Source organism: Burkholderia sp. MSMB1459WGS (assembly GCF_001534535.1).
Lineage (GTDB): Bacteria > Pseudomonadota > Gammaproteobacteria > Burkholderiales > Burkholderiaceae > Burkholderia.
The window spans coordinates 1-57671 of the sequence record NZ_LPMU01000003.1 but is presented as its reverse complement, the minus strand read 5'-3'; the positions used below and the strand labels follow the sequence as shown (position 1 = coordinate 57671).

Annotated in this window: 48 protein-coding genes and 1 pseudogene; 17 read left to right on the top strand and 32 right to left on the bottom strand. The window is 67.8% G+C overall.

What is annotated here, in order from left to right; genetic code table 11:
• Positions 1-107 precede the first annotated feature (107 nt).
• From WT97_RS01090 to WT97_RS01065, 6 genes are all read right to left on the bottom strand, one after another.
• On the bottom strand, positions 108-320 hold the full coding sequence (locus WT97_RS01090; RefSeq protein ID WP_006480857.1) for a hypothetical protein: 213 nt from the start codon (positions 318-320) through the stop codon (positions 108-110).
• A 140-nt stretch (positions 321-460) separates the two neighbouring features.
• Positions 461-1819: a type III secretion system inner membrane ring subunit SctD gene (gene sctD / locus WT97_RS01085; protein ID WP_060352649.1), complete on the bottom strand. Its 1359-nt coding sequence runs from the start codon at positions 1817-1819 to the stop codon at positions 461-463.
• On the bottom strand, positions 1800-3836 hold the full coding sequence (gene sctC, locus WT97_RS01080; protein ID WP_059793372.1) for a type III secretion system outer membrane ring subunit SctC: 2037 nt from the start codon (positions 3834-3836) through the stop codon (positions 1800-1802). The genes sctD and sctC overlap by 20 nt, the downstream gene beginning before the upstream one ends.
• On the bottom strand, positions 3836-4114 hold the full coding sequence (sctS, locus tag WT97_RS01075) for a type III secretion system export apparatus subunit SctS (RefSeq protein WP_006480854.1): 279 nt from the start codon (positions 4112-4114) through the stop codon (positions 3836-3838). The genes sctC and sctS overlap by 1 nt, the downstream gene beginning before the upstream one ends.
• Positions 4111-6318 (bottom strand): type III secretion system export apparatus subunit SctV, encoded by a 2208-nt coding sequence (sctV, locus tag WT97_RS01070; RefSeq protein WP_059502593.1) that lies wholly within the window; start codon positions 6316-6318, stop codon positions 4111-4113. The genes sctS and sctV overlap by 4 nt, the downstream gene beginning before the upstream one ends.
• A gap of 249 nt (positions 6319-6567) precedes the next feature.
• Positions 6568-7401: an autoinducer binding domain-containing protein gene (locus WT97_RS01065; protein ID WP_060352648.1), complete on the bottom strand. Its 834-nt coding sequence runs from the start codon at positions 7399-7401 to the stop codon at positions 6568-6570.
• Positions 7402-7685: 284 nt separating this feature from the next.
• Between WT97_RS01065 and WT97_RS01060 the strand changes: the two genes are divergently transcribed.
• On the top strand, positions 7686-8594 hold the full coding sequence (locus tag WT97_RS01060) for a LuxR family transcriptional regulator (protein WP_059502801.1): 909 nt from the start codon (positions 7686-7688) through the stop codon (positions 8592-8594).
• 130 nt (positions 8595-8724) lie between these two features.
• Here WT97_RS01060 and WT97_RS01055 read toward each other — a convergent pair whose 3' ends face one another.
• Both WT97_RS01055 and WT97_RS34450 read right to left on the bottom strand, forming a co-directional pair.
• Entirely contained in the window at positions 8725-10371 is a 1647-nt protein-coding gene (locus tag WT97_RS01055; RefSeq protein ID WP_060352647.1) for an NRAMP family divalent metal transporter, read from the bottom strand.
• A gap of 117 nt (positions 10372-10488) precedes the next feature.
• A complete protein-coding gene (locus tag WT97_RS34450; RefSeq protein WP_179949692.1) occupies positions 10489-10626 on the bottom strand; it encodes a hypothetical protein in 138 nt (45 codons plus the stop codon).
• A gap of 1081 nt (positions 10627-11707) precedes the next feature.
• Here WT97_RS34450 and WT97_RS01050 point away from each other — a divergent pair.
• Both WT97_RS01050 and WT97_RS01045 read left to right on the top strand, forming a co-directional pair.
• A complete protein-coding gene (locus tag WT97_RS01050; protein WP_060352646.1) occupies positions 11708-11971 on the top strand; it encodes a hypothetical protein in 264 nt (87 codons plus the stop codon).
• A 91-nt stretch (positions 11972-12062) separates the two neighbouring features.
• Positions 12063-13544 (top strand): carbohydrate porin, encoded by a 1482-nt coding sequence (locus tag WT97_RS01045; RefSeq protein ID WP_060352645.1) that lies wholly within the window; start codon positions 12063-12065, stop codon positions 13542-13544.
• 109 nt (positions 13545-13653) lie between these two features.
• On the opposite strand, the gene treA is transcribed toward WT97_RS01045, so the two are convergent.
• Positions 13654-15372, bottom strand: a complete 1719-nt coding sequence (gene treA / locus WT97_RS01040) for an alpha,alpha-trehalase TreA (protein ID WP_060034650.1) — start codon at positions 15370-15372, stop codon at positions 13654-13656.
• A gap of 136 nt (positions 15373-15508) precedes the next feature.
• On the bottom strand, positions 15509-16138 hold the full coding sequence (locus tag WT97_RS01035) for a TetR/AcrR family transcriptional regulator (RefSeq protein ID WP_059502580.1): 630 nt from the start codon (positions 16136-16138) through the stop codon (positions 15509-15511).
• A 404-nt stretch (positions 16139-16542) separates the two neighbouring features.
• Here WT97_RS01035 and WT97_RS01025 point away from each other — a divergent pair, with 404 nt between their 5' ends.
• On the top strand, positions 16543-17931 hold the full coding sequence (locus WT97_RS01025) for an MFS transporter (protein ID WP_060352644.1): 1389 nt from the start codon (positions 16543-16545) through the stop codon (positions 17929-17931).
• Between the two features lie 367 nt (positions 17932-18298).
• A complete protein-coding gene (locus WT97_RS01020; RefSeq protein WP_059502575.1) occupies positions 18299-19510 on the top strand; it encodes a winged helix-turn-helix domain-containing protein in 1212 nt (403 codons plus the stop codon).
• Positions 19511-19571: 61 nt separating this feature from the next.
• Here the strand turns inward: WT97_RS01020 and WT97_RS01015 are convergent, their stop codons facing one another.
• Positions 19572-19790, bottom strand: a complete 219-nt coding sequence (locus WT97_RS01015) for a DUF1653 domain-containing protein (protein WP_006480837.1) — start codon at positions 19788-19790, stop codon at positions 19572-19574.
• A 56-nt stretch (positions 19791-19846) separates the two neighbouring features.
• The gene (locus WT97_RS01010; protein WP_059502573.1) at positions 19847-20290 is read right to left on the bottom strand and encodes a GNAT family N-acetyltransferase; all 444 of its coding nucleotides are present in this window, start codon (positions 20288-20290) and stop codon (positions 19847-19849) included.
• 160 nt (positions 20291-20450) lie between these two features.
• Between WT97_RS01010 and WT97_RS01005 the strand changes: the two genes are divergently transcribed.
• Both WT97_RS01005 and WT97_RS01000 read left to right on the top strand, forming a co-directional pair.
• Positions 20451-21074, top strand: coding sequence for an HAD hydrolase-like protein (locus WT97_RS01005; RefSeq protein ID WP_060352643.1), 624 nt, complete (start codon positions 20451-20453; stop codon positions 21072-21074).
• A gap of 414 nt (positions 21075-21488) precedes the next feature.
• Complete coding sequence (locus tag WT97_RS01000; RefSeq protein ID WP_060352642.1) at positions 21489-22076, top strand: DUF4142 domain-containing protein; 588 nt, start codon at positions 21489-21491, stop codon at positions 22074-22076.
• A gap of 107 nt (positions 22077-22183) precedes the next feature.
• Here WT97_RS01000 and WT97_RS00995 read toward each other — a convergent pair whose 3' ends face one another.
• Both WT97_RS00995 and WT97_RS00990 read right to left on the bottom strand, forming a co-directional pair.
• Complete coding sequence (locus tag WT97_RS00995; RefSeq protein WP_060352641.1) at positions 22184-22783, bottom strand: GNAT family N-acetyltransferase; 600 nt, start codon at positions 22781-22783, stop codon at positions 22184-22186.
• A 59-nt stretch (positions 22784-22842) separates the two neighbouring features.
• Entirely contained in the window at positions 22843-23757 is a 915-nt protein-coding gene (locus tag WT97_RS00990) for a LysR family transcriptional regulator (protein ID WP_060352640.1), read from the bottom strand.
• 108 nt (positions 23758-23865) lie between these two features.
• Between WT97_RS00990 and lysA the strand changes: the two genes are divergently transcribed.
• The gene (gene lysA / locus WT97_RS00985) at positions 23866-25104 is read left to right on the top strand and encodes a diaminopimelate decarboxylase (protein ID WP_059502564.1); all 1239 of its coding nucleotides are present in this window, start codon (positions 23866-23868) and stop codon (positions 25102-25104) included.
• A gap of 174 nt (positions 25105-25278) precedes the next feature.
• Here lysA and WT97_RS00980 read toward each other — a convergent pair whose 3' ends face one another.
• Positions 25279-26166, bottom strand: a complete 888-nt coding sequence (locus tag WT97_RS00980; RefSeq protein WP_060352693.1) for a DMT family transporter — start codon at positions 26164-26166, stop codon at positions 25279-25281.
• Positions 26167-26290: 124 nt separating this feature from the next.
• Here WT97_RS00980 and WT97_RS00975 point away from each other — a divergent pair, with 124 nt between their 5' ends.
• Complete coding sequence (locus WT97_RS00975) at positions 26291-27766, top strand: PLP-dependent aminotransferase family protein (RefSeq protein ID WP_060352639.1); 1476 nt, start codon at positions 26291-26293, stop codon at positions 27764-27766.
• Between the two features lie 42 nt (positions 27767-27808).
• Here the strand turns inward: WT97_RS00975 and WT97_RS00970 are convergent, their stop codons facing one another.
• Complete coding sequence (locus WT97_RS00970; RefSeq protein ID WP_059502560.1) at positions 27809-29242, bottom strand: nicotinate phosphoribosyltransferase; 1434 nt, start codon at positions 29240-29242, stop codon at positions 27809-27811.
• Between the two features lie 73 nt (positions 29243-29315).
• Positions 29316-30356 carry a bifunctional nicotinamide-nucleotide adenylyltransferase/Nudix hydroxylase gene (locus tag WT97_RS00965; protein WP_059793393.1) on the bottom strand — a complete coding sequence of 347 codons (1041 nt, stop codon included), beginning with the start codon at positions 30354-30356 and terminating at the stop codon, positions 29316-29318.
• 192 nt (positions 30357-30548) lie between these two features.
• Here WT97_RS00965 and WT97_RS00960 point away from each other — a divergent pair, with 192 nt between their 5' ends.
• The 4 genes from WT97_RS00960 to WT97_RS00945 all read left to right on the top strand — a co-directional run bounded on the left by WT97_RS00960 (position 30549) and on the right by WT97_RS00945 (position 33025).
• Positions 30549-31001, top strand: a complete 453-nt coding sequence (locus WT97_RS00960; protein WP_059502557.1) for a type II toxin-antitoxin system RatA family toxin — start codon at positions 30549-30551, stop codon at positions 30999-31001.
• Positions 31002-31244: 243 nt separating this feature from the next.
• A complete protein-coding gene (locus tag WT97_RS00955) occupies positions 31245-32009 on the top strand; it encodes an N-acetylmuramoyl-L-alanine amidase (RefSeq protein ID WP_060352638.1) in 765 nt (254 codons plus the stop codon).
• Positions 32010-32063: 54 nt separating this feature from the next.
• Positions 32064-32450 (top strand): lysozyme inhibitor LprI family protein, encoded by a 387-nt coding sequence (locus WT97_RS00950; RefSeq protein WP_059502554.1) that lies wholly within the window; start codon positions 32064-32066, stop codon positions 32448-32450.
• Positions 32451-32497: 47 nt separating this feature from the next.
• Positions 32498-33025, top strand: a complete 528-nt coding sequence (locus WT97_RS00945) for a GNAT family N-acetyltransferase (RefSeq protein WP_059502552.1) — start codon at positions 32498-32500, stop codon at positions 33023-33025.
• A gap of 25 nt (positions 33026-33050) precedes the next feature.
• Here WT97_RS00945 and WT97_RS00940 read toward each other — a convergent pair.
• The 11 genes and pseudogenes from WT97_RS00940 to WT97_RS00890 all read right to left on the bottom strand — a co-directional run bounded on the left by WT97_RS00940 (position 33051) and on the right by WT97_RS00890 (position 45989).
• A pseudogene (locus WT97_RS00940) lies at positions 33051-34377 on the bottom strand (glutamine synthetase family protein).
• Between the two features lie 152 nt (positions 34378-34529).
• The gene (locus WT97_RS00935) at positions 34530-35087 is read right to left on the bottom strand and encodes a helix-turn-helix domain-containing protein (RefSeq protein WP_060352637.1); all 558 of its coding nucleotides are present in this window, start codon (positions 35085-35087) and stop codon (positions 34530-34532) included.
• A 17-nt stretch (positions 35088-35104) separates the two neighbouring features.
• The gene (locus WT97_RS00930; protein ID WP_060352636.1) at positions 35105-36394 is read right to left on the bottom strand and encodes an FAD-binding oxidoreductase; all 1290 of its coding nucleotides are present in this window, start codon (positions 36392-36394) and stop codon (positions 35105-35107) included.
• A 392-nt stretch (positions 36395-36786) separates the two neighbouring features.
• Positions 36787-38001, bottom strand: coding sequence for a porin (locus tag WT97_RS00925; protein WP_060352635.1), 1215 nt, complete (start codon positions 37999-38001; stop codon positions 36787-36789).
• 67 nt (positions 38002-38068) lie between these two features.
• Positions 38069-39877 carry a tannase/feruloyl esterase family alpha/beta hydrolase gene (locus WT97_RS00920; RefSeq protein ID WP_060352634.1) on the bottom strand — a complete coding sequence of 603 codons (1809 nt, stop codon included), beginning with the start codon at positions 39875-39877 and terminating at the stop codon, positions 38069-38071.
• Positions 39878-40075: 198 nt separating this feature from the next.
• Positions 40076-40783, bottom strand: coding sequence for a substrate-binding domain-containing protein (locus WT97_RS00915; protein ID WP_060352692.1), 708 nt, complete (start codon positions 40781-40783; stop codon positions 40076-40078).
• A gap of 14 nt (positions 40784-40797) precedes the next feature.
• Positions 40798-41481, bottom strand: coding sequence for a 4-carboxy-4-hydroxy-2-oxoadipate aldolase/oxaloacetate decarboxylase (gene ligK / locus WT97_RS00910; protein ID WP_059502540.1), 684 nt, complete (start codon positions 41479-41481; stop codon positions 40798-40800).
• Positions 41482-41483: 2 nt separating this feature from the next.
• Complete coding sequence (locus WT97_RS00905) at positions 41484-42509, bottom strand: amidohydrolase family protein (protein ID WP_059502538.1); 1026 nt, start codon at positions 42507-42509, stop codon at positions 41484-41486.
• 73 nt (positions 42510-42582) lie between these two features.
• Positions 42583-43932, bottom strand: coding sequence for an aromatic acid/H+ symport family MFS transporter (locus tag WT97_RS00900; protein ID WP_060352691.1), 1350 nt, complete (start codon positions 43930-43932; stop codon positions 42583-42585).
• A gap of 134 nt (positions 43933-44066) precedes the next feature.
• Positions 44067-45371: a gallate dioxygenase gene (locus tag WT97_RS00895; protein WP_060352633.1), complete on the bottom strand. Its 1305-nt coding sequence runs from the start codon at positions 45369-45371 to the stop codon at positions 44067-44069.
• 78 nt (positions 45372-45449) lie between these two features.
• On the bottom strand, positions 45450-45989 hold the full coding sequence (locus WT97_RS00890; RefSeq protein WP_095211781.1) for a hypothetical protein: 540 nt from the start codon (positions 45987-45989) through the stop codon (positions 45450-45452).
• Between the two features lie 474 nt (positions 45990-46463).
• Between WT97_RS00890 and WT97_RS00885 the strand changes: the two genes are divergently transcribed.
• The 4 genes from WT97_RS00885 (at position 46464) to WT97_RS00870 (ending at position 50188) form a co-directional block, all read left to right on the top strand.
• Positions 46464-47717 (top strand): LysR family transcriptional regulator, encoded by a 1254-nt coding sequence (locus WT97_RS00885; protein ID WP_060034745.1) that lies wholly within the window; start codon positions 46464-46466, stop codon positions 47715-47717.
• A 167-nt stretch (positions 47718-47884) separates the two neighbouring features.
• Entirely contained in the window at positions 47885-48823 is a 939-nt protein-coding gene (locus WT97_RS00880; protein WP_060352632.1) for an NAD(P)-dependent oxidoreductase, read from the top strand.
• 580 nt (positions 48824-49403) lie between these two features.
• Entirely contained in the window at positions 49404-49631 is a 228-nt protein-coding gene (locus WT97_RS00875; RefSeq protein ID WP_060352631.1) for a DUF2945 domain-containing protein, read from the top strand.
• Complete coding sequence (locus WT97_RS00870; protein ID WP_060352630.1) at positions 49628-50188, top strand: DUF488 family protein; 561 nt, start codon at positions 49628-49630, stop codon at positions 50186-50188. The genes WT97_RS00875 and WT97_RS00870 overlap by 4 nt, the downstream gene beginning before the upstream one ends.
• 18 nt (positions 50189-50206) lie before the next feature.
• On the opposite strand, the gene WT97_RS00865 is transcribed toward WT97_RS00870, so the two are convergent.
• The 4 genes from WT97_RS00865 to WT97_RS00850 form a co-directional block, all read right to left on the bottom strand.
• Complete coding sequence (locus tag WT97_RS00865; RefSeq protein WP_059502527.1) at positions 50207-51379, bottom strand: HlyD family efflux transporter periplasmic adaptor subunit; 1173 nt, start codon at positions 51377-51379, stop codon at positions 50207-50209.
• Positions 51376-53577: a type I secretion system permease/ATPase gene (locus WT97_RS00860; RefSeq protein ID WP_060034612.1), complete on the bottom strand. Its 2202-nt coding sequence runs from the start codon at positions 53575-53577 to the stop codon at positions 51376-51378. The genes WT97_RS00865 and WT97_RS00860 overlap by 4 nt, the downstream gene beginning before the upstream one ends.
• Positions 53570-55081, bottom strand: a complete 1512-nt coding sequence (locus WT97_RS00855) for a TolC family protein (protein WP_257127498.1) — start codon at positions 55079-55081, stop codon at positions 53570-53572. Before WT97_RS00855 ends, WT97_RS00860 begins: the two co-directional genes overlap by 8 nt.
• Positions 55082-55505: 424 nt before the next feature.
• Positions 55506-57671 (bottom strand): Ig-like domain-containing protein (locus WT97_RS00850; RefSeq protein WP_156440186.1); only part of this gene is annotated, 2166 nt, incomplete at its 5' end.

The window sequence follows — 57671 nt, the reverse complement described above, 5'->3', positions numbered from 1 at the left end:
CCGGCAGAGCCGGGAACGGGCCGGCCGGCACGCACCCACGCCACACCGGGCGCCCGTCACGGGCGGCCCCGGCATCCGGCGTCGCGCGGCACGGCCGGCGACCGGCGTCACGCGCGGCCGGCGGAACTCAGGTGTTGCGCAACCTGGGCATTCGCCGTCCCCTCCTGCGCGGTCACTGCGTTGCTGGTTTCGAACGTCGCAGTCGATTGCTGAACCTGGAAGTTGATCTTCGTCAGTTCGAGCTGCGTCTTGGTCAGGTCGTCGGCCTGCTTCTGCACGTCGCCCGTGTTGGTCACACCACCTGCTGCCGAGGTACCCATGCTTCGCTCCTTTACGTGAACCACACTCCACATTCCGGCGGCAGCCCCATGCCCCGCCGGCGACGTGACGCGCCGCATGCGCGCGGCGTGTCGCGTAATGCGCGCATCGCGCGACGCGATGCGCCGATCCTGTCGCGACCCTAGTGCGTCGCGCCGTTCGATGCGCCGGCCGCCGCGACGGCCGGCGTCGCCGGCGCATCGGGCAACAGCGTCGGCCCCGGCACCGGCTGCGCGACGCCCGCCGCCGCGCCGCTCGCGAGCGGTGCGACGGGCGGCGCCGGCGCCTGCTCGGGCGCGCTCGCCGACGCGCCGCCGAGCGGCATCGTGATGCGCTGGCCGTTGCGCTCGAACACCACGGCGTCCGGCCCGATCGATACGACGGTCGCCCCCTCCTTCAGCCGTGCGCCTTCGAAATAGCGGCTGCCGTCGACCGTCTCGATGTAGCGCTGGTCGCCGTCGCCGGCGAACACGGTCGTGATCTCCGGAATGCCGGCCGTGCCGCCGAGCGTCGTCGCCGTGCGCGGCGCGGCCGCATCGGCATCGCGCACGTGATCGACCACCTCGAGCGCCGGGCGGGCGTCCTTCATGTAGTTGCGGATGCGCGGCTCGATCTGCGCGCGCGCGGCCGTGCCCGTCAGCTCGATCCGCCCGCGGCCGAGATACGTGACCGTCAGCGCCGTGTCGCTGAAATAGGTCTGCGCGGTCGCCACGAGATCGCTGACCACGTAGATGTTGCCCAGCGCCGCGTTGTCGACGCCCGCGACGATCTGCGCGACGCGCTCGCGCGCGGCCGGGTCGCTCACGTAGCCCGACACGATCACGCCGTCGTCGCGCGGCGCGACGGCCAGCTCCGGATACGCGTGCAGCAACTGCTGCAGCCGGTGCGTGCGCGCGAGCACCGATTCGTGCTGCCACGGCAGCCGCCCCGACCACGCGACGAAGCCGTAGCCGAGCGCGCCGAGCAGCACGCCCAGCCACAGCGCGACCAGCGCGATCACGAGCCGCCTGCTGCCGAGGCGGCGCAGCCCGCCCGTGAGCCAGCCGAGCCACGCGGCCTCGCGCGCGGCGTCCGGCGCGTCGGTTTCGTCGGGCAGCGCGACGCTCGCCTGCGCATGCCGCGCGATGCCGAGCCGGATCGAGCCGACCGTCACGACGTCGTTCGGCGTCAGCGAGCGGCGCCCGGTGCCGAGCGGCTCGTCGTTGAACAGCACCGGCGCGCCGGTGTCGCCGCCATGGTTCTGCACCGTCACCGCGAGCGCGCCGACCTGCAGGCACACCTGTTTCGCGCCGATCTCGCGATCGGGCAGGATCACTTCGCAATCGGCCGCCGTGCCGACCCAGTTCGCGCCACGCGCGAGCGACATCGTGCGGCCGTACATCGGCCCGCTCAGGAAGCACAGGTTCCACGGCGACGCGAGCGCGGCCGAGCCGGCCCCTGCGCCTCCCGCGCCGCCGGGCAATGCGCCTTCGCCGTGCGGTTCAATGATGCTCGTCGACATGCGTGACCACTCCTGCGGTCGTCGCCGGCTGCGCCGCCGCATCCGGCGGCGGCAACGCGGGCGGACCGAACTTCGTGCCGGGCAGCGGCTTCGGCGTCAGCGGGACGGCGATGTCGTTGTCCGGCGGGCGATACATCGACATCCCTTCCTGGTTCGCCGGACCGTCGACGCCGGGGTTCACGGGCGCGCCGTCCGGTGCATACATCGACGCGGTCGTCACCACGCGCGGCGTCAGCAGATAGAACCGCTCCATGTGATTGCCCGACTTGTCGGTGTACTTGAACAGGTTGCCGATCAGCGGGATGTCGGACAGCCACGGCACGCCGCTCTTGTTCAGCCGCACCTCGTCGTCGTTGAAACCGGCGATCAAGAGGCTCTTGCCTTCGTCGATCATCGTCTTGGTGACGATGTTGCGCTGCTGGATCACCGGCACGTTCGACACCGCCTGTCCCGGCACGATATTGCCGTCCTGGATGTCGATCGACATCATCACGCTCTGCGGATTGCCCGAGACGGCCGCCGCATTGCGGATCGCCTCGTCGACGATCATCGGCGTCACCTTGATGCTCGTGCCGGTCGTCACGCTGTACAGCGACGAATCCTGGTAGCCCGGCACCTGCACGTAGAACTGCGTGAGGTTCTCGAGGATCGCCTCGGTGTTGTCGAGCGCGAGCACCTTCGGCTTCGAACGCAGCTGCGCCTGGCCTTTCTGCGCGAGCGCGTTCACGCGCGTGAGCAGGTAATTGCGCAGCGAGCCGCCGATCGACGCGGTCAGCGCGATGCCGGTCGGCATGAAGGTGCCGGTCGACCCCGTTTCGGACGCGCCGACGCCGAACGTGAGCGGCGGATTGCCGGCGCCGTTGTACTGCGTGTTGCCGTTCAACGGGTTCGCGCCGTTGCCGATCTGCACGTCGCCGTGCGTCGTGTGCAGGCGCCAGTCGATCCCGAGGCTGTCGAGCGAATCCTCGTTGATGTCGATGATCGTCACGTTGATCTCGACGATGCGCGGCCGCTCGTCGAGCTGGCCGATCAGCGACTGGTAGCGGTACATGTTCTCCGGCAGGTCGCGCACGATCACCGCGTTGATCGCCGGATCGGCGACGATCTGCGGCAGCGTGTCGCCGCCGCCGTTGTTCGAGAACGGCGAGAATCCGCCGCCCAGGCTGCTGTCCGCACCGCCGTAACCGCCCTGCCGCGGGCCGCCGGAAATATCGGGGAAATCGAGCCGCGGCACCGCGATCGTCAGCCCCGAGCCGAGCTTCACCTGCCGCGCGGCCTGCCCGAGCGGCGTGCTCGACGGCGCCGCGGTCGTGCCGCCGCTCTTGCCGAACAGCCTGCGCAGGATCGTCGCGACGCCCGGCACCGTCACCTCCTTGCCCGAGCGGTTGATCGTGAAGTCCGACGCCCAGCCGTATTTCAGCCGGAACGCGCGAATGTCCGCATGCGCGCCGTTCGCCGACGGATCGCCGACCGAGCCGACCGCCTGTCGCACCAGCTCGACATAGCGGCGCGGGCCGGCCACGTACACGCTGTTCGCACGGTCGTTGATCACCAGCGTGTAGCGCTTGTCCGGAATCTGCATCGCCTGCAGCGCGCGGCCGATTTCGCCGGATGCGTTCGGCGGGATCGGGATCATCTGCGTCTGCGATTGGTCGGCCGGATCGACATACAGGAACGAGCCGTCGTAGTACCACGTGAGCCCGTAGGTCGAGCAGATCGTGTCGAGCGTCTGCTGCGGCGTGCCGGAGAAGCGGCCGCTGATCACGCCGTCGACCTTCGGGTCGACCACCGCCGTCACCCCCTGCGACGACGCGAGCTCGCGGATGAAGTCGCCGATCTTCTTGCCGTTCGCGACGATCGTGAACGGCTTGTTGCGCCAGCGCAGGTCCGCGGCGCGCGCATGCTGCGCGGGCGCCATGCACAGCGACGCCGTGAGCAGCGCGGTCGCGCACACGGCGAGCGCGGCCCGTTGCAGGCTGCGCGGTTGAAACCGGATCGAGGCGACGCGTCGACGCATCAAAGGACTCCTGTGGAAGAAACGAACATGCGTTCCAGCGCCTGCTGCGCGAAGCGCAGCACTTCGCCGCCGAGCCAGCCCGACAGCAGCACGAGCGCGACCATCACGGCGATCAGCCGCACCGCGATGCCGATATTGGCGTCCTGCACCTGCGTGACGGCCTGCAGGATCGCGACGACGAGGCCCGTGACGGTCGCGATCAGCACGATCGGCAGCGACAGCAGCAGCACCAGCATCAGCGCCTGGCGCGTCAGGTCGAGGATCGTCGAGCTCGTCATTGCACGGCCCCCGGCGCGCGCACGTCGGCGCCCGCGCCGACCGTGCCGTCGTCCGGCGGGTTCTTCACCCAGCCGACCGTATGCAACTGCACGTCCTCCTCGACTTCCTGGTACGACAGCACCGCGAGTTCGGGCAGCACCGGCTGCAGGATCGTCTTCACGTAGCGGCGCGCGCCGAGCGCGACCATCACCGCGAGCCGCGCGGCGCCCGGCGCGTTGCCGTGGCTGCCGGGGCCGGCCGCCTGCGCGGCCTGCACGATCGCGCGCACCTGCTCGCCGATGTCCTGCTTGACCGCGCTCGACAGCGCGAGGAAATTACCCTGCTTGGTGCGCATCACCGCGCTCTCGATCCGTTCCTGCAGGTTCTGCTCGAACAGCACGACCCGCAACTGGCGCGCCGTGCCCGCGTGACGATCGGTGATCATCCGGCGCAGGTCAACGCGCACGAGTTCGACCAGCGCGATCACGTCGTCGGGCTCGTTCGGCGCCCACGTGATCAGGCTCTCGAAAATCACGCGCAAATTGCGGATCGGCACCTGCTCGGCGAGCAGCCGGCGCAGCACCTCGGTCACGCGCTGCAGCGGCACGAGCCGCGTCAGTTCGCCCACGAGTTCCGGATGATCGCGGCGCACCAGATGCACGAGCGCCTGCGTCTCCTGGATGCCGAGCAGTTCGTCCGCATGCTGGCGCACGATCTGCTCGACGTGCGCGGCCAGCGCGCCCTCGCTCGACAGCCATTTGCCGTCCGGCGCCGCGCCGTCCGGCTTGATCCACAGCGCGGTCGCGAACGGGCCGAACGCCTCGGCCGGCTGGCGCTCCGCGCGCTCGGGCAGCGGCGCGACGCCGTCCCACAGCAGCCAGCCCGGCTTCAGCGCGCCGTGCGCGACGAGCACGTCCTGCAGGTAGATCCGGTACGTGCCGGCCGGCGCCCCCTCGTCGTCGTTCAGCGTGATGCGCGGAAACACCGTGCCGATGTCCGCGTCGACGCGCGCTTTCGCGCTCGACAACGCCGCCTGCAGTTGCGCGAGATTCAGGCCCGTACGCAGGTCGTCGGACAGCGACACCGCGATCAGCGACGTGACGCCCGCCGCATGCGACACCTTCGCGGGCTGGCCGTCGTCGGCCGCGCCGACGCGCCCCGCGACGTGAATCAGGTTGAAGCTCGGCGAGGACGTCTTGCGCTTGAGCTGCGAGAACGCGAAGACGCCGAGGCCGAGCGCGATCAGCGCGAACGACCATTTCGGAAAACCGGGCACGACGAGAAAACCGGTCAGCACGAACGCGGCGATCAGCAACGCACGCGGGTGCGCGCCCAATTGCTCGCCGAGCTGTTCGCCGAGCTGGCGCTGCCGCGCATCGCGCGTCGCGACGCGCGTCGTCACGATGCCCGCCGCGATCGACACGAGCAGCGACGGAATCTGCGACGCCATCCCGTCGCCGACCGTCAGGATCGCGTAACGCTGCAGCGCCTCGCCGATGTCCATCCCGTGCATCAGCGTACCGACCGCGATCCCCGCGACGATGTTGATGAACGCGATCACGAGCCCCGCGATCGCGTCGCCCTTCACGAACTTCATCGCGCCGTCCATCGCGCCGTGCATCTGCGATTCCTGCTCCAGCTTCTCGCGGCGCTCGCGGGCTTCGTCGGCGCTGATGATGCCCGCGCGCAGGTCGGCGTCGATGCTCATCTGCTTGCCCGGCATCGCGTCGAGCGAGAAGCGCGCGCCGACTTCGGCCACCCGCTCCGACCCTTTCGCGATCACGATGAACTGCACGACCGCGATCACGAGGAACACCACGCCGCCCACCACCACGTTGTTGCCGACCACCAGCCGCCCGAACGCATCGATTACGTGGCCGGCGTTCGCGTGCAGCAGGATCAGCTTGCACGACGCGATGTTCAGCGCGAGCCGGAACAGCGTCGTAAACAGCAGCAGCGCGGGAAACGACGAGAAGCTGACCGCGGACGGCACGTAGGTCGACACCGTCAGCAACACGACGCTCGCCGCGAGATTCAGCGAGATCATCCCGTCGAGCGCGGCCTGCGGCAGCGGCAGGATGAACAGCGCGACGACCGCGACGATGAAGGTCGCGAGAAACAGGTCGGCGCGCGGCGAGGCGCCTCCGAGGCGCCGTCCGGACACGCCGCGGCCGGCGGAAAACCACCGCTGCCAGTCGCGGGAGAGCGCCTTCGGTTCAGCCATCGTGCCGTTGTCCTGTCGTTGTCGCCGGCTGGCACGGGCAACCCTTCCCCGTGCTGCGCGGACCGTTGAATGGGACGAGTGTAGCGACGGGAAACGGCGGAAAAAGAAGCGCGCCTCGTAGCGCGAAAGCGCGTTTTCCTCAGACGATCGAATCGGACTACGAAACCCGGCGGCCCGCTCGGGCACGTGCCGCCGGAACCGCTTCCATCGCGCGCCGGGGGCCGGCGCGCGCCTGCGACGGGCGTCGGATCAGGACGGCAGCCGCCGCGCGGCGAGATACGCGAGCTGCGCGCGGTTCTGCACGTTGAAGAGCTTTTCCAGCGAGCGAATGTGGTGCGCGACTTTGTGCAGCGACGTACGCAGCGCGCTCGCGATCTCCTGGTCGGACAGCCCGTGCACGAGCCGGTCGAGCACCTGCTGCTGCTCGTCGCCGAGCGCGAAGCCGCGCATGCGCGCGACCCGCGCCTCGAGGAACGGCAGCGCGACGCGATGCACGGCAAGACTGACCGACAGCGCGCCGCCGATCACGCGATCGTCGATCCAGTCGGTGCCGTGCGTTTCCGACGTCACGTTCACCGCGACGCGCAGGTCAAGGTGCGGCGCCGACAGGCTGAAGATCACGCCGCTGTTCATCGCATGCGCGCGCAGATGGCCGGCGAGCGCGAGCACCTTGCGGTCGCCGCTGCCCTGCGCGGCCGCCTCGATCTCGTCGAGCCGCCACGCGACCGGGAAGCCGCTCTGCCGCACCTGCGCGAAGCGCGGATCGCTTTCGTACAGCATCCCCTCGATGAACGGCTGCATGAACGTCGCCGGCGCGAGGTCGCGCAGCAGATGCGCGCGCAGAATGCGCCGCCCGATCATTTCGTACGCGCCGTAACCGAGCGTACTGAATCCGATTTGCCGCAATCGCGCATGGCATTGCGCGAAATCGAATGACGCGAGGTCGCTTTTACCGGACGTTATTTGAATACCGGTAAAAACGTCGCGCTCGATTGCATGATATTCGTTCGAATAAGCGGCAGCGGCCGCTATATCGGCTTGTGAGAACCACTCGACGCGTGGTGCGCCGTCAGCATATGTCATGAGGAGCCCGCCCCTTTCCCAATATGTGAAACTGCGCCCCGTCACGATCTGGTCTTTTCTTTATGATTTTCTGGTCGTCGCCATAGGCGTGCGAATATGAACCTTTCGCCGCCATTCGTATTACGGCATATTACGCACACACCGGCATTTTTGTACAATGCCCCCGCGTTTCGTCAGGGATGACGATCGGCGCATATCACAACGATGCTCGGTCGCACCGCCGCGAATGCCGTACACGATACGGCCGCCGCCAGGCGATGCGCGTCGATTCCGAGGGATGGCTCATGTCCGATATTGCATTGCATGAAGAAGCGGTCGCCCCAACCACCTTGTCCCGCTCGTCGCGCGGATCGCACGCAAGCGCGGACGCGCTGCGCGAGCGCCCCGTGCAGGTCGTCTGGTGCGACGACGTGAAAGGCGGCGACGTCGCGCAGCCGCACGCGCCGAAGCTCGGCGTCGCCGATACGCTCGCGCACGCGCAGAGCACGGCCGAGCGCAACCGGATCGTCGCGAGCCTGCTGCATCTGACGGGCTTCTCGACGTTCGCGTACTTCGCACTCGAATTCACGCGCGAGCGCGTCGAAAGTCTTTACCTGCACGAAGCGTTCACGCCGGCCACCTATCGCGGCGACTACGTGCGTCACAACCATCACGACGTCGATCCGCGCACGCTCGGCGCGCGCGTGTGCAACATGCCGATCGTGTGGGATCTGCAGCAATTGCGCCGCGAACACCGCGAGCGCGACGACGCGCCGTGCGTGAGCCCGGCCGCGCTCGACGGCTTCCTGCAGACGATGCAGGACGACGGGATGTGCAGCGGCATCATGTATTCGATGGCCGTGCCGGGCACGCGGCTGCACGCGTTCATGAGCTTCACCGCGCCGCGCCGCACGCGCGAATGGATCACGCCGGCGACGATCGAGCAGGCACTGTCGATCGGGCTGTCGGTACACAAGTTCGCGTCGCCTCAACTGATCTCGACGTCGCGCGAGCGCGCGGTCAACGGGCTCACGCCGTTCGAGCAAGAGTTGCTGCTCGGCATCGCCGAAGGTGCGTCCGACAAGGAAATCGGCCGGCGTCTCGACACCAGCGCGCACAACGTCGACTATCACCTGCGCAAGCTGCGCAAGCGCTTCGGCGTCGCGAACCGGATCCAGCTCACGTACCTGACGTCGAAGCTCGAGCTGATCTGAGCACGGGCGCGGCGCGGGCGCCGCTTCGCGAAACCGGGCGCACATACGCACATGCCGGCCTCGCGGGCCGGCATGCATGGGTTGCGGCGCGGCGCCGGGTCCGGCGCCGCGTCCTGTCAGACGGGCAGCATTACTTCAGCAACGTCATCTGAACGACCTTCACGATCACGAGACCGACCGCGATCACCAGATAGCCACGCAGCACGGCCATCCAGATCCGCGTCACGAGCGTCATGTTCTGCGGCTCGAGCGTGTCGAGCGGCGGCATGCGCCACGTGTCGCGCAGCGAACGGTCGACGGCCGGCTCGACGACGCGCTTGTGGCGGCGAATCAGCACCGTCGCGAGATAGCCGGCGATGGCGAGCACGGTGCCGCCCACCAGCACGTCGACGATCGCTTCCCCGCTGATGTCCGGATACATCACCGACGCGGTCAGGATGATCGACAGCAGCACCAGCACCCAGATCACCGCGCCCGTGAACACGTTGAGCTTCGTCGAGTTGACCCACGGCCCCAGCACCTGGCGATCGTTGCACAGCACCAGCAGGAACACCGTCGCGCTCGGCAGCAACACGCCGGCCAGTGTCTGCACGGCTTCGGTCAGCAGCCCGAGCGGGCTGCCCGGGATCAGCACGAGCGTGGCCGCGGCCGCGACGATGCCGAAATAGACGAGATAGAAGCCCTTCGCGTCGGTCACGCCGCGGTGCAGCGAGTGGCGGATCTTGAACACGTCGCCGATCGCGTACGCGGTCGACAGCGACACGGCCGCCGCGCCGATGATGCATGCGTCGAGCAAGGCGACCGCGAACAGCGTCGCGCTCGTGCGGCCCGCATACTTCTCGAGGCCCGCGATGACGCCGCCCGCGTCGGTGAAGTTGCCGGCTTCCGGATGGCCGCCGAACAGCGCCGAGCTGAAGCCGATCATCGCGACCGCCCCCACCAGCACGAACGCGATGCCGATCCACAAGTCGACCTTTTCATATTTCATGAAGCGCGGCGTGATGCGCTTGTCGATCACGTAGCTCTGCTGGAAGAACAATTGCCATGGCGCGACCGTCGTGCCGACGATGCCGATCACGAGCAGCATCACGTCGGACAGCTTCGCGTGCGCGGGCCAGTTCGGCACGAAGAAATCGCGCGTCATCTGCGCGACGGGCGGGTGGATCGAGACGAGCACCGGCACGAGCAGCAGGCTCAGCACGCACAGCCCGATCGCGAACCGCTCGAAGCGCCGGAAATCGCCGGTACTGACCGCGGCCATCGTCAGCGCCGCGGCGACACACACGCCGGTCACCTTCGGCAATCCGAAGAAATCCAGCACGAACGTGATGCCGATGAACTCGGTGACGATGGTCAGCGCGTTGAGCAGGAACAGGTCGATCACGCTGAACGCGCCCCAGAACTTGCCGAAGCGCTCGAAGATCAGGCGCGCATGGCCAACGCCCGTGACCGCGCCGAGGCGCAGCACCATTTCCTGGTTCACGTAGAGCACGGGCACGAGCAGCAGCAGGGTCCACAGCAGCGTCGTGCCGTAGTTCTGGCCGGCCTGCGTATAGGTGCCGAATGCGCCGGCGTCGTTGTCACCGACCATCACGATCAGGCCCGGGCCGATGATCGCGAGCAGCGTGCGCAAGCGCGCCCACCACGTGCCGCGCGCGCCGGTGTCGTGGTGCGCGATCGTGCCGAGCGCACCGCGAATGTCGCCCAGATGGGCTTCGTCGAGCACGGCGCCGCGATCGGCCGCGATCGGTGGAGAGACGTTGGATGGCGTGGACATGATGTATTCCGTACGGCTAAGGGTTGTTCGATAAGCGTGTGACCTTGGAATGCGCACGCGGCGCCCGCCCTCGGGCGGCTGCGCGTGCGCATGCCGAGGCGCGCTCGGCGTTTCTTCTCAGTGGATCAACGATTTCAGCTGGTTCAGCAGGCGGGCGAACACCCGCGGACGGGCATCGAGCGTCAGCATCGCGTCGTAGTGGTGGCGCGATTCCGTGACGTGCGGAAAGTTCGACAGCAGAAGGCCGAAGTTCATGGTCTGGCTCCGTGCGGCGACGGCAGGCGTGCCGGCCGCGTCGTGGGCGCGGGGCCAGTCCGGGGCCTGAACGACGTGTCAGGCTAGTCGGCCGGATTGTCCCCGCGACCCGGGTTCGAAAGGGTCTGCGTATGCAACGGGCATAAGGGACAACTGTCACTGTCGTTCATGGCGGCTCCTGTGCGGTGTTCCGGGGAACACGGTTGACCGCCGTCCGGCTTGCGGGCCGGCATTCGCGCGCCCGGAGAACGGATGCGCGAACGCGGCCGCCTGCCGGGCGGCGGTGAAACCGGGCAACGCATGCGAAAACGCATCACGCTAACCGGCGCGAATCAAGGTGCACGTAGGGAGTGGCTGCGAAGTACTGCTGCGCGCACCGTTTGCCCGGGAGACAAACGGCGGCTTCGATGAGGCGCGGACGTCGGTCGCTCAGGCGGAAATTTCGTTCGAAGATCGACTACTGCAGGCGTCCAAGGCGGCGGCCCCAAGAGTGAAGATGGCGGATTCTATGGACCGCCCGAAAGTGAAGTCAACCCCTCGAAACCTCATTTTTCGAAATAAATTTCCCGCCCGCCGCGATTGAAAGATTTCACCCTGAAATAACGTTCCGAAACCTTTCAGTGCCGTCATGAGGCGGCCACGCGCCGATGCGCGCGAGCAACGGCCCGGCACCCCGCCGCGCATCCTTTTCGCCATCGGCGGGCGGCCGCGTGGCGGCGCCGCTGCGCCGCGACGCGCGCACCACACAGCGCATCTTTCGTGCGTTTTTTACTTGCGCCGCAGCAAAAGTCGCGACTACAATCCGCCCCAATTCATCACGGGAGACCCTCCGTGGACACATGCTCTAGTTGTAGTTCGATGCCGGTCCAGGCCGGCCAAGCCATCGCGAGATAGCAGCCAGACGCATGTCTTTTGCCGCTAGCTCGCACTCGTCGGGTTAGCGCGCCTCCACCCGGGCCGGCCATCGCCGGTTCGTCAGTCGCACGCTCCGCCATGTTCCATCCTCCGATCGCAGGCCGCGTCACGCACCCGCGCTCGATCACGTCGTCCGGCGTTCGCCGGACGCAACGGAGGCAGCGTCATGTTCTTTCAATCGTTCGCGGTCAGACTCAAGCGCATCGTGCTCGTCGCGTGCAACTGCTCGTTTTCCGGCCGCGCATCGTTCGCCCGGGCATTCGGCCACTGGCGCGGCCGGGCGCTCGCCCATGCACCGGCGCCGCGCCCGCTCGACTGCCTGCTCATCGCCGCGACGGCGACCGCGGTCGCGCTCGCCGCGCTGCTGTGCTCGGTCGCGCCCCGCGTCGGCTTCGCGCACGTGTGGCGCGTCGGCGGCTGGCTGCCGTAAGCCCTTCTCCGCGCGGGCCGTCTCGTCGCATGCCCCCGCATCCCGTTCCCGTTTCCTCAGCTTAACTAATCAAACTGCCAACGGAACCCAAATGAAGAACCCGCTCTCACCCATCCCGCGCAAGCGTCGCGCCGATGCGCTCGCCGCGCTGCTGCTGTCGCTCGCCGCCACCTCCGCATTCGCACAAGCAGCGTCCGCCGCCGAACCGGCGGCCGGCGCGGGCGACGCTACCGCCCCCACGCAACAGGCCGCCGATGCTGCCGCGCCCGCGCCCACCGGCCTCTGGGAACGCTCGAACCTGCTCGGCAACATGGGCGGCCTGCGTGACGTGCTCGACGAGCACGGCGTCACGCTGAGCCTGCAGGAAACCAGCGAGTATCTGTACAACACGTCCGGCGGCACGGGTCGCGGCGGCGCGTACCAGGGGCTCACGCAATTCGGTTTCGACGTCGATACCGGCAAGGCGATCGGCCTGCCGGGCGGCACGTTCAACGTGTCGGGGCTGCAGATCCACGGCACCAACCTCACGCAGCGCTACCTGCAGACGTTGCAGACCGCGACCGGCATCGAGGCCAATTCGACCACCCGCCTGTGGGAACTCTGGTACCAGCAGTCGCTGCTCGACGGCAAGGTCGACGTGAAAGTCGGCCAGCAGAGCGTCGACCAGGAATTCATGGTGAGCCAGAATGCGGCGACGTTCATGAACGCGACGTTCGGCTGGCCCGTGCTGCCGTCCACCGACCTGCCGTCCGGCGGCCCCGCGTATCCGCTGTCGTCGCTCGGCGTGCGGCTGCGCGTGAAACCGGCCGACGCGTGGACCGCGATGGTCGGCGTGTTCGACGGCAACCCGGCCGGCCGCGCCGACGGCGACGCGCAGGTGCTGAACGCGCATGGCACCAACTTCAACCTGCGCAGCGGCGCATTCGTGATCGGCGAAGTGCAGTACGCGCTGAACGCGCCGCCCGCCGATCCGAAGGCCTCGCAACCGGCGGGCCTGCCCGGCACGTACAAACTCGGCTTCTGGTATCACTCGCAGCATGCGAACGATCCGCGCTACGGCGCCGACGGGTTGTCGCTCGCCGATCCGGCGAGCAACGGTACCCCTGCCACGCATCGCGGCAACTACGGCTTTTATGCGGTCGCGGATCAGATGGTGTGGCGGCCGTCCGCCGACAGCCCGCGCTCGGTCGGCGTGTTCGCGCGCGTGATGGGCTCGCCGGGCGATCGCAATGTCGTCGATTTCGCCGCCAACGCCGGCGTGACGCTGAAGGCGCCGTTCGCCGGACGCGACAACGACGTCGCCGGCATCGCGATCGGCTACGCGAAGATCGGCTCGCATGCGCGCGGCCTCGACGGCGACACCGGTACGTACACGACGCCCGGCTATCCGGTGCGCCGTGCGGAGACGGTCGTCGAGGCGACCTATCAGTACCAGATCGCTCCATGGTGGCAAGTGCAGGCCGACCTGCAGCACTTCTTCCGCCCGGGCGGCGGCATCCCGAACCCGAACGCGGCCGGCGCGCGCATCGGCGACGAAACGGTGGTCGGCGTGCGCACGACGATCACGTTCTGACGCCCGCCGCATGAAAACACGGGCCGGACGGCCGCTTGCGCGACGGTCCGGCCCGTGGGGTTGCCTGCCGTGCAAGCACACGGCCCGCCCGCGGCTTACCCGCGGTGCATTACTCGCCGTACAGCCCCAGCAGCTTCAGCGTGACGCCGTTGGTCCAGCCGAAGCCGTCCTGCAACGGATATTCGCCGCCCCCGCCGCCGCCCGTGCCGGTGCCCTCGACCACGTATTTCTCGACGAGCTTGCCTTCGGTCGCGTACACGTGCTTCACGTCGGACAGGAAACGCGTGCCGATGTCCTTCGCGAGCGCCGGCTCGCCGTAACGGCGCAGCCCGTCGATCGCGATCCACTGCAGCGGCGCCCAGCCGTTCGGCGCATCCCACTGCTGGCCCGTGTTCTCGGTCGTCGTCGCGAGGCCGCCCGGCTGCAGCAGCGTCTTGCGCACTTCGCGCGCGGTCGCCTTCGCGCGCTCCGGCCACGCGACGCCCGCGAACAACGGATACAGCGCGGCCGCCGTCACGCCGTCGCGCGGCTTGCGCAACTGCCAGTCATAGTCGCCGTAATAGCCGCGACGGTTCCACAGGTAACGATTGATCGCGGCCGCACGCCGCGCCGCGCGCCCTGAAAAATCGGCCACGCAGGCGATGTCGCGCGTGATCGCGCAGCCCTTCACGATCGTCGTCTCGAGATGGAACATCAGGCTGTTCAGGTCGACCGGCACGATCGAGGTCGTGCGGATCGTCGCGAGCGTCTTGCCGTCACCGAACCAGCGCGAGCTGTAGTCCCACCCGCTTTCGGCGCCCGCGCGCAGGTCGCGGTACACCTCGTTCGCCGGGCGGGACGGCACCGATTTCGCGGTGGTCACGTCCTCGAGATACGACTCGTCGCGCGGCGTGTCGCTCGCATCCCAGTAGCGGTTCAGCACGGCGCCGTCGGGCATCGCGACCACGTTGCGCGCCGCCTGCCCGCGCGGCGTCGTGGTTTCGCCCTGCATCCAGTACGCATACTCCTTGCGCAGCGCCGGCAGGTATTTCTGGTAGACCTTGTCGCCTTCGGCCTGCGCGGCGAGCGTGACCATGTACGCGAAGAACGGCGGCTGCGAACGGCTCGCGTAGTACGTGCGGTTGCCGTTCGGGATGTGCCCGATCGTATCGATCAGATATGCGAAGTTGTCGAGCATGTCGTCGACGAGATCCTCGCGCCCCGACACCTGCAGCCCGAGCATCGTGAAATAGGTATCCCAGTAGTAGCCTTCGCGGAAACGGCCACCCGGCACGACGTACGGCTTCGGCATGGGAATCAGCGAACTGTACGGGGGCGCCGTGACGCTCGTGCGCGTGAGCTGCGGCCACAGCCAGTCGATATGCTGGCGCAGCGTCTGATTCGGCGGCGGCGTCACGCCGCCTTCCGGGGGCGGCGTGAAATGCTGGTCGACGAACGCCTTCAGCGAGAAGCCCGGCTGCGATTTCTGTTGCTGATACAACTGCACGATCGTCGCGGGGTCGGTATCGGGCGTGGCGTCGACGAAGGTCTTCTGGTCGGGGTAGAGCTGCGCGGTCTGCACCGCGACGAACAGGTCGCCGTAGAGCTGGCTCGGCGGCGGCAGCAGCGTGCCCGACGCGGGAGCGGGAGCGGCTGCGGTGGTGGCAGGCATCGCGGACTGGCTGGCCGCTTGCGCGGCGGCCTGGTTCGCATTGTCGGCCTGCGCGGCGCAACCGGCGACGGCGAGATAGGCGATGGCCAGTGCAGCAGCCCAGCGCAGACGCGGCGCGGGCGGTGACTGGCGCGACGGGAAGCGAGATGCAAGCGGTGCGGCACGACGTGACGTCATGGCGTGTCCCCTCCTTTCGATGGTGAGTGGATCGGCACGAGGTCTCGTTCGCGCGCGCGTTCGTCTCGATGGCCTTCGATCGATACGCGTCATGTTGTGGAGCGAATGGGTGCGACTGTCGCACGAAACATGCATATCAAGCAAGTTTCGATTCGCGCGACTCCCGGAGATAGCCGCGCACCGCCCGCCACGCGCGCGCGTCGAGCGCATCCGCATCGGTCTCGCCGCGCGCGCCCGCCGCGTCGACGATGCCTTTCACGATCGCGAGCAGATCGTGCGCGACGACGTCGGGCGCGGCGACGCGCGGCGCATCCCGCAACCCGAGCGCATGCAGCAACGTCGCGTGGATGCGGTCCGCGACGCGCGCGGTGCGCGCGCCGAGCGGCAACCGCGCCTCCTCGAAATCGATCAGCCGCGCGAGCGCCGGCCGGCGCATCTGGTGCGCGACGGCCCCGCGCACCAGCGTGCGCAGCACGTCGTCGCAGGACGACAGCGCGGCCGCCCGCTCGACGTCGTCGAGCAGATGCGCGCTCTCGCGCTCGACGAGCGCAGCGGTCAGCGCATCGCGGTTCGGGAAATATTGGTAGAGCGAGCCGATACTCACGCCGGCCAGCGCGGCGACGGCGTTCGTCGTGTAACCGTCGAAGCCGTCGCGCTCGAGAATGCGAGCGGCAGCCTCGACGATCGCATCGACGGTGGCCACCGAGCGGCGCTGGCGCGGCGCCTTGCGCGGCGAAAGCGGAATGCGCGACGACGATTCGGACATGGCGGGAGGCGGGCTTGAATATGAGCAATCGCTCATATTTTAGGAACGTCCTGCCGCTCCGTCAAAAGGCATCGATCCGGCCGGCCAACGTCGATCCACTCGTCGCATTCGAGCGCCAACGCGCGGTCGACGCGCCGTGCGACACACCGTTCGGCGATCACTGCGGCGACGTCCAGCCCGGCATCGAAAACGCGCCCACGCTCCGCTGCGGCGACACTGCGTTGTTCGTGCCAGGCAACGCATGCGGCACGCACCGGCAACGCATCGCTCGCACATGCGCAGTCGTCCCTTCGCCGCCATCCTCCGGAAAAGACGACTGTTGCAACATGCGGAACAACTGTTGTCGCACGTGACGCAGCGGTCACATTGTGGGCATAATGGCGCCTTTACCGCGCGCCCAGCCCATGTCGCCCGTCTTTCTAGCACCGCTCATCGTTGCCTGTGCGTTGTTCATGGAAAGCGTCGACGCGAACATCATCGTCACCGCACTGCCTGCGATGGCGAGGGACTTCGGGCACAACCCCGTCACCCTGAACATTGCGATCACAGCCTACGTGGTCGGTCTCGGCGTGTTCATTCCGATCTGCGGCTGGCTCGCCGACCGCTTCAGCGCGCGCGCCGTGTTCCGCACCGCGATCGGCATCTTCGTCGTCGGCTCGCTGATGTGCGCGGCGTCCAACTCCCTCGGCGTGCTCACGTTCGCACGCTTCATACAGGGCGTCGGCGGCGCGATGATGGTGCCGGTCGGCCGCATCATCATCTTCCGCGCGGTGCCGCGCTCCGATCTCGTGCGCGCGATGAACTACCTCGCGATTCCCGCGCTGTTCGGGCCCACGGTCGGGCCGCTCGTCGGCGGCTTCATCACGACCTACCTGCACTGGCGGATGATCTTCTTCATCAACGTGCCGATCGGCCTCTACGGGATCTACCTCGCGAGCAAGCACATCGCGAACACGCACGAGCCCGACCCGGGCCCGCTCGACTGGTTCGGCTTCCTGTTGTCGGCGAGCGGCGCCGCGCTGCTGCTGATGGGCCTCACGTTGATCGACGGTTCGCTCACGTCGCGCTCGAACGCGATCGCCATGTGCGCGGCGGGCGCCGCGATGCTCGCGCTGTACGTGCCGTACGCGCGCCGCAAGGAGCGCCCGGTGCTCGACCTCAGTTTCCTGAAGATCCCGACGTATCACGCGAGCGTCGTGGGCGGCTCGCTGTTCCGCGTCGGGCTCGGCGCGGTGCCGTTCCTGCTGCCGCTCGCGCTGCAGGAAGGGCTCGGCATGAGCGCGTTCCACTCGGGGCTCATCACGTGCGCGTCCGCGCTCGGCGGCGCGGTCAGCCGCTCGACCGCCACGCATACGCTGCGCCGCTTCGGTTTTCGCACGGTGCTGATCTACAACGCGGCATTCGCGGGCCTGGCGATCGCCGCGTACGGCGTGTTCCATCCCGGCATGGCGACGTGGGCAATCTGGCTGTTCGTGCTCGTCGGCGGCATCTTCCCCGCGCTGCAGTTCACGAGCCTGAATTCGATGATCTACGCGGACATCTCGCCGCGCGACGCGGGCCGCGCGACGAGCCTCGGCAGCGTCGTGCAGCAGATGTCGCTGGGCCTCGGCGTGACGGTGGCCGGCCTCGTACTGCACGTGTCGCACTGGCTCCAGGGCCATCAGGCGATGGTGTGGTCGGATTTCTGGCCCGCGTTCCTGGTGGTCGGGCTGTGCTCGTTCGCGTCGATTCCGATCACGCGGCGGCTGCCGCCCGGCGCCGGCGACGAAGTCGCGCGCGGCAAGCGGCAATGAGCGGCATCAAGCGGCCGGCGCGGCGGCATGACCTGTCGCGCAGCAACGGACGCCAAACCGGAAAAACAAAAAAATCAGCGGACATCCACACGGGGCCGGTGCACAGCCGCATGGATGTCCGCTCAGGGCTCCGGGGCTCCCGATGGGGGTTGGGAATCCCGGATTCGCTTCCTGCGTGCCATGGACATATGTGCGTCGGAAGCGGAATCGTTGCGCGCATTTGTCGTCGCGCCATGAACTGCACTATAGGGAAACTTGCAAAACGCATCTGTCAACCATTGTCAGACGCGTTGCGGCCGCGCGTCGCACGCGCGCGCCGCTTTCGCGCTAAAGTAGTTCCCGATCGCCACCCTCGACCGTCCTTCCGATGCTCACGCTCTCGCCCGCCGCCGCCCGCGCACTGCATCTCGCCGCCCAGGGCCTGCTCACGCCGCCGCGCCGCAAGGCGACCAAGTCCGACGTGCTCGACACCATCCGCCGGATGGCGCAGTTGCAGATCGACACCATCCACGTCGTCGCACGCAGCCCTTATCTCGTGCTGTTCAGCCGGCTCGGCGATTTCTCGCCGCACTGGCTCGACGAACATCTCGCCGAGGCGCGCCTGTTCGAATACTGGTCGCACGAAGCGTGTTTCCTGCCGATCGAGCAATTCGGGCTGATGCGCTACAAGATGCTCGATCCGTCGGGGATGGGCTGGAAATATGCGGCCGAATGGCACGCGCAGAATCGTCCGGAAATCGAACGGCTGCTTGCGCGGATTCGCGAGGAAGGCCCGGTGCGGTCAGCCGATTTCGCGCGCGAGGACGGCGTGAAGGGCAACGGCTGGTGGGATCGCAAGCCGGAAAAGCGTCACCTGGAAGTGCTGTTCACGACGGGCGAGCTGATGGTGTCGGAGCGCCGCAATTTCCAGCGCGTGTACGACGTGCGCGAACGCGTGCTGCCGGACTGGGACGATACGCGCGACCTGCCGCCGCGCGAGGCCGTACTGCCCGCGCTGCTCGACTACACGTGTCGCGCGCTCGGCGTCGTGCGCGCGGACTGGGTGGCCGACTACTATCGGCTGCCGCGCCGTTCGTACCGCGCGGAACTCGAGCGGCTCGCCGAGGCCGGCGACCTGATTCCGGTGCAGATCGACGACTGGAAGGAGCCGGCCTACGTACATCGCTCGCTCGATGCGCTGCTGCCGGCGGCGGCGGCCGATACGCTGCGCTCGACGGTTACGACGCTGCTGTCGCCGTTCGACCCGGTCGTGTGGGATCGCCGGCGCGCGTCGACGCTGTTCGGTTTCGATTACACGATCGAGTGCTATACGCCCGCGCACAAGCGGCGCTACGGCTATTTCTGCCTGCCCGTGCTGCATCGCGGCCGGCTGGTGGGCCGCGTCGACGCGAAAGCGCATCGCACGCTCGGCACGTTCGAGCTGAAAGCCGTGCACGTCGAGCCGGGCGTGCGGTTCGGCACCGGGCTCGCGACCGATGTTGCAAAGGCCGTGAAGAAACTCGCGGCGTGGCACGGCACGCCGGAGGTGACGGTCAGGCATGCACCGCCGGAACTGGTGAAGGCCCTCGCCGGTACGTAACGCGCGTACGCTCGCTCACGCAACCGGCCTACCTTGCGGCGCGCGCCGCCGGCCGCGGATATCAGTCGCGCAGCTTGCGAAAACGCGGCGTGCCGTCTTCGAGATTGCCGTTGAACATCGCTTCCGGCCGCACCCACAGCCCGCGCGCATGCGGCCACAGATGCTCGTAGACGACCACCGATTCCTCGGTTTCGGAGTGGCGCGCAACGCCGATGTAGCGGTACAGGCCGCCCTTGTAGTGGCGGTGCGTCGCGAGCTGTTCGGCTTCCTGTTCGGTCATGGTGGCTTCTCTTCGGCAAAAACGGAAAGCGCGTATTGTATGCGCTGCGCCGCCCGTCAGCGTTTCGTGTAGATGTCGGGGCGGCGGATCTCCATCAGCCGCTCGGGATTCGCGGGCGGACCGAAACCGACCGGCCGATAGAGTTCGTGCGCGTCGGTCGTGACGAGCATGATGCGGCGCAGCCGCTGCACCATCTCCTGCGCGAATACATGGTCGATCAGTGCGCGGCCGTAGCCGTTGCCGCGTTCGGCCGGCAACACGAACACGTCGCACAGATACGCGAACGTCGCGTGATCGGTGACGAGCCGCGCGAACCCGACGAGCCGGTCGCCGACGTACGCGCCGAAGCACAGCGAGCCCTCGATCGCCCGCTCGACCACGTCGCGCGGAATGCCCTGCGACCAGTACGCGTCGCGATGCAGGAATTCGAAGATCGCGTCGATGTCGAGTTCGCGCTTGTCGGTGGAAAATCTGAGCGTGGCGGGAGTGGCAGCGGGCACGTCTGTTCTCCGGTGCGAGGGGCGGAAGGCGGAGCATCGACGATACCGCGCCGTGGGGTGCGGAACAAGGGGCACCAGTGTCCGCCGTGGACGAACAGCCGCACTGCTCATCCTCGATTCGGCGACAATGGCATCCGCCGATAAACCGAGACGCTGCTTCATGACCTACCGCCTCGTCGCCTTCGACTTCGACGGCACGCTCGCCGATTCGCTCGACAGTTTTCTCGCCGCGCTGTCGGTGGCGTCGCGCCTGCACGGCTTTCGCGACGCCACGCCCGAACTGCGCCCGGCGCTGCGCGGCATGTCGGCGCGCGACATCGTCCGCGCGCTCGAGGTGCCGATGTGGAAAGTGCCGCGCGTGACGATCGACATGCGCCGCCTGATGCGGCCGCGCGTCGCGCACGTGCGGCTGTTCCCCGGGGTCGACGAAACGTTCGACGCGCTCGCCGCGCGCGGTATCCGCATCGCGATCGCCACGTCGAATACCGAGGAGATCGTGCGTGACCGGCTCGGCCCGCGCGCCGGCGCGCGCGTCGACCATTTCGCCTGCGGCATTCCGCTGTTCGGCAAGGCGCGCCGTCTGCGCGCGCTCGTTCGCGAGGCCGGCGTGCGCGCCGACGAAGTGCTGTACGTCGGCGACGAAATCCGCGACGCAGACGCGGCACGGCATGCACGTATCGCCTTTCAGGGTGTCGCGTGGGGCTACACGGCACCCGACGCGTTGCAGGCACATTGCGCGACGCCGTTGCTGCCGCGCCTCGATGCGCTGCTCGATCGCGTGTAACGCTTCACGCACGCCACGCCCTCACGCAGCCCACTCGCCCGATGCGCGGCCATCGCGACGGCCACGGCTGCGACGCCATCACGCCGATGAATTGCAGATGACACGCACGCGCATCTCATGCATTGCATGCGCCACGCGCGCGCAAAAATTGCCATCGCCGCATGCGTATCAGGTACTCGCTACCGGGCTGCACGCATGCCCCTCGATTCGTCTTACCAACCGTTACACAAACCACAGCACGGTTGCACCTGCTACCCGAGCGCTCTCCTAGAATCAGTCGGGCCGGACAACCCACTTCGACCGGCGCCGCGGCAGAGCGGCGGTCGACTCCGGCCCGGGCGCGCCCGGTCTCTCGCACAGCGACGGATCGCACGATCCGTTTTTCAACCAGAGCCCCGATCGAAAGGAGGTCCCATGAACCGCTTTCCCCATATTTCGCGCCTTGCCTTGTCTGCCGCTGGCCTGCTTCTCGTCGCCGTGACGGCGACCGCGCAAACCGCGCAAACCGCGCAACCGGCGCCCGGCGCGTCCGCTGCGCCGGCCGCGACCGCGACGCGCATTCACGAAGCCGACCAGGCCTTCATCACGGACGGCACGAAGACCGTGTCGACCCAGCACGACGCGGCACGCATCGCCGATTCGCGCACGTCGGACAGCCAGGTCAAGGCGTTCGCGCAACGCGTGTCGACCGACGATGCAAAGATCATCCAGGCGATGCGCGCGGCAAGCCCGCGCGGCGTCGACGTGCCGGCCAACGACCCGGACACGACCGTGCTGAACAGCATCAAGAGCCTGCGCGGCGCCGAGTTCGACAAGGCCTATATCGAACAGGTCGCGCTCGCCGGCCAGCAGAAGGCGATCTCGGCGTTCCAGGCCGAAATCGCGTCGGGCCGCGACACCAAGCTGAAGGAAGTCGCACGCCAGGCGCTGCCGATCCTGCAGGCGCACTACGCGGACGCGCAGAAGCTCGCGCAGCGTCATCACCTCGCATCGGCGCAGTAAGGCGGTGCAGCGCCGCGCATCGTGCGCGGCGCACCGTTTCCTCCGCCGTCGCGCTGCCGCCTCCCCTGCCGGCGGCGCGACGCACGTCGAGCGTCCCGCGTTACGGGTTACGTCGCCAGCTTCGCCTCGAGTCGCGCACGCACTTCCGGCCATTCGTCGTCGATGATGCTGAAGCGCACCGAGTTGCGTTTGCGGCCATCCGGCATGATCCGTTCGTGGCGCACGATGCCCTCCTGTTTCGCACCGAGCCGCAGGATCGCCGCGCGCGATTTCTCGTTCAGCTCGTCCGTCGTGAACTGCACGCGCACGCATTGCAGCGTGTCGAACGCATAAGCCAGCAGCAACCACTTCGCTTCGGTATTCGCGCGCGTACGCTGCGCCGATTCGCTCAGCCACGTATGACCGATCTCGAGCTTGCGATTCTTGCGATCGATTTTCCAGAAGCGCGTACTGCCGATTGCACGGCCCGACGCGCGATCGACGATCACGAACGGCATCACGGTGCCGGCCGCTCTCCCCTGCAACGCCGTGTCGATGTACGCGTCGACCGTCTGCGCGCCCGGCACGACCGTGACCGTGAGATTCCACAACTCGCCGTCGGCCGCGGCGTCCAGCAGCGCCTGCCGGTCGGATACGACGAGCGGGCGGAGGACGACACGCTCACCGGCGAGAGTCGGTTGCTCGAGGAAAGACGATGCGTCGGTCATGACGGGATTCCGGAAAACGAGGATGATGGCGGCGAAACGACCATCATACGGCGGCGCCGCTAGCCGAGGAGTGCGGCCAGCCGGCGGCGGATCGCCTTCGCTTCGCCGCGCAGCGCATCGGCGAACGCATCGACGAGCAGGCTCTTCGGCCGGTGCTCGGGCACGACCACGCTGACCCGGTACGGAAACGAGCGCGTCAGCGGCCGCACGTGCAGGTCGCGCCCGACGAAATCGAGCGCCGTGAGCGGGTTGACGATCGCAGCCCCGAGCCCTTGCCGCACGAACGCACACACCGACACCGCCGACGGGGTGTCGACCACCGAACGCGGCGCGACGCCGAGCTGCGCGAATGCCTCGTCGATCAGGATGCGGTACGGATCGTTCAGCGACAAGCTCACGAACGGGCGGTCGGCGAGATCCGACAGATCGATCGCGTCCTGCGCGAGCAGCGGGTGGCCGTCGGGCAGCACGCACACCTCGTCGACTTCGAGTAGCGGCGTGAGTACGGTGCCGGCCGGCGCGACGTCGCGCTCGGTCAACCCGAGGTCGTAACGTTGGGCCGTGAGCCACTCCTCCAGCACCGGCGACTCCTGCGTCGCGACCGACACGCTGACGCCCGCATGCGCCCCGTGAAAGCGCCGGCACGCACCGGGCAGGATCGCGTGCGAGAACGCCGGCAACGCGATCACCGACAGTTGCCCGTCGCGAAACTCGCGCAGGCGCGCGGCCGTCGCCGCGACGCGTTCGAGCCCCACATACGCGAGCCGCACGTCGTCGAACAGCGTGAGCGCGGCCATCGTCGGCCGCAACCGGCCGTGCGCGCGCTCGAACAACGTAAAGCCGACGACCTGCTCCATCCGCGCCAGCTCGCGGCTGACGGTCGGCTGCGACGTGTACAGCATTTCGGCTGCGCGCGTCGTGCTGCCGGTGACCATCAGCGCGCGAAAAACCTCGATATGACGGTGCGTCAGCATGATCGTATATATCAAAAATGAATCGAGTATCGATAGATAAGCATTTTACCGTATAGCCAATCAGGCGCATCATCCGGTTATCCGTTCATTCGATCCGATTCATCCGCCATGTCCCTCGATTCCCGCCAGCTCGCGACGCTCGCGCAGCAATACGGCACCCCGCTGTGGGTGTACGACGCCGACGTCATCCGCAACCGCATTGCCCAACTGCGCCAGTTCGACGTGATCCGCTATGCGCAGAAGGCGAATTCGAACGTCCATATCCTGAAGCTGATGCGCGAGGAAGGCGCGTGTGTCGACGCCGTGTCGCTCGGCGAGATCGAACGCAGCCTCGCGGCCGGTTTCAGCCCGGGCGGCGAGCCGGAAGGCGTCGTGTTCACGGCCGACCTGATCGATCGCCCGACGCTCGCGGCGGTGCTCAAGCATGGCGTGACCGTGAACGCCGGTTCGCTCGACATGCTGGCGCGCATCGGCGAGCATGCGCCCGGCCACCGCGTGTGGCTGCGCGTCAATCCCGGTTTCGGCCACGGCCACAGCAACAAGACCAACACCGGCGGCCCGCAGAGCAAGCACGGCATCTGGATCGACGACGTGCCGCGCGCGATCGAGATCGTGCGCCAGTACGGGCTGAAGCTGGTCGGCATCCACATGCACATCGGTTCGGGCGTCGACTACGGCCACCTGTCGCAGGTGTGCGACGCGATGGTCGATCTCGTCACGTCGCTCGGCCACGACATCGACGCGATCTCGGCCGGCGGCGGCCTGTCGATTCCGTATCGCGACGGCGAACCGCGTGTCGACGTCGATCACTACTTCAGCCAGTGGGACGCCGCGCGCAAGCGGATCGAACGGCATCTCGGCCATCCGGTGCGCATCGAGATCGAACCGGGCCGCTTTCTCGTCGCCGAAGCCGGCACGCTCGTCACCGAAGTACAGGCCGTCAACCGTCGGCCGAAACACGATTTCGTGCTGATCGACGCGGGCTTCAACGACCTGATGCGCCCGTCGATGTACGGCAGCTATCACGCGGTATCGGTGCACGCGCACGACGGCGCGCTGCCCGCCGGCCGGCCGCTCGTCGATCTCGCGATCGCCGGGCCGCTGTGCGAATCGGGCGACGTGTTCACGCAGGATGCCGGCGGGGTGGTCACGCACCGCAAGCTCGCGCAGCCGCAGATCGGCGACCTGCTGTTCCTGCACGACGCGGGTGCGTATGGCGCGTCGATGTCCTCGAACTACAACAGCCGGCCGCTCGCGCCGGAAGTGCTGGTCGATCGCGGTACGCCGCGACTGATCCGCCGCCGGCAGACGATCGGCGAATTGCTCGCGCTGGAGACGTTCGAGTAACACGCGTACGGCGTGACGAACGCCAACGGCCAGGCTTGCCGCTACCGGCAGCCTGGCCGTTTTGCTTCGGGCCGGGTTCACGATCGCGATCGTGCGCATCGGCAGCCATCGCGTTGCCGCCGGCCTCGCATCGGGTAACGTCGGCCCGATGCGCGGCACGCCGCCGCGCCTGCCTCACCCCGCGCGCTGCACGGGCGCCATCTTCGAGAAGTACTTCGCACCCGCCACGCAGCCGACCACCACGACCGTCACGACGACCATCGACGGCGGCACCATCTCGTGCAGCAGCCCCGCCGCGAGCAGCAGGCCGAAGAACGGCTGCAGCAGCTGCAACTGGCCGACGCCCGCGATCCCGCCGAGTGCAAGCCCGCGATACCAGAACACGAAGCCGATCAACATGCTGAACAGCGACACGTACGCGAGCCCCCACAGCGCGGCGGCGTCGACGCCGTCGAACGACGCGGGCCAGGTCAGCCACGTGAGCGGCAACATCAGCGGCAGCGACAGCACCAGCGCCCACGAGATCACCTGCCAGCCGCCGAGCTGGCGCGACAGCCGCGCGCCTTCCGCATAACCGAGCCCGCACGCGACGATCGCGGCCAGCATCAGCGCATCGCCGAGCACCGATGCCTGCCCGCCGTTGCGCAACGCGAACGCGGCCACCGCACCGCTGCCGACGATCGAGAAGATCCAGAACGGCAGACGCGGCCGTTCGCCGCCGCGCCACACGCCGAACAGCGCGGTCGCAAGCGGCAGCAGCCCGACGAACACGATCGCATGCGCCGACGTCACGTGCTTCAGCGCAAGCGCCGTCAGCAACGGGAACCCCACCACGACACCGAGCGCGACGACGGCCAGCGACACGGCCTCGGCACGCGACGGCCGCTTCTGCTTCAGCACGACGAGCAGCAGCAGGCCGAGCGCACCGGCGATCGTCGCGCGCGCGAACGTGAGGAACAGCGGGTCGAGCCCTTGCACCGCGACACGCGTCGCGGGCAGCGAGCCACTGAAGATGATGACGCCCAGCATGCCGCTGAGCCATCCGTCGGTCGTCTTTTGCACGGTCAACCCTGAATGGAAGATGGATGACCGATGATCCGCCGTCGGCAAAAACGACGTAAGCTACAGCCCAATACAATTCAGACAAACTGTACTGAACAACCGGCCGTACAGTTCATCGTTCGCCATGAGCCATTCCGCCCCGATTCCCGCTCTGCCCGCGCCGTCGCGTACGCGTGTGGAAACCGTCATGGATACCCTGCGCGCGCGAATCGCGAGCCGCGCGCTGATGCCCGGTGCGCGCGTGCCGTCGATCCGGATGATGGCCGACGCCCTCGGCGTGTCGAAATCGACGGTCGTCGATGCGTACGAGCGGCTCGCGAGCGAAGGCGTGCTCGTCGCGCGGCGCGGTTCGGGCTTCTACGTGTCGGGCCACGCCCCGCCGCTCGCGCTCGCCGAGCTGGGCCCCCGCCTCGATCGCGAGCTCGATCCGCTGTGGCTGTCGCGCCAGTCGCTCGAAGCGGCGCCGACGTCGGTGAAGCCCGGCTGCGGATGGTTGCCGTCGTCGTGGCTGCCCGACGAAAGCCTGCGTCGCGCGCTGCGCGCCGTGTCGCGCGACGAATCCGATGCGCTGACCGACTATGCGACGCCGCTCGGCCTGCCCGCGCTGCGCCAGCAGCTTGCATGGCGGCTCGCGCAGCACGGCGTGCACGCGGAACCCGCGCAGATCATGCTGACCGACGGCGGCACGCACGCGCTCGACCTCGTGTGCCGCCTGCTGCTGGAACCTAGCGATACCGTCGTGCTCGACGATCCGTGCTACTTCAACTTCCAGGCGCTGCTGCGCGCGCACCGCGCGCGGATCGTCAGCGTACCGTTCACGCCGAACGGCCCCGATCTCGTGCGCTTCGAGCAAGTACTCGCCGAGCACCGGCCGCGCCTGTACATCACCAACGCGGCACTGCACAACCCTACCGGCGCGACGCTCGCGCCGCCCGTCGCGCACCGGCTGCTGACGCTCGCGGCCCAGCACGGGCTGCTGATCGTCGAGGACGACATCTTCGCGGATTTCGAGAGCACGCCCGCGCCGCGCCTCGCGGCGTTCGACGGACTGTCGCGCGTCGTGTCGATCGGCAGCTTCTCGAAGACGCTGTCGGCCGCGATCCGCTGCGGCTATGTCGCCGCGCGCCCGGAATGGATCGACGCGCTCGTCGACCTGAAACTCGCGACATCGTTCGGCAACGCGCAGATCGGCGCGAACGTCGTGCACCGGCTGCTGATCGACGGCACGTACCGACGCCATCTCGACAGCCTGCGCGCGCGTCTCGCGGATGCGATGGGCGAAACGATCCGGAGCCTCGCGCGAGCCGGCCTCGCGATCTGGACGGAGCCGCGCGGCGGGTTGTTCGTGTGGGCGCAATTGCCGGACGGGCTCGACGCCGCGCGCGTCGCGCGCCACGCGCTGGACCGCGACGTGGTGCTCGCGCCCGGCGACGTATTCAGCGTGTCGCGCAGCGCGACGTCGTACATGCGCTTCAACGTGTCGCGCTGCAAGGGGCCCGCCGTGTTCGATGCGCTTGCGCGGGCAATGGACGCGGCGCATGGGGTGGAACGCGGCGGCGCGCCGGCGGATGCCGGCGGCCGGGTGCTGGCCGGCAAGTGACGCGAACCGGCCGTGCCGCGGCGGGATGCCCCGCCGCCTGCGTCACGCTTCCCCCGCGTGCGCCCTCGCCCGCACCTCGGCGAACGACGTATCGACGAGCAAACGCCCGGTGTCGAACACCGTCTCGAGCGCCTCGTCCCATTCGCCTTCCAGCGCACGATCGTCCCACGCAACCGGCAGCGTCACCGTCCGATACTCGCCGGTGCGGCGATTGCGCAGCAGCGTGAGCTGCCCCGCCTTGGAGCGCTTGCCCCGATCGGTGACCGGGTCCTTGCGGACGTCGTGCCACACACCGCCGCGCCGCACGGCCGAACACTTCATCGCAAAGCGCTGCGTATCGCGGTTCACACGCTGCAACAACGCGCCGCCCATGCCGAATACGACGTTGCCGGCCGCGTAGCCCGCCTCGTCGAGCGCGACGAGGATCGCTTCGATCGACTGCTCGTCGACGCCGTCGCCCTGGATCACGCGCACGCGGTTCAGCACACGCCGCCCCTTGCCGTTCACGGTCGAACCGAACGACGCATCGAGCGCCCGCACCGTCTGCAGCACGATCGTCACCGGGTCGCCGGAATCGGGGCGCACGACGAGCGTCGCGCCCGAATCGATCACCGACTGCCGAAGTTCGCCGCCCCACAGATCGAGTGCGGCAAACAGATCGTAGGAGTCCGACACGACCGATACGATCGCGCCCGGCAACCCGAAGCGGCCGATCATGTTGCGGTACGCATCGGCCTCGCCTTCGCGCCCCCACGACGTGATCGTGCTGTGCTCGGCCGCCGGCACCGAATAGGCGGCCATCGGCTCGCGATAGAAGCGGTTCGCGGCCAGCACGCCGAGCACCGTGTCCGAACCCATGAAGCTCACGAGGTGCGCGGCGCCGCCGATCGCGGCCGATTCCGCGCTCGACACGCCGCGCGCGCCGAAGTCGTGCAGCTTGAACGGCAGTTGCGCGAGATCGTCGTCGGTCCTTTCGAGGAAGCGGCGAATCGTTTGGCGCACATGCCAGCTGCGGGTCGCCACCGTCACCGGATACCAGATGCGCAACAGCATCGTCTCGAGATACGACGCGAGCCAGAACACCTGCGGATCCTCGCATTCGACCGTCATCAGCACGTTGTGCACCGGCACGATCGAACCCTCCGGCACCGCGCGGATCTTCACCGGCAGGTAGCCGTCGTAGTGCTCGACGATATGGCGCCATCCCGCTTCGTCGAACGGCTCGCCGTGCACGGCGAAGAAATCGCGTGCATCGTCGATCATCGCGTGCGTGACCGGCTTGCACAGATATTCCTTCAGCAGCATCTGGAGGCCGAAGAACAGCGTGCGGTCGTATCGGCCGCCGCGAGATTCGACGTACGAGAACATCGCCGATGCGTCCGGCGGATATTGCAGGAAGTGGGAAGCCTTGTACGAATCCGTATTGAGAATCGGATTGGAAAGAACCGAGGCAAAGCCGCCGGGATCGTTTTGCATGGCTAGAGCTCCTCTAGGCCGTTGAAGTGCCGCCGCGTCTGTCGCGGCGGACCGAATGCGGGGAATCAGCGCGTCACAGCTTCCCCAGGAAGTGATACGCGATGTCGAAGTGATCCTCGAACATCACGTTGCGCATCTGCGCGAATTCGTTGAGCGGAACCCAGCGCGCCTTGTCGGCGTCGTCGCTGCCCTTCACGCGCGGCAGCTCGCCGGTCGGAAAGTTGAACAGGCACGCATGCGTGATCGTGCGGCCACGCAGCGACCGCGTCGGGTGATCGAACACCTGCCGATCCTTGATCGAGCCACGCAGCACGGGCTCGGGCAGCTTGAGGCCGGTTTCCTCGCGCAGCTCGCGGATGCATGCGGCATCGAGCCGCTCGTCCTGGTTCACGAATCCACCCGGCAGCGCCCACAGGCCGCGGCCCGGTTCGCTGCGGCGGCGCACGAGCAGGATATGCCCGGAGTGCACGACCACCGCATCGACCGTCACGAACGTGACGGGATACGGCGCAGCGGCCCAGGCCTTGCGGTACGCGGCGATGAATTCCGCCTCGGACTTCAGTTGCGCGAACTCCGGCTGCGTACGGAAACGCTCGAGCCAGCCGAACACGGGTTCCGGCACGGCCCACTGCACGAAGCTGTTGGTTCGTTCGGCGAAATACTGGTCGCGGATCTCGGTGGCGGAAATGTCTTCCGTCGCGTCGACGTCGACGAGCTCCCATTGCGGGAACATCCGCAGGTAATACGACGTGGCGTCCTTCTCGTGGCCGATGAGCCCGACCTTGCGCTGCGCGATGTCGCCGAGCGTGGACGCGACGGCCTCCTGCACCCAGCGCACCCAGTCGCCGTCGTTGTAGGTCGAATCCTGCAGCGGCGCGATCGTCACGCGATCGCGCTCGGACGCGTCGAGCAGCGAAGCCAGCATCTGGCGGCGCTCGTCGAACGAGAACGGATCCTTGATGGTGCGGGGCTTGTCGGTCGACCCGATCAGCACGCACACGCGCTCGGCCCGGCTCAATGCCGACTTCAGCACGTTCAGGTGACCACGATGCGGAGGCTGGAAACGACCAATGAAAACGAGCGCGTCGAAGCGCCGGTTCTGTTGCGTACTCATGAGGCTCCCTCAAGAGATTGAAACGCTCCGGGTCTGTCCCGAAGGGTTGGAATGAATCCTAGGGTAATTCCCGAGATGCGTCAATCGAGTGTATTCGAGCACACGCTCGACTTGACGAAGTCTGACGAAACACGTGTTTTTGGCGCAGTACACTCGATCGCATCCCAATCCGCGCCGCTGGCGCCCGCCCTCATGAGGATCTCAGTCAGCCGGACCGTCGGGGTCGATCGCAGGCGCCTGTTCACGTGGTCGCAGGATTACGGACGCCGGCTCGTGTGGGACAACTTTCTCATCGATGCGTATCTGCTCGACGGAACGACCGCCGATGTCGGCGTCGACGCGTTCTGTCGCAGCCAGTCGGGCGCGACGATGGTGTCGCGCTACATCTCGTACCGTCCGCCGCAGGTCGCCGCCGTCGAAATGGTCGAAGGGCCGAAGGTGCTCGAACGCTTCAGCGGCAGTTGGAACTTCACCGAGCACACGCCCGGATCGACCGAGGTGAAGTTCACGTACCACTTCCGTGCGCAGCCATCCTGGCTGCGCTGGCTGCTCGAACCGCTGATCGGCGCGTTCTATCTCGTGCAGACGCGCCGGCGCCTCGATTCGTTCAAGCGCTGGGCCGAAGCCGAAGCGCTGCCGCGCTGACCGGCGCACCGCCGGCCGCAGGCTGCGCACGTGCGATCCGGACATACGCACGACACCGTCGACGCCATGCTCGCCGCCCCGCGCGACCGGCCCGAGCGTCGGCTTTCGGCCGGTGCGACAACTGCCGTGTCGTCATTGCAGCGGCACCACCACCCGCTATAATCGCGCGACATTCCGACTGCATTGAGCAGGCCGACGATGGCGCGCCGATCGACGCGCCGTACGCCCTTCTCGACAACAACAATGACGCATCGAACCCTCCGACGCCTTCGCCCGCTCGTGCGCGCCGCCGCGCACGTGCTCGCGTGCGCCCCACTGCTCGGCGCACCGCTGGCGCTGCACGCGGCCGACACCATCGACACGCCGGCTACCGGGCCCGCGACCGGGCGCTATATCGTCGTCGACACCGGTCATACGCCGGCGCATCCGGGCTCCACCGGTGCGAGCGGCCGCGTCGAATACCTGTACAACCTCGACCTGTCCGGCGCGGTCGCCGACAAACTCGCCGCGCATGGCGTCCGCGTGCTGCGCACGTCGGCGGACGGCCGCGAGATCGCGCTCGATCGGCGCTCGACGCAGGCGCCCGATGCGAACCTGTTCGTGTCGATCCATCACGACTCGATGCAGCAGCAGTTCATCGACGCGGGCCGGCAACGCGAATTCCGCGGCTTCTCGGTGTTCGTGTCGGCGCGCAATCCGCACTACGCGCAGAGCCTGCGTTGCGCGAAGGCGATCGCCCAGCGGCTGGTCGCGGCCGGCGAACGGCCTTCGCTGTATCACGCGCAGCCGATCCGCGGCGAGAACCGCCCGCTGATCGATCCGTCGCTCGGCATCCATCGCTTCGACGATCTCGTCGTGCTGCGTACCGCGCCGATTCCGGCCGTGCTCGTCGAAGCCGGCGTGATCGTCAATCCGGACGAAGAAGCACGGCTCGCGCGGCGCGAGACGATCCAGCGCCTGTCCGCCGCGATCGCGGGCGGCATCGACGCATGTACGACCCCCGAATAAACGACGTCATCGCCCGTCGGATTCGACGATTTTCATCCAGCCAGGAGCATCACCATGAAGAAGAATCTGCTCGCATCCTCCGCATTGCTCGCGCTCGCCGTTCCGTTCGCCGCGCACGCGGCCGGCTGCGGGAAGCCGCGCAGCGCGTTCGACCAGGTGTATTGCACGAGCACGCAGTTCTCGCAGTCCGACCGAGATCTCAACGACGAATACGGCCGGCTGCGCAAGCAACTGAGCGGCGATCAACAGGCGACGCTGAAGGCCGGCCAGCTCGCGTGGCTGAAACAACGCGACGCGCAGTGCAGCGAGGCGCGCGGCAGCAGCTACCTCGTCGATATCCAGTGCGCGAACGACATGACGCAGTCGCGGCTGTCGTTCCTGCGCGAGCGTGAACGCGAATGCTCGAGCACCGGGTGCGTGACGTCGAAGCTCGGCGAGTAAGGTCGGACAGTCACACGGCATACTGCAATCGATCACACGGGGCACGCATGGCACCGAACACGACGACGATCGACATCCGCGCGGCCACATCCGCCGACGCACCGACCATCGCCGACATCCACGTCGCATCGTGGCAGGCCACCTACACGGGTATCATGCCGGCCCCGTTCCTCGCCGGTCTCTCGGTCGAAAAACGCACGATCTTGTGGCGCGGCGCGCTCGACGCCGGTCGCCCGCGTGTCGCGCTCGCATTCACAGGCGACGACGCGGCAGGCTGGATCGCCTATGGTCCGACGCGCGATGCCGACAAGGATCATGCGTGGGGTGAAATCGAAGCGATCTATCTGCATCCGTCGCATTGCGGGCAAGGCATCGGCGCGGCGCTGGTCGAGCATGCATGCCGATCGCTGCACGCCGCGGGTCACGCATGGGTATCGCTCTGGGTACTCGTCGAAAACCGTCGTGCAAGAGCATTCTATGAACGGGAGGGCTTCGTCTCCGAAGACGACGTCAAGACCTTCGAGATCGACGGAACGCCGATCGAAGAAGTGCGCTACTGGCGCGCACTTCCTTGACCGGCTTCGTCGACACACGCAGCACTCACAGAAACCACCGATACTCCCGCGCGCCAATCTCGTTGCGAAAATCCAGCTCCTCTTGCCGCTTGTTCTCGCAGTACACCATCACGAACTCGCTGCCGAGCCTGTCGCGCACGGCCGGATGATCCTGCATCGCGGCCACCGACGACAGCATCTCCTTCGGAAAATCGATGCCGCTGCCGCGATCCTCGTTGAGCGGCGCGATCGGCTCGAGCCGCGCATCGAGCCCGTACTCCATCCCGCTGAGGATCGCAGCAAGCACCAGGTACGGGTTCGCATCCGCGCTCGCGAGCCGGTGCTCGATCCGCAGATTGCGTGCGTCCGACTCAGGAACCCGGATGCAGGCGTCGCGATCCTCGAAACCCCAGCTCGCGCGGCTCGCCGCGTTCACCATCGACCCGTAGCGCCGGAACGCATTGTGATTCGGCGCGAACACGGGCATGCAATGCGGCAACCGCATGCCGCAACGGCCGCTGTCCGTCCGCCGCCAGCAGGTTGTGCCCCGCCTCGTCGTACAGGCTCACGTGCACGTGCATCCCGCTGCCCGGCGCGTGCAGGTACGGCTTGCCCATGAAGCTCGCGCGATAGCCATGCCGCAACGCGACGCCGCGCGTGCTGCGGCAGAACAGCGCCGACCAGTCGGCCGCGCGCAGCGCGTCGTCGGTATGCCCGAAATTGATCTCGAACTGACCGGGGCCGAGCTCCGCGGTGATCACCGTCGCATCGACGCCCTGCTCGCGCGCGGCGTCGACCATCTCGTGCAGCACGTCGGAGAAGCGCGACAGGCGTTCGATATGCATGTTCGGCTGATCGTCGCGGTCGTCGCTCAGGCGGTCGCGCGGATACTGCGGCATGCCTTGCTCGAGCTGCGCGGCAAACAGGTAGAACTCGAGCTCGAAGGCGACGACCGGCCGGATGCCGCGCGCCGCGAACCGTCGCAGCACGCGCGCGAGCACCTCGCGCGGCTCGAATTCGATCGGGGAATCGGTGCCGTCGGAGCTGATCAGCATCTGCGCGAGCGGCTGCCGCTCCCAGCGCACCGGCTTCAGCGTGCCGGGGATCAGGCGGCGCGGCGCATCGGGATCGCCGTCGTTGAAGCAGTAATCGCCGATCTTGTAGAGGCCGCCCTGCGTGCCGAGCAGCACGCAGTTCTGCGGCAGCCTCAGCAGCGCGCCCGACGCGATTTTCTCGAGCGCGTCGATCGGATAGCGCTTGCCGTAGAAATGCCCTGGGAGATCGAGGCAGATCAGGTCGACATAACGGATCTCGGGATGCGCCTGCCGGAATGCGCGGACTTCACCGACCAGCGCGGGAACGACGTCAGCCATGTCTCATCCTTTCCATGTCTCGTATGGCGGCGCCGCAGCGCGGCGAACCGGGTTCATGCGGCGCACGTTGCAACGCATGCCGCAGGTCGATCAGTACTGCAAACAGGCTGCGTGGCGCGGCGGCCTCCGACATCGCCCGCCCCGCCGGCCACTCAGGTGAACACCCAGATCACGCGGGTCGGCGCATCGGTCAGGTTCGCATACCGGAAGCGCTTGTGCGCGGGAAGCTGAAATGCATCGTTCGGGCCGAGCGTGACCGGCGTGTCGTCGCCGTCGAGCCAGATCGTCAGTTCTCCTTCGAGCACGAAGCCGCCCTGCTCGTCGCTGTCGTCGACCGGCCGCTCGCCGCTGCTCGCGCCCGGCGCGAGATGGCTTTCGAGGATCGAGAAGCGCGAACGCATGTTCGGCGACACGAGGATGTCGGTAATGCCGGCCGCGTAATACACGGTGCGGCGTTCGTCGGGCCGCGTGACCCACGGCACGCTGCGCGGCTTGCTCAGGCTGTAGAAATACGTGGTCGGTACATCGAGCGCCTCGCCGATCGCGGTGAGATCCGCGACTGTCGGACGCGACAGCCCGCGCTCGACCTGCGACAGAAAGCCGACCGAGCGGCCGATCCGTTCGGCGAGATCGTTCAGCGTGACCTTGCGATGCTTGCGCAGGTCGCGGATCAGGATCGCCAGACTTTCTATCTCTTCCTGTTCGTTCATGATGGATTCCGGTGCAATCAAACGGTATCGCGCAGACGGTACCAGGCCTTGCCGATCGCTTCGAGCGGTGCGGCCAACCGGTCGCCGCCCGGAAAGCGCGGGTTGCGGATGCGCTGGTACTGCGCGAGCAGGCGGGCGTCGCCGAGCACGGCGTCGGCCACCGCGCGCGCGCCGGCGAGCGTCGGCAGCACGCCGTGCCCTGAAAAGCCCTGCAGCCAGAAACGCTGCCCGTGGCGGCCGATGTCCGGCGTGCGGCGCATGCTGATGTCGATGTGACCGCCCCACGCGTAGTCGAGCGGCACGCCGGCCAGTTGCGGGAACACGCGTTCGAGGTGCGGGCGCGTCGCCGCCGCGATATCGGCCGGGATGCCGCCGAGATACGTGCAGCCGCCGCCGAACAGCAGCCGGTTGTCGGGGCTCAGGCGGAAATAGTCGGGCACGAACTGGTTGTCGATCACGCAGCTGTTGCGCGGCAGCAGCGCACGCGCGACGTCGGGCGCGAGCGGCGCCGTCGCGACCTGGTACGTGCCGACCGGCAGCAGCCGGCGCGCGAGGTCGCGATCGAGCCGGTCGACGTACGCATTGCAGGCGAGCACCAGCACGTCTGCACGCACTTCGCCACACGCCGTGCGGGCGACGTGGCCGCCCGCCGTCTCGCGACAGTCGAGCACGCGGCTCCGTTCGAAGATGCGGCCGCCCGCGCGCTCGATCGTCAGCGCGAGGCCGAGCGCGAGCTTCAGCGGGTTCAGGTGGCCGGCCTCCGGATCGTGCAGCGCGGCGAGATAGCGCGTGCCGCCGATCCATTCGGGCATCTCGTCGCGCCCGATCACGCGCAGCCGATCGTAGCCCCACCGCTCGGCCGCCTCGTCGCGCGCTTGCGCCAGCATCGCGACGCGCCGCGGCCGCACCGCGGCCCACAGGCTGCCGGGCCGGTAGTCGATGTCGAAACCGTGCCGCGCCGGCAGTTCGCGCACCTCGGCCGCCGCCCAGCGCATGCTGTCCCACAGCAGGCGCGCGCCGTCGCGGCCGAGCGCATCCTCGAGCGGCTGCATGTCGCACGACCAGCCGAGCAACGCCTGTCCGCCGTTGCGGCCCGATGCGGCCCACGCGACGCGGCTGGCTTCGAGCACGACGACGCGCTTGCCGGCAAGCGCGAGCCGCAGCGCCGTATGCAGGCCGCTGAAGCCCGCGCCGACGACCAGCACGTCGGCGTCGACGCGTTCGTCCAGCGCCGGCCGATGCGGGATCGGCGCCGGATAGGTGCCGGCGTAGTAGCTTGCGACGTGACGGTCGGACTGCACGAACATGCGGGCTCCCGTGAAAATTTCGCCATGAAATTTCATGAAAAACTAGCATGACAATTTCATGCAGGCAAGCGGGGGACCGACGTTCATGTCGTCAGAGGAAATAGTCCGACGAACTAAAGTTGCACTCTGTTCAGGCGAGTTCGAGACTGGAAGGAACGACTCCGCTCCAGGCCCTTACCGAAGCCGCCCCCAGATTGATCGCCGTCGCCGTCATCGACATCAGCAGCGTCACGCCCAAGCCGGCGGCGAGGTAAAGCACCTCCGCCGCCAACCCTGGGACCGGCTTGAAAACGCCGGGCGGGCCACACGCTTGCTGCGCAACGCCAGGCGCGTGTCTATGCCGCGCGTACGTATAGCCGCCATTGTCCAGCGCCGGAACGCGCGCGGCGCGTCTAAAACCGGTGAATGATGCCCGCACCGAACGCGAACTGGTTCCCGGTCGACGACGGCGCGGAGTTGAACCCGTCACCCAGCGTCGCTGTCGCGTCGACGATGCTGCCCGCGCCGCTCGTGCCGAGCGTCTTGCCCTTCGCGTGCTGATATGCTTCAAGCAGGTACAGCCCCGTGCGCTTCGACAGCGAGTAATACTGCGACAGGTTGAACTGGTGATACTGCGCGCTGTCCGTGATGCCGTTCGCCTCGGTCGCACGCGTGTACGCATAACCTGCGCCGAAATCCCACACAGCCGACGGCTTCCAGTGCAGCACCGCGCCGGCCGTGTTGAAAATCGCGGTGTTGACGAACTTCGACGCCGTGCCCGGGATGTATTCGGTGTTGGTGTACGTGGCCGTCGCATCCCACGCGTCGCTGATCCGGTAGCTCAAGCCCACCGCGAACCGCTGCTGCGCCTTCGCGGTCTGGTAGCCGTTCGTGAGCGCCGACACACCTACCTGCGCGCCGCCGTTCGACGTCGTCGAATTCGCGCCCCACGTGCCGCCGGCCGTATTCGAATTGTTCACGCGCTCGAACGCGACGCCGACGCCGAACGGGCCGGCCGCGTACTGGATGCCGGCTGCCCATGTCGAGCCGGCATTGGTGCTGCCGGCCACGCCGCCGAGCGAATACGAGCCGCTCAGCGTCAGCCCGTACCATTTCGGCGACGTGTATTCGAGTGTGTTGTTCGCGCGGTAGATCGTGTCGAGCCCGTCGACGTCGCCCGGGTGCGCGCCGTAGTAGCCGGTGATCCACGTCGTCGGGCTGAACGCCGACATCGTCTGGTAGTACGACGCGTACTGCCGTCCCGCGCTCAGCGTGCCGTAGGTCGCATGGGTCAGGCCGACCCACGCCTGCCGCCCGAACATCGCATCGGTGTACTGCGTCGCGCCGGTGCCCGAGTTGAAACCCGATTCGAGCGTGAAGATCGCCTTCGTGCCGCCGCCGAGATCCTCCGCACCCTTCAAGCCGAAACGGCTGCCGGCCCACACGCCCTGGTTCATCCTGACCACCGACTTCCCGCCGCTCGTCGAGCCGAGCGCCGTCGCGTTGCTCTGGTAGCCGATCCCGTTGTCGACGATCCCGTACAGCGTGACGCTGCTCTGCGCGAACGCCGGTGCGGCCGCCGCCATCGCGATGGCGGTCAGCGCGACCTGTGATGCCTGCTTCTTCATCGATCCGTCTCCTTCCTTGCCTTGTTGAATGTATGAGTTGTCGTGATCAGCGCGTACCGCCGTCGGGTCACGGACGATACGCATGCCAGCCGTTTCCGCCCTTGCAAACGAGTTGCGAACCCTGGGCCTGACATTGCGCTTCGTAACCCGGCGAGTACAGCCGTTCGCCGGCCCAATGCAGGTCGACGAACGGGTCGGCCTTCGGCGTATCGGCGACGAAGTTCGCCGCGTCGTCGGTGCTGCCCGTGCCCGTGTAGCGCGCGGTAGCCGGATACGGGAACACCGGACGCGTGCGCGTCGCATTACCGTTCCCGTCGGCGATCGATGCCACGATCTGGCCCGGCGTCGCGCCCGTCTCGGTCCACGCCATCAGCGGCGACAGGATGTCGAACACGTTCGGCCCCTGCCCGCCGCCGCAGTGCGCAACGCCCGGGAACAAGTAGAAGCGCGCGAAGCGGTCGACTCTTGCGTCGCCCATGTAGCGCTTCATCGCTTCGTAGTACTCGATGCTCGACCGCGGCGAGATATGCTGGTCTTCCAGGCCGTGCCACATCAGCAGCTTGCCGCCGCGCCCGGCGAACCGGCTCAGGTCAGGATCGGTCGCGGCCAGGTAGTTCGACACCGGTACCGTCTTCGCGAATCCGTCGAGCGTGAACTTCAGATCGCCGATGGCGGCGGACGGATACGATGCGTTGTAGTAGTCGAGATAGCGCAGGAACGGCAGCACGAAGCCGATCGTGCCGCTCTGTGCGGTGGCAGTCGCCGGCACGAACAGCGTCCAGTTCAGCTCGGAGCCCCATTCGCGCGAGACGAGCGGCTCGAGCCGCGTGCCGTCCGCGGTCGTCGCGCCGTCGTGAATCCGGCGAACGACGTCGGCTTCCTGCGGCGTCAGGCAGGTCGCGGTGGACTGGCCTTGCGCGCAGACGATCGTCGCGGGATCGAACCGGCACGCGCGCGGGTTATCGATCACGCCGTCGATCACGCCATCCAGCCCGTCGCACGCCTTCAGCACGGCCGCGTGCAGCATCGGCAGCTTGCCGGCGAGCAGGATCGCGTTGCCCGTCTTCGGGTCGGTGTTGACCGCGTTCGGCCATGCATGGTGGAACGTGTTCTGCACGATCAGGTCGTTCGCCGGCGCACCAGCGGCGATGCCATCGAAATCGTCGGGAAAGCGCTGCGCCTCCATCAGCGCCTCGCGGCCGCCGTCCGAGCAGCCGTCGAAGTACGCATAGCGCGCGGGCCGTGCATAGAACTTGCCGATGATTGCCTTCGCGACCTGAGCCGTCGCGTGTTCGGCGCGATAGGCGAAGTCGAGCTTCGCCTTCGGGTCGAGTGCCCAGGAGCCGTCGTTGCCCCCTTCGTGGCCCATGTCGGTCGCAGCCATCGCGATCGTCCCGTTCGTCACCGGCACGCACGTCGATGCCATCGGCGCGTTGACGGACAGGTTGCCGCACAGGCCGCCGCAACCCGTCTGCAGGTAACGCTGCGTCCAGCCCCGCGTCGGCAGTTGCAGTTCGAACAGCGACGCGCCCGGGCCGATCGTCCCCTTCACGTCGCACACCGGCGCCGGCAACGTATTGTTACCGACGACCGTGCCGGCCGGCAGCAGCACCGCCGACGTGATCGTGACGGTGCCGTCGGTCACGCCGCTCAGGTCGAGCGCCGCGACCGACGGGCACGACATCGCGGGCATCACCGCGGGAAGATTCGCGAGCCCGGCCGTGCCCGCTGCATTCGCCGCATTCGGCCAGCCCGTCAACGCAGCACACAGCCATACGAGGCCGATCGCCAGCGCCCTGGTCAGTGCATCGCACGTTGCGCGTTTCGCGCGATGCCATGCGCGCCTCATCCACCCTGCCCTGCAGTTCGTCTGCATGCCTGTCTCCTGTCTTTCTGCTGGATATGCCGCTCGCCCGGGCCGGGCTGCGCGGCGAATTGTATTGATTCTTCGATAGATCGCGCGATCCGGACTGCCACTCACCACTTCATCAGCATAACTAATCTCGTCGCGAGAACCCGTTGCGAAGAACGGTGAATCCCATCCGATTCGTTTATCGATCCGGCCGCATCGGCGTTATGCAGGCTCCATCCCGTGTTCCCGCTTGATGTGTTCGACTTGCGGCGACGCCAGATACGCGAGGAACCGCGTCGCGGCCGCGCGATCGTGCGTGACGGCCAAGACCGCGGCGGCGAACACCGTCACCGCCTGCACCGCGGCGGGCAGCGCGCCGACAACGGCGACGCCCGGCACGTGCATCAGCTCGCTCATCTGCTGAAAGCCGAGCTCGACGTCGCCGGATGCGATCAACGCGCCGACCGGCACGCCCGGCGAGGCCTGTACGATGCGCGGCGCGATCGCGTCGGCGATGCCCCAGCGGGCGAACAGGCGCATCAGGTGCGTGCCGCTCGGCCCGGTCGAATAACCGATCCGTCCGGCGCGCAGGATCGCATCGCGCAACGCAGCTTCGGTAGCGATGTCCGGCCGTGGCGCGCCGCTCGCGACCGCGACCGCGATGCCCGATCGCGCGACGTCCACGCGGCTGCCCGGCTCGACGTGGCCATCCGCCGCGAGTCGCTCGATCGCATCGGACGCGAGCACGACGACATCGAACGGCTCGCCGTCGCGCACGCGTCGGACGGCGTCGACGCCGCCGACCGACGTAATCGCGACGCGCGTGCCCGTGTCGCGCTCGTAAGCGGCGGCCAGCCGCGCGAGCACCGGCCGCGTCGCCATCGACGAAATGCCCGTGACGGCCACGGCCGCTTCCGGTGCCTGCATCATCGCGTCCGCCCGCATCAGTCGATGTAGCGCAGGCCGGCCTGCCGCAGCGGCTCGCGCATGTCGTACATGTCGAGGCCGAGCACGCCGGACGCGAGCTTCGCGCGCTTCGCCGCTTCGTTCGCTTCCCGGGCCGCCGCCTTCTCGAGCACCTGCGCCGCGCGCACGCCCGGCACCACGGCCACGCCGTCGTCGTCCGCGACGATCACGTCGCCAGGATGAACCAGCGCACCCGCACAAACGACGGGCACGTTCACCGAACCGAGCGTCGCCTTGATCGTGCCTTTCGCCGAAATCGCCTTGCTCCAGACCGGGAACTGCATCGCCTCGAGCACCGCGACGTCGCGCACGCCGGCATCGATGATCAGCGCGTGCGCGCCGCGTGCCTTGAAGCTCGTCGCGAGCAGGTCGCCGAAATAGCCGTCCGTGCAATCCGCGGTGATTGCCGCGACGACCACGTCGCCGGGCCGGATCTGTTCGGCTGCCACGTGCATCATCCAGTTGTCGCCCGGATGCAGCAGCACCGTGACGGCCGTGCCCGACGCCTGCGCACGCGGATAGATCGGCCGCATGTAGGGCTTCAGCAGCCCCGTGCGGCCCATCGCCTCGTGCACCGTTGCCGAGCCGAGCGCGCCGAGCCGCGCCGCCACATCCTGATCCGCACGCTGGATCGTGCGATACACCACGCCGAGTTCGGTCATAATCAAAGCCCCTTCGCTTTCAGTTGCGCATCGAGACGCGGATACACGCGCCGCGCATTGCCTTCGTAGATCTTGTGACGCGCTCGAGCATCGAGCGACGACGCTTCGATGTAGCGCTTCGTGTCGTCGTAGTAGTGACCGGTCTCCGGGTCGATGCCGCGCACCGCGCCGATCATCTCGCTCGCAAACAGGATGTTGTCGACCGGAATCACGCCGGTCAGCAGGTCGATGCCGGGCTGGTGATACACGCATGTATCGAAGAACACGTTGTTCAGCAGATGGTCGTTCAGCAGCGGCTTCTTCAGCTCCTGCGCGAGCCCGCGGAACCGTCCCCAGTGATACGGCACCGCCCCGCCGCCGTGCGGGATCACGAAGCGCAGCGTCGGAAAATCGCGGAACAGGTCGGAGGTCAGGCACTGCATGAACGCCGTGGTGTCGGCGTTCAGGTAGTGCGCACCGGTCGTGTGGAAGCACGCGTTGCAGCTCGTGCTCACGTGGATCATCGCGGGAATGTCGTACTCGACCATCTTCTCGTAGATCGGGTACCAGTAGCGATCCGACAGCGGCGGGCTCGTCCAGTGGCCGCCGGACGGATCCGGATTCAGGTTGATCGCGACGTTACCGTATTCCTCGACGCAACGCACGAGCTCCGGAATGCAGGTCGCGATATCGACGCCCGGGCTTTGCGGCAGCATCGCGGCCGGCACGAAGCGATCGGGAAACAGTCGATGGACGCGATGGCACAGCTCGTTGCACACGGCCGCCCACGTGCTGGACACCGCGAAATCGCCGATGTGATGCGCCATGAAGCTCGCGCGCGGGCTGAAGATCGTCAGGTCCAGGCCGCGCTCGCGCATCAGCCGCAACTGGTTGTGCTCGATCGATTCGCGCAGTTCGTCGTCGCTGATGTTCAGCTCGGCCACCTTCGGTTGCTCCGACGGACTGCCGAGCGCGGCGATCTGGCGATTGCGCCACGTTTCCAGCGCTTTCGGCGCGGTGGTGTAGTGGCCATGGATGTCGATGATCATTGATGCTCCTGCGTTTGATGAGGTGTCCGGCACCCTGCCGACGACCGCGCCGGACGGCGGTGTGCGACGTGCGTCAGTGCGCCGGGTTTTCGAGTTCCTGCGGTTCGGGCACGGCCTCACGCTGCGTCGTCACGATCGCGATCGCTGCCAGCACGGCCGGCACCGCGAGCATCGACAGGATCGCGTCGAACTTCCAGCCGAACCCGAGCAGCGCGCCGCCGATCGCCGAGCCGAAGATGCTGCCGAAGCGGCCCATTCCGAGCATCCAGCTCACGCCAGTTGCGCGTGCAACCGTCGGATAGCGACCGGGCGCGTACGCGTTCAGCCCGGTCTGCGCGCCGCTCATGCAGAAGCCGGCCGCGAACACCAGCAGCGCGAGAGACGACGACAACGCACCGGCCCATGCGAGCAAGGCCACGCACAGCCCGCCGCCGAGATACGCGATACCGATCACCGGCGCCGGCCGTACGCGATCCATCAGCCAGCCCACCCCGATCGCGCCGATCGTGCCGCCAATCTGGAACATTGCCGTCACGTTCGCGGCCGTGCTGACGGACAGGCCCGCGTCCTTGATCAGCGTGGGCAGCCAGCCGGTCAGCAGGTAGATCACCAGCAGACCCATGAAATAGGTGATCCACAACGACAACGTCACGCGGCCATAGCCTTGCGAGAACAGCACGCCGATCGGCTTGCGCGTCGGCAGTGGCGGCTCGTTCGACACGAACGTCTCGTTGCCGCTGAATCGACCGCCGCACACCCGGTTCAGCAGCGCGCCGATGCGCTGCGACGGCGCGCCGCGCACGGCCAGCAGCCGCGCCGATTCGGGCAGCAGCCAAAGCTGAAGCGGAATCAGCAGCAGCGGCAGCGCGCCGCCGAACAACAGCACGGAGCGCCAGCCGTGCAGCGGAATCAGCCAGCCGGCGACGAAACCGATCAGCGCCGAGCCGAGGTTGAAGCCGGTAAACATCACGGTGATCATCAGCGCGCGCATCCGCTGCGGGGCGTACTCCGACAACAGCGTCGTCGTGTTCGGCATCGCCGCGCCCAGACCGATGCCGGTCAGTAGCCGCAGCATCGCCATCTCGAACGGCGAGTGCGCGTGCGCGGTCAAGATCGTGAACACGCAGAACAGGAAGACCGACGCGATCAGCACGCGCTTGCGCCCGAACCGGTCGGCGCTCGGGCCGGCCAGCAGCGCGCCGATCACGAGTCCGATCGGCGCCGCGCTCATCACGAGGCCGAACTCCGGCCGCGAGATCGCCCAGTCGCGAATCACCGACGGCGCGACGAACCCCATGATCGCGACGTCCATCCCGTCGGCGATCACGACGAGGCAGCACAGCACGACCAGCAGCCACTGGTAACGCGACACCGGCCGCTCGTCGATGAACGACTTGATGTCGATTGTCTTTCCACTTGCCATCATGACTCTCCTGTCTCCTTGGCGACGATCGATCTATTGATTCGTCATCCTATTTATAGGGTTTGGCACGCTTCCGGCGTGTCGGCCTTCCGGCCCCGCAGGCGCCGCGATCCCGCGCGCGCCTTCGTCCTGCGTTACGTGTTGCCCGGCGTGTCCGCGCCGTCCCAGCCGAGCGGCCCGGCGCTCTTGCCGGCCACCGAGTACAGCGCGCCCGGCGCGTTGCGCGTGCGCTGGAAATCCTCCAGCGATTCGCCACGCATCGCCGCGTAGATATGCAGGTTCGATACGCCCGTCACCGCGCCGAGCTTTTCGAGCAGGAAGAAGATCACGCCGTAGCGCAGCAGGCCGAGCCAGTCGCGCCGGCGGATCAGGTCGCGCTCCTCCGTGCTGAGGCCCGCCGCGGCAAAGCTCGCCTCTGGGTCGCTCACGAACTGCGCGCGATGCGCGGGCTCGATCATCCGGTGCAGATAGTCGTTGATCCCGTACGCACGCACGGCCCGCTCGATCGTGAACGGATAGGTGCCGGGCAGTTGTTCGACGCCGGCGAGTTCGGCCGCGATCCGCTGCCGGTGACGCTCGGCCGCCGCCTCGTCGACGTCGGTGTCCGCCGGCTCGTAGACGGCCGTCGCGATCCCCGTCATCGACGGCAGGTAGTAGCCGCGGTGCCGGCACACGACGCCCGCCGGCAACGCGCCGCGCATCGTGAGCCACATCACGACCTCGGCGCCTTCGAAGCCGCCGAGCGCCGCGTATTCGCCGAGCGGCATGCCAGCCAGGCGCTCGGGGTCGCGCTCGAGCAGATCGAGGAAACGCGCGTCCCATTCGGGATTGTTGAAGCCCGAACGCTCGCCGTGCACCTGATGCGACAGTCCTCCGGTCGCGACGATCGCGACGCGCAGGTCCTCCGGAAAGCTTTCGATCGCGCGGCGCAGCGCCTGGCCGAGCCGGTAGAAGCGGCGCGCGGACGGCACCGGCAACTGCAGCACGCCCATCTGCAGCGGCACGAGTTGCACCGGCCAGTCGGGGCGGTGCGGACACAGCACCGACAGCGGCGAAAAGCAGCCATGGTCGAGCGGCTTGTTCTGGAAGAACGACATGTCGAACTCGTCGGCCATCAGCGACTGGCCGATATGCGCGGCGAGTGCAGGATGGCCGGCGATCGGCGGCAGGTCGCGCGCGCCGCCGCCTTCGTCCGCCGGATGCCACTGCGGCCCGACGCCGAGCGAGAACGCCGAGTAGTGATCGAAGAAGAACGACGTCACGTGGTCGTTGTAGATGAACAGCAGCACGTCGGGACGCTTGTCGGCGAGCCACGCGGCCAGCGGCGCGAAGTTTTCGAAGATCGGCGCCCAGACCGGATCGTCGCGCTTGTTCTTGTCGAACGCGAACCCGATCGTGGGCGTGTGGGAGGCCGCGATGCCTCCGATAATCCGTGCCATGCCAATGCTCCTTCGTGGTGCTCTGATGCGGTCCGGCCGTGCCGGCCGTTGCCGATTGAATGCGTGCGCGTTCGCTCGCTACGCGCGCCCGTGCGGCTGCGGCGCAAGGCTGCGCTTGACGACCAGCGCGAGCGGAACGGCGAATACGAAATGCGACATGAACCCGCCGATGATCACGTTCGGGTCGAAATAGTTCGGATGATTGCTCGACGCGATCATGATCAGCGCGTGCATCACGATCCATGCGACGATCGCGAAGAACAGCGCGACGAACGTCGCCTCGAAGCCGCGCCGCCGGAACCACGGCCAGATCGCCGCGAACACGATGCCCCACGACAGCGCGAACACGAAATGGATCGCCGTGCCGATGAAGTATGCGCCGATGCCGAGCGCATCCTGTGCGGCCTTGCCGAACACGAGCCCCGTCGCGTTGCGCGGGATGCCGGCGAGCGGCATCAGGTGCTGCGCGCCGACCCACACGAGCGCCTCGTAAACCCAGATCAGCACCGCGCCTGCGAAGCCGCCGCGAATGCCCGCGCGGATCGTGTCCGACAGCCGCGTGCTGCGCGCCGATGCGCCCGCCGATGCGCCGGCTCCAATGATGTGCTGTCGTCCCATTACGCTGCCTCGCTCGTAGTTGCAGGGGCCGCGTCGCACGCCAGCCCCTTTTCGTGATCGGACGAACAATGAATCAGATGGCGGTCCGATGTGCCGGCAACCGCGTGCTTGCGGCGCCCGGGATTGAAATTACTCAGCCGCAGGCGCTGCAACACAGTCCGGGAAAACCCTTATATTCGGGAGAAACCGCCTATCCGGCAAGCTTTCAACCGGCACGCGAACCGCGCCTCCGATGGCCCGGAAGCCCGCCGGATATGGCGCGCGCGCGTCGGCGTTCGGCGGCGCACGCGCCGCAACCGGTCGCCCGGCGATTCGCCGCCGATAAATAAAACAGATGGCTCGACAAGCACGACGCAAGCTGCGCGGCCACCGTTCCGGTAAAGTCGTTCAACCCGCTGCATCGCCGGCGCGGGCCGTACGGCTGCACGCATGTCGCGCGTGCCGCCGCCGGCGACGCACACTGCCCGAATGCCCATGGACAACACCGAACTTCCGAACCTCGCCTGCCTGTACGCAGTGCGGCGCGTTGCCGAGACGGGCAGCGTGAGCCGCGCCGCCGCGACGCTGTTTCGCGCGCAGTCGGCCGTCACGCGCGCGGTGCAGGAACTCGAAGCGGCCGTCGGCGCAGCGTTGTTCGATCGCAAGCCGTCCGGCATGCTCGCAACGCCGGTCGGTCGTGCTGTGCTCAAGCGCGGCGAACGCGTGATCGCGGAACTCGGCGCGCTCGCGAACTGGTGTGCGCTGCGCCAGTCGCGCCGCCGCGCGTCAGCCGACAGCGGCCTGCCCGCGTATCTGCTCAACACGCGGCGGCTCCAGCTGTTCTCGACGCTCGCGCGGCACCGGCACATGCCGAGCGCCGCGCGTGCGCTCGGCGTCACGCAGCCGGCCGTCAGCAGCGCGATCAGGATTCTCGAGAGCGGCGCGGGTTTCGCGCTGTTCCATCGACATCCGCGCGGCCTGCTTCTGACGGCCGACGGCGAGACGTTCCTGCTGCACGTGCGGCGCGCGCTGAACGAACTGCGGCACGTCGCGGACGACGTCGCCGCGCTGCACGGCAGCATCCAGGGCATCGTGACCGTCGGTGCGCTGCCGCTCGGCCGCACGCTGATACTGCCCGAAGCGGTCGCGCGCGTCGTCACGCGCTTTCCGAAGGTGCGCGTGATCACCGACGAAAGCGCCTACGAGGCGCTCGTGGCCGGCGTGCGCGCGGGCGACGTCGACTTCATCCTCGGTGCGTTGCGCCCGAGCGATCCGGCGAGCGACCTCGAAAACGAGCGGCTGATGTCCGAGAACCTCGTCGTGCTCGCGCGGCACGATCATCCGCTCGCCGGCGTCCGGAACCTCGGGCTCGCGAGCCTCGCCGGCGCGCAATGGATCCTGCCGCGCAGCCACTCGCCCGCGCGCGGGCTGTTCGAATCGCTGTTCCGGCGCATGAAACTCAAGCCGCCGATGCCGACGGTCGAAAGTGCCGACCTCGCGGTGATTCGCGGCCTGCTGCTGCATAGCGACATGCTCGCGGTGCTGTCCGCGCAGCAACTGCGCTACGAATGCGACGCGGGGTTGCTGGCCGTGCTCGATGTGCCGATGCGCGAAACGGCCCGCGACATTGGACTGATGACACGCACCGGCAGCCCACCGTCGCCGGCGGCACGCGCGTTGATCGATGCGATCCGTGTGGTCGCGACCGAAGTCGCGCGCGCGCCGCACGCTACAGCCGCTGCGCGATAACGAAAGCGCATGGCTGCCGCGCCGGATTCGCATCGCGCCCGCCCCATGCGTTGCCGCACAATTCGATCGATATACGCTGCGGCTGCCGGCCGAAGCGCGACGCTGCCGTCACGCGTCGCGATACCGGACGGCCAGCCCGCGCATCACCTTCATCAGGAGCGACACGCATGATCGACCCGACGATAGCGTTCATCGGCTTCGGCGAAGCGGGCAGCCTGCTCGGCGGCGCACTCGCCGCGCGCAACGTCCGCGTGACGATGTACGACCGGCAACTCGACGATGCAAGGACGGCGAGCGCGATGCGCGACAAGGCTACGCGCGTGCATGTCGAAGCCGCGTCGACGGTTGCCGCCGCGATCCGCGACGCGCACTGGATCGTGTCGGCCGTGACGGCGTCGTCCGACGCGGAAGTCGCCGCCGTGGTCGCCGCGCACATCCGGGCGGACCAGACGTTCATCGACATCAACTCGGTATCGCCGGCGCGGAAGCAGCACGGCCAGCAGTTGATCGAAGCCGCCGGCGGCCGTTATGTCGAAGCGGCGGTGATGGCGCCCGTGCCGCCGCACGGCCTCGCAGTGCCGATGCTGCTGGCCGGTCCGTCGGCCGATGCGGTCGCACGCGAGCTGACCACGCTGGGCTTCGCTGCACGGGCCGTGTCGACACGCGTCGGCGCCGCGTCGGCCGCGAAAATGTGCCGCAGCGTGATGATCAAGGGGATCGAGGCGCTCACCGTCGAATGCCTGAGCGCGGCCCGCGCGTATGGTGCGGACGCTCTGGTGCTCGCGTCGCTGCGGCAGACCTTCGACACGTTCGCGACGCGGCCCGATCTGCCCGGCTACCTGATCGGCCGCGTCGCCGAGCATGGCCGCCGGCGCGCGGCCGAGATGCGCGAAGTGTGCGACACGCTGCGCGAAGGCGGCGTTGCGCCGGAGATGAGCGAAGCATGCGCTCGCGTGCAGGACGGATTCATCGACAGGATGGCCGCCCACGGGCTCGACTACCACGCGCTGCTGCCGTTCGACTGGAAGGCCGTGCTCGACCGGCTGGGTAATCGGCCGGTGTCGGCGCCGACACCGCCCACGTACGGCGCCGGTCGCGATGACTAAGCGGCGGCAGCGCCGCATCGCTCGGGTTCAATGCGCCGGGGCACGCCAACGGGGCCAGCGTTGCGACCACCCCTGGCCCATGGAGACCGGTGAGCAATGCGATCCGTGCCTGAAACCAGGAGTGCGCGACCCGCAGCGGGCTGCGTCGGAGAATGCAATTGCCGGCGTCCTCGTCCGATACATGTCCTCACGCAACACAATCCGGTTCCAGTCCAAACACATTCGCCTGCGTCGCAGAAATCGCGCAACTCCAGTTCACGCATCGACTTTTCCAATCGTTTGTTTGGAAGTTTTGGAAGTCCACATGCACTCCGATGAGTTGCGTCGCACCAGCGAAGCTTGATACACCGGCCTTCCCAAGCATTCCAAAAGAGGAGAGCAATTCCAGTTTCGTCGGCCTCCACGGAAATGAAAGGCACGCCGATTGCGCACGCGGCACGGCGCCGCCGACACCCGTGTCTTTCGCCGCGTGCGGGCCGATAATGAATCCATGCGCGCTCTTGCCCGCGGCTTCCCGGCGCGCACCGCCCCGGTCGCGAAGGCCGGCCCGCCACGCATCGACACAAGGAGGTACCGCCGCATGACCACCCCATTCAGACTGGGCGACCACGTCCGCTGGAATTCCGAGGCCGGCTACGTGACCGGCACGATCGTCGCGATCCACACCGCCGACTTCGACTACAAGGGCCATCGCCATCGCGCGTCGCCCGACGATCCTCAATACGAAATCAAGAGCGGCCGCACCGACCACGTCGCCGCGCATCGCGGCCGCGTGCTCGAACGCATCGCCGGCAGGGACGACGCATGACGCTCCCGTTCTACACGATCGGCCATTCGAACCGCACGCTCGACGAATTCGTCGACCTGCTCGACACGGTCGAGATCGCGCTGCTCGCGGATATCCGCAAGATGCCGCGCTCGCGCACCCATCCGCAATTCAACGAAGCGACGCTGCCCGACGCGCTCGCCGCCGCCGACATCGCGTACGAACACATCGCCGAACTGGGCGGCCTGCGCGGCAAGTCGCGCGGCGTGCCCGACGACGTCAACGATTTCTGGACGAACCGCAGCTTTCACCGCTACGCGGATTACGCGCTGTCGTCGGAATTTCGAGCGGGCCTCGACCGGTTGATCGCACGGGGGCACGCGCAGCGCTGCGCGATCATGTGCTCGGAAGCCGTGTGGTGGCGCTGTCATCGGCGAATCGTGTCCGACTACCTGATCGCGCGCGGCGAAACGGTGCTGCACATCATGGGCCGCAACCGCGTGGAACCCGCGCGGCTCACGGCCGGCGCCGTGATCCGGGACGACGGCACGATCGTCTATCCGGATGCCGAACGCGGCGATTCGGCGCCGCACGCATGATCGTGCCGCGCCGGCGCACTAGCGTTCGCGCAATGCCTCGGCGGCCCGGTTCAGCGGCTTGACAAGGTAGTCGAACACGGTGCGGCGCCCGGTGCGGATCTCGGCGGTCGCGACCATGCCCGGCAGGATCGGATGCCGCTTGCCGTCGCGGGTTTCCAGATACGCATGCTGCGTGAGCACGTAGACGCGGTAGTAATACACGCGCCGGTCGACCTGGTCTTCGATCGTGTCGGGCGAAATCCGCTCGACCTTCGCCGGCAGCGAGCCGTAGATCGACGATTCGAACGCCGTGATCTTCACGGTCGCGTCCTGCCCCGGATGAACGAACGCGATGTCGCGAGGGCTGAGGCGCGCCTCGATCAGCAACTGATCGTCGAGCGGCACGATTTCCATCAGCATGCCGCCCGGCGGAATCACGCCGCCGACCGTCGACACGCGGATGTCCTTCACGATGCCGCGCGCCGGCGCGCGAATCACGGTTCGTCGCAATTGATCGGCACGGCCTTCGCGAACCTTGAGCAGCGGTTCGAGATCGGCCATCGTCTTCGAGTAGTCGGCTTTCAGCGCGACGTAGTACTCGCTCTGCGCCGCCGCGAGCTTCGTCGAGAATTCGGCAGCCTTCTGCCGCAGCCGGAGCACCTCCACCTCGTTGGTCGCGCCGGTTTTCAGCAGCGGCAACGCAATCCGGAGCTCGTCCTCGGCGAGGCGCAACTGTTCGCGCAGGTTGGCGACGTTCTCGCGAAACGCGCGCCGGTTGGCGACGAACAGCTGACGCTCGCGCGCGGTCACGGCCTTCTCGTTCGCGAGTTCCGCCGGGAAGTCGATGCCGGGCAGGTCGTTCATCTCCGCATACAGCCGCGCGGCGCGGCCCTGCAATGCGGTGATCCGCTCCAGCGTTTCCTCCATCGACGCGCGCGCGAGCACCGGATCGAGCGTCGCGAGCCGCTGGCCCGCGTCGACGACGTCGCCCTCGCGCACCGCCAGCTCCAGCAGGATGCCGCCTTCGAGACTCTGGATGACCTGCCCTTTCGATGCCGGCGTGACCTTGGCTTCGCCGACCGCGACTTCGTCGAGGTTCGCGAACACGGACCACACCAGGAAGATCGCCAGCGCGGCGACGATCAGCCACAGCATCCGCCGGGCGGGTGCCGCTTCGCGCACGCGGTGCGCCGACCACGGAAAATCGCTCATCGCGCCTCTCCCGCCATCTGCGCCGCCACCGGACGCGAGCCGCCGGCCGCCGGCGCCGGCGTGCCGGCGCCGCGCAACGCGGCCAGCACCTCGTCTTTCGGACCGTCGCGCACCACGCGCCCGCCATCGAGCACGATGATGCGATCGACGATCGACAGCACCGGATAACGATGGGTCGCCACGATCAACGTGCGATTGCCCAGCCATTGCTGCAGCCGCTCGACGATCGCCCGCTCGGTCGCCTCGTCGAGCGAGGCGGTCGGCTCGTCGAGCAGCAACACGTTCGGCGAGCGCAGAATCACGCGGGCCAGCATCAGCGCCTGCTTCTGGCCGCCGGACAGGCCAAGGCCGCTTTCGCGCAGCTTCATGTCGAGGCCGTGCGGCTGCCGCAGCAGCAACTGGTCTGCGCACGCGACCTTCATCGCGGCAAGCATCGCGTCGTCGCTGGCGAGCGGATTCGCGATCAGCAGGTTCTCTCGCAGCGTGCCGTAGAAGAGGCTCGATTCCTGCAGCAGCATCCCGACGTCGCGGCGGACATCGGCGACGTCGATCAGCGGCATCGGCGTGTCGTTGAACAGGATGCGCCCCTGCACCGGCGTCGCGAGCCCGCCGAACAGTCTCAGCAGCGTCGACTTTCCCGCGCCGACGCGGCCGAGAATTGCAACCCGCTCGCCGGGCTCAATCGACAGATTCGGAATACTGAGCACCGGCTTTTCCTGCGGATCGAAGCTGTATCCGACCTGCTCGAAGCGATATCGGCCGACGAGCGCCGGCTTGTGATACGCATCGACCGCCGGATCGTGGTCGACCGGCAGCGCGAGCAGGTTGTCGAGCCCCTTCTTGCCCGCCCGTACGTTCTGGATGCGCGACAGCACGGCGGGAATCTGCCCCAGCGGCGCGATCGTGCGGCTCGTCAGGATCGAACAGGCGAGCACGGCGCCGAACGACAGGCTCGAGTCCAGGATGCCGTACACGCCGGCGACCAGCACGCCGGCGTAGGCAAGCTGCTGCACCGTCTGCGCGAGATTGACCAGCAGGCCCGCCAGCCGGCGCTGCTGCAAGCCGATATCGGCATTCACGCGATTCGTATGCGCCCACAGCTGCCGGAATCGCGGCTCCGCCTGCAACGCCTTGATGTCTTCGGCGCGATAGATGGCTTCCATCAGGATCGCGTTGCGCAGCGCCGATTCCTCGAGCCCCCGGTTCGACAGCTTCGCCAGCGGGATCTGTGCAAGCACGCCCGGCAGGATCAGCAGCGGGATCGCCGCGAGCGGCACGAACGCGAGCGGCCCGCCGAGCAGCCAGATGATGAACAGGAACGTGACCACGAACGGGATGTCGATCAGCACGCCCATCGTGCTCGACGTCAGCAGCTCGCGCAGCTGTTCTAGGTCGCGAAGCTGGGCGACCAGCGTGCCCGGCGAGCGCGGCCGCGCGTCGTTGCGGATGTCGAGCACGCGCGCGAAGAACATCGCGGACAGCTTGAGGTCGGCCTGCTTGCCGAAATGATCGGCAATCGACACGCGCGCGGTACGCAGCAGCAGTTCCAGCGCGAGCGCGAGCACCACGCCCGACGCCAGCACCCACAGCGTATGCGTCGCCCGCGCCGGAACCACGCGGTCCCACACCTGCATCGCGAACAGCGACGTCGCGATCGCGAGCAGATTGCCGAACAGCGAGCCGGCGCCGAGATCGAGCAACACCCTCCATTGCGCCGAGAACAGATCGTGCAGCCAGGTGTCGGGTCTGGCGGACAGGTAGCCGTCGACGCGCTCGTCACGCCGCGCGACCCGCTCGTGGACGATCAGTACGCGGGCCGGCCACGCCGGCGCCGGCGCGTCCAGATCGATCGCGCGTTCGAGCGGCTTGCCGTCGAAAACGAACTGAACGACCGCACGCCCCGCCGCAACCGACACGATCACACCGACATGCGCATCGTCGAACACGGCGAGCGCCGGCAGCATCGCCGGCGTGAGCCGCGCCGGCGGCAATGCGACGAACTGCGCGGCCAGGCCCGCGGACGCGGCGACTTCGACGACGGCCGCGTCCGGGTCCGCGACGCTCGCCCACGATGCCGCACCGCGCACCTGCTCCGGCGAAACGGCCAGGCCGAGATGCCGCGCCGCGAAAATCAGCGGGTCGGCCCAGCGCGCGATGTCGGCGCCGGCATCGCGGCCGGCGCGAAACGCATCATTCATGACGACTCCCCTCGTGTTCGCGCAGCAATTCGACGAACTTGCCGACTGCCACGTATGCCTTGATGCGCGCAATCGCGCCGTCGGCCAGCGCGTTGATCGACTCGACTTCCGATTCGAAGATGTCGCGCTCCGGATTCACGACATCGGTCAACGTACGCTTGTTCAGGATGTATTCCTGCCAGTACAGGTCGCGCGACGCCCGCGACAGCGCGGTCACCTTCTCGTAGCTGTTCAGGCGTGCCGCGGCGCCCGACGCTTCGATCTCCGCCGACTTGAGCGCGCTGCGCGTGACGAGCCGCCGGTTCTCGAGGCTTTCGCGGTTCGCGCGCAGCTCGGCTTCGGCGGCCGCGATCTGGTGTTTCGCCAGGCCGCCCAGCGAGTAATTGCCGCTCACCGCAAAACCGATCCACGTGTCGTTGGTGGCGTTGGGGCGGCCGCTCGATATCGACCGGCTCGCGCCGATCCCGATCGACGGGAAGCGCTCCGACTGCGCGACCCGCACGCGCGCATCGGCCGCATCGACGGCGGCCGCCGCGGCAAGCACCGACGGCGTTCGCTCGATGTCGCCGCCGGCATACCCGAGATCGCCGACGAAATCCACCGTGCCGCCGAGATTCGCCACGCGCCGCGGGCGCGCGCCGATCAGTTCGGTGAGCTTCGCGGCGGCGACGTCGAAACGCGTGTTGGCCTTCAGCACTTCCGCCTGCGCATGCAGGATCGCCAGCTCGACCAGGTTGCGGTCCGACGAAACCGACAGTCCGGCCCGCACGCGATCGAGGATCTTCGTGCGCGTGTCGCTCAGCGCGGCGACCTGGCGCCGCGCGGCGGCGACGACGTCCTGGCTGGCGGCCAGTTCGACGAACGTCGACGCCGTCTGGTACGCGACCGTCTCGATCGTGTCGGCCAGCTGGTACTGCTTCTGGCTGCGCGTCGCGTCCGCCGCGGAAATCCGGCCCGACGTGCGGCCGAAGTCGTACAGCAACTGCGACACGCCGATCGATGCGCGCGTGCCGGTACGGTTGCCGTTGCTGCCGAAGCTGCCGCCATAGCCGGGACGCACGCCGTAGTCGATCTTCGGGTACCAGGCCGCCTTCGCGACCTCGACCTCCGACACGCTTTGCGCCACTTCCGCATGGGCGCGGCCGATGTCGGGATGGCGCGCGATCGCGACACCGACCGCGTCGCGCAGCGTCAGACGATCGAGCGCGATGCGCAGCGTTTCGCCCGAGTCGCCGGCGGCATCCTCGGCATCCTCGGCGCGGCCGGCAGCGGGGACATCGAACGCGTCCGGTCTGTCCGGCGTGATCGTCGTCACCCCTGTCGCCATCCCGTCATGCAGCGGCGGAACCGGCGCTTGCGGATCGATCGGCGCCATCGCGCGGGACAGGTTCGCGAGGACGATGCGCCGCGCCGGGTCCGCGGGCGGCAACGGCGGCGCCACGTGCCGGCGCGGTGCGGCAACGGGCATGCCGGCAGGCAGCGGCACGAACGACGCCGTCGCCATCGCCGTCTGCACTGGCGGAGCGGCCGGCCTGGGAGGAGCGGGTGGCGATGAATGCGCTGACGGCGCCGCGGCCGCGTGGACCGCGTCAGCCGGCACGCGCGCCGCGGTCTCGAACGAATCGGTCAGCCGGCCGCTCGGCAGCGGCGACGACGACGCGAACGCCGCCGCTGCGGTGTCGAGCAGCGCGATCGCGAACAACACATGGCCTGGATGGAAAACGGCGCGCGCCGCGCAAACGGCGCGACGCACGGTGTATCTGGAACGAGCGGTTGTCTTGAGCATCATCGGGACGCCGGCGGCGAGCCGTCCGGCAAAGCAAACCCCCCTTGCCGCGGGGATGGATATGCGTCGGGCAAGCCCGCGTCGCGATGCGACGGGGCTCGCCGTGTCGGAGAGGCAGGCCGGCCTCCCCGTTGCGCTGCGGTCAGACGATGATCTGCTGGTTCGCGAGCAGGGTCTCCAGGTTGGTCGTCACGTTGTTCAGCGTGACGAGGGTTTCGGAACCGAACGCCGTCCCGGCGCCGTCGCGGTCGATACTGATCACCGTATCGGCGCCGACGTTCGTCACCGACAGGAACTGCCCGATCGTGTCGCCCGCGTCGATCGTGGGCACGCCGTCCACGTAGTGCGCGGGGCCGTCCGCATCGGCCGTGTAGCCGACCAGCAGCTTCGACAGATCGATCTTGTCGCCGCTCGTATCGTTCGCGCCGCTGGCCAGCTGGAAGTCGGTGATGACGTCCTGGCCGTTGCCGCCGGTGTTGTCCGCGCCGACGACTTCCCACAGGAACACGTCGGTGCCGGCGCCGCCCGTCAACGTGTCGTTACCGGCGCCGCCGATCAGGATGTCGTTGCCGTTGCCGCCGTTGAGCGTGTCGTTGCCGGCACCGCCGCGCAGCAGGTCGTTGCCGTCGCCGCCGTTCAGCACGTCGTCGCCGCCGTAGCCGTACAGGCGGTCGTTGCCCGACGTGCCGGTGACGGTGTCGCTGCCCGACGTACCCTCGATGATCGACGCCGACTGCGTCGAGCCGAGCAGGTTCGCATTCAGCAACTGACCGGCCGTGGCCGACGCCGACAGGCCCGTCTTGTCGGTCGCGGAAATCGTCACGCTGTCGAGCGCGCTGATGCTGATCAGCCCGCCGTTCAGCGTGATCGAACCGAGAAACTCGTTGAGCTTCAGGTTGTCGATCGTGCCGCCGTCGGCCGCCGTGATAGTCAGGTCGGACGACGGCCCGATCAAGCCGAGGATCCCGGGGTTGTTGACGACGTTGAAGTGCAGCCCCAACTCGTTCGCCAGCGCTTGGTTCGCGTTGAACTGCAGCGCCCCGAGGCCGATCAATCCGCCGTAGTGCAGCGTCACGTGATCGAGGTTGTTGTTGTAGTCCGATGCGGCGAACGCCTGCTGCGTGCTGAAATCGATCAGGTTGAGCAGATTCGCGCCGATGATCCCGAGCAGGTTCCCCGACGACTGCGCCGATACGACCGGTGCGACATTCGGATCGATCGTGAAAAGCTGCGAGGTCGTCGGGCCGAGGTTGCCCGCCGCATCGACGACGCGCACCGTCGCCGTGTAGTCGGCCGCGGACAACACGCCCGGTGCATACCACGTCCAGTTCGTGCCGTTGACGGTCGCGTTGGTCCAGTGTGCGCCGCCGTCGAGGCTGACCTGGACGACCTCGCCCGCGCCGAGCGCCGCGTTCAGCGTGCCGCCCAGAGTCGGGGTCGTGTCGCCGGTGATCCAGTCGTTGGGCACGCCGGTGTTGTCGGTCAGGGTCGTGAGCGTGGCCGTCGCGGTCGGGGCGGTCGTATCGACCGTGATCGCGAACGACGCGCTCGGTGCACTGACGTTGCCTGCCGTGTCCGTTGCGGTCACCGTGATTGCGTGTGCGCCCTCTCCCAAACCCGTAGTCGGCGTGAACGTCCAGTTTCCGGATGGGTCTGCCGTCGTGGTGCCCAGCAGCGTCGTGCCGTCGTAGACGCTCACCGTGCTGCCCGCTTCGGCCGTACCGGCAAGCGTCGGGGTCGTGTCGTCGGTCGTTGCACCGGTCGTCAGCAGGCCGACGATCGAACCGACGTCGTCCGTGACGGTGGCGATGATCGGCGCGGCCGGTGCCGTCAGGTCTGCAACCGTTACCGATGCGGACGGGCCGGTGTTACCTGCCGCGTCCGTGGCGGTCACGCCGATCACCGTGCCGATCGGCAACGGGGTCGATGGCGTGTATGTCCACGCGCCACTCGGGTCGGCCGTCACAGTGGCGTCCGGCGTGCCGTCGCCATTCGTGTCGATGTTGACCGTTGCGCCCGCTTCGGCAGTGCCCGACAGCGATGTGCCGTCCGTCGCGTTCACCGTCGGCAGTGCAGGCGCCGTCGTATCGACTGTCAGGTTGAATGCCGCACTCGGCGCACTCACGTTGCCTGCCGTATCCGTTGCAGTCACCGTGATTGCGTGTGCGCCCTCTCCCAAACCAGTAGTCGGCGTGAATGTCCAGTTTCCCGACGGGTCTGCTGTCGTCGTGCCCAGCAGCGTCGTGCCGTCATAAACGCTCACTGTGCTGCCCGCTTCCGCCGTGCCAGCAAGAGTAGGCGTTGCGTC

Coding starts and splice junctions, on each gene's coding strand:
- WT97_RS00995 (WP_060352641.1), bottom strand. CDS start 22,783: ATGACCGACGCATCGTCTTTCCTCGAGCAACCGACTCTCGCCGGTGAG.
- WT97_RS01090 (WP_006480857.1), bottom strand. CDS start 320: ATGGGTACCTCGGCAGCAGGTGGTGTGACCAACACGGGCGACGTGCAG.
- WT97_RS34450 (WP_179949692.1), bottom strand. CDS start 10,626: ATGAACTTCGGCCTTCTGCTGTCGAACTTTCCGCACGTCACGGAATCG.
- WT97_RS00870 (WP_060352630.1), top strand. CDS start 49,628: ATGACGCTCCCGTTCTACACGATCGGCCATTCGAACCGCACGCTCGAC.
- WT97_RS01050 (WP_060352646.1), top strand. CDS start 11,708: ATGTTCTTTCAATCGTTCGCGGTCAGACTCAAGCGCATCGTGCTCGTC.
- WT97_RS00960 (WP_059502557.1), top strand. CDS start 30,549: ATGAGGATCTCAGTCAGCCGGACCGTCGGGGTCGATCGCAGGCGCCTG.
- ligK (WP_059502540.1), bottom strand. CDS start 41,481: ATGACCGAACTCGGCGTGGTGTATCGCACGATCCAGCGTGCGGATCAG.
- WT97_RS00855 (WP_257127498.1), bottom strand. CDS start 55,081: ATGGCGACGGCGTCGTTCGTGCCGCTGCCTGCCGGCATGCCCGTTGCC.
- WT97_RS00965 (WP_059793393.1), bottom strand. CDS start 30,356: ATGAGTACGCAACAGAACCGGCGCTTCGACGCGCTCGTTTTCATTGGT.
- WT97_RS01025 (WP_060352644.1), top strand. CDS start 16,543: ATGTCGCCCGTCTTTCTAGCACCGCTCATCGTTGCCTGTGCGTTGTTC.
- sctD (WP_060352649.1), bottom strand. CDS start 1,819: ATGTCGACGAGCATCATTGAACCGCACGGCGAAGGCGCATTGCCCGGC.
- WT97_RS00970 (WP_059502560.1), bottom strand. CDS start 29,242: ATGCAAAACGATCCCGGCGGCTTTGCCTCGGTTCTTTCCAATCCGATT.
- WT97_RS01065 (WP_060352648.1), bottom strand. CDS start 7,401: ATGACATATGCTGACGGCGCACCACGCGTCGAGTGGTTCTCACAAGCC.
- WT97_RS00920 (WP_060352634.1), bottom strand. CDS start 39,877: ATGCAGACGAACTGCAGGGCAGGGTGGATGAGGCGCGCATGGCATCGC.
- WT97_RS00865 (WP_059502527.1), bottom strand. CDS start 51,379: ATGAGCGATTTTCCGTGGTCGGCGCACCGCGTGCGCGAAGCGGCACCC.
- WT97_RS00915 (WP_060352692.1), bottom strand. CDS start 40,783: ATGATGCAGGCACCGGAAGCGGCCGTGGCCGTCACGGGCATTTCGTCG.
- lysA (WP_059502564.1), top strand. CDS start 23,866: ATGTCCCTCGATTCCCGCCAGCTCGCGACGCTCGCGCAGCAATACGGC.
- WT97_RS01005 (WP_060352643.1), top strand. CDS start 20,451: ATGACCTACCGCCTCGTCGCCTTCGACTTCGACGGCACGCTCGCCGAT.
- WT97_RS00895 (WP_060352633.1), bottom strand. CDS start 45,371: ATGGCACGGATTATCGGAGGCATCGCGGCCTCCCACACGCCCACGATC.
- treA (WP_060034650.1), bottom strand. CDS start 15,372: ATGACGTCACGTCGTGCCGCACCGCTTGCATCTCGCTTCCCGTCGCGC.
- WT97_RS01035 (WP_059502580.1), bottom strand. CDS start 16,138: ATGTCCGAATCGTCGTCGCGCATTCCGCTTTCGCCGCGCAAGGCGCCG.
- WT97_RS00935 (WP_060352637.1), bottom strand. CDS start 35,087: ATGAACGAACAGGAAGAGATAGAAAGTCTGGCGATCCTGATCCGCGAC.
- WT97_RS00880 (WP_060352632.1), top strand. CDS start 47,885: ATGATCGACCCGACGATAGCGTTCATCGGCTTCGGCGAAGCGGGCAGC.
- WT97_RS01060 (WP_059502801.1), top strand. CDS start 7,686: ATGTCCGATATTGCATTGCATGAAGAAGCGGTCGCCCCAACCACCTTG.
- WT97_RS00925 (WP_060352635.1), bottom strand. CDS start 38,001: ATGAAGAAGCAGGCATCACAGGTCGCGCTGACCGCCATCGCGATGGCG.
- WT97_RS00975 (WP_060352639.1), top strand. CDS start 26,291: ATGAGCCATTCCGCCCCGATTCCCGCTCTGCCCGCGCCGTCGCGTACG.
- WT97_RS00900 (WP_060352691.1), bottom strand. CDS start 43,932: ATGGCAAGTGGAAAGACAATCGACATCAAGTCGTTCATCGACGAGCGG.
- sctC (WP_059793372.1), bottom strand. CDS start 3,836: ATGCGTCGACGCGTCGCCTCGATCCGGTTTCAACCGCGCAGCCTGCAA.
- WT97_RS00890 (WP_095211781.1), bottom strand. CDS start 45,989: ATGGGACGACAGCACATCATTGGAGCCGGCGCATCGGCGGGCGCATCG.
- WT97_RS00945 (WP_059502552.1), top strand. CDS start 32,498: ATGGCACCGAACACGACGACGATCGACATCCGCGCGGCCACATCCGCC.
- WT97_RS00930 (WP_060352636.1), bottom strand. CDS start 36,394: ATGTTCGTGCAGTCCGACCGTCACGTCGCAAGCTACTACGCCGGCACC.
- WT97_RS00990 (WP_060352640.1), bottom strand. CDS start 23,757: ATGCTGACGCACCGTCATATCGAGGTTTTTCGCGCGCTGATGGTCACC.
- WT97_RS00885 (WP_060034745.1), top strand. CDS start 46,464: ATGGACAACACCGAACTTCCGAACCTCGCCTGCCTGTACGCAGTGCGG.
- WT97_RS00875 (WP_060352631.1), top strand. CDS start 49,404: ATGACCACCCCATTCAGACTGGGCGACCACGTCCGCTGGAATTCCGAG.
- sctV (WP_059502593.1), bottom strand. CDS start 6,318: ATGGCTGAACCGAAGGCGCTCTCCCGCGACTGGCAGCGGTGGTTTTCC.
- WT97_RS01000 (WP_060352642.1), top strand. CDS start 21,489: ATGAACCGCTTTCCCCATATTTCGCGCCTTGCCTTGTCTGCCGCTGGC.
- WT97_RS01020 (WP_059502575.1), top strand. CDS start 18,299: ATGCTCACGCTCTCGCCCGCCGCCGCCCGCGCACTGCATCTCGCCGCC.
- WT97_RS00950 (WP_059502554.1), top strand. CDS start 32,064: ATGAAGAAGAATCTGCTCGCATCCTCCGCATTGCTCGCGCTCGCCGTT.
- WT97_RS01055 (WP_060352647.1), bottom strand. CDS start 10,371: ATGTCCACGCCATCCAACGTCTCTCCACCGATCGCGGCCGATCGCGGC.
- sctS (WP_006480854.1), bottom strand. CDS start 4,114: ATGACGAGCTCGACGATCCTCGACCTGACGCGCCAGGCGCTGATGCTG.
- WT97_RS00905 (WP_059502538.1), bottom strand. CDS start 42,509: ATGATCATCGACATCCATGGCCACTACACCACCGCGCCGAAAGCGCTG.
- WT97_RS00860 (WP_060034612.1), bottom strand. CDS start 53,577: ATGAATGATGCGTTTCGCGCCGGCCGCGATGCCGGCGCCGACATCGCG.
- WT97_RS01015 (WP_006480837.1), bottom strand. CDS start 19,790: ATGACCGAACAGGAAGCCGAACAGCTCGCGACGCACCGCCACTACAAG.
- WT97_RS01045 (WP_060352645.1), top strand. CDS start 12,063: ATGAAGAACCCGCTCTCACCCATCCCGCGCAAGCGTCGCGCCGATGCG.
- WT97_RS00955 (WP_060352638.1), top strand. CDS start 31,245: ATGACGCATCGAACCCTCCGACGCCTTCGCCCGCTCGTGCGCGCCGCC.